At 68.7% G+C, this 53,767-nt stretch carries 59 protein-coding genes and 1 tRNA gene (1 of these 60 cut by a window edge); 24 read left to right on the top strand and 36 right to left on the bottom strand.

Translation table 11 applies throughout. From position 1 onward, the window contains the following. The 3 genes in view from IWC96_RS03625 to IWC96_RS03615 are tightly spaced (at most 56 nt apart) and all read left to right on the top strand, a layout consistent with a single transcriptional unit that may run on beyond the window. On the top strand, window positions 1-164 hold the 3' end of the coding sequence (locus tag IWC96_RS03625; RefSeq protein ID WP_196838354.1) for an ATP-binding protein. 1,450 nt of this gene lie to the left of the window's left edge; only the last 164 of its 1,614 coding nucleotides appear in the window; the start codon falls outside the window, past its left edge; the stop codon is at window positions 162-164. Between the two features lie 45 nt (window positions 165-209). Beyond that, window positions 210-959, top strand: coding sequence for a DUF72 domain-containing protein (locus tag IWC96_RS03620; RefSeq protein ID WP_021696194.1), 750 nt, complete (start codon window positions 210-212; stop codon window positions 957-959). A 56-nt stretch (window positions 960-1,015) separates the two neighbouring features. Further along, window positions 1,016-2,077 carry an NAD(P)-dependent alcohol dehydrogenase gene (locus IWC96_RS03615; protein ID WP_021696193.1) on the top strand — a complete coding sequence of 354 codons (1,062 nt, stop codon included), beginning with the start codon at window positions 1,016-1,018 and terminating at the stop codon, window positions 2,075-2,077. Here IWC96_RS03615 and IWC96_RS03610 read toward each other — a convergent pair. Then, on the bottom strand, window positions 2,074-2,727 hold the full coding sequence (locus tag IWC96_RS03610) for a thiamine phosphate synthase (RefSeq protein WP_021696192.1): 654 nt from the start codon (window positions 2,725-2,727) through the stop codon (window positions 2,074-2,076). The two genes, IWC96_RS03615 and IWC96_RS03610, sit on opposite strands and share 4 nt — an antisense overlap. Between IWC96_RS03610 and IWC96_RS03605 the strand changes: the two genes are divergently transcribed. Together IWC96_RS03605 and IWC96_RS03600 are read left to right on the top strand one after the other, a co-directional pair. Continuing rightward, window positions 2,726-3,400 carry a YggS family pyridoxal phosphate-dependent enzyme gene (locus tag IWC96_RS03605; protein WP_021696191.1) on the top strand — a complete coding sequence of 225 codons (675 nt, stop codon included), beginning with the start codon at window positions 2,726-2,728 and terminating at the stop codon, window positions 3,398-3,400. The genes IWC96_RS03610 and IWC96_RS03605 overlap by 2 nt on opposite strands. An 81-nt stretch (window positions 3,401-3,481) precedes the next feature. Then, the gene (locus tag IWC96_RS03600) at window positions 3,482-4,168 is read left to right on the top strand and encodes a response regulator transcription factor (RefSeq protein WP_021696190.1); all 687 of its coding nucleotides are present in this window, start codon (window positions 3,482-3,484) and stop codon (window positions 4,166-4,168) included. Between the two features lie 81 nt (window positions 4,169-4,249). Here IWC96_RS03600 and IWC96_RS03595 read toward each other — a convergent pair whose 3' ends face one another. Then, the gene (locus IWC96_RS03595; RefSeq protein WP_196838353.1) at window positions 4,250-4,537 is read right to left on the bottom strand and encodes a hypothetical protein; all 288 of its coding nucleotides are present in this window, start codon (window positions 4,535-4,537) and stop codon (window positions 4,250-4,252) included. A 216-nt stretch (window positions 4,538-4,753) separates the two neighbouring features. Between IWC96_RS03595 and IWC96_RS03590 the strand changes: the two genes are divergently transcribed. Further along, the gene (locus tag IWC96_RS03590) at window positions 4,754-6,388 is read left to right on the top strand and encodes an ATP-binding protein (protein WP_021696188.1); all 1,635 of its coding nucleotides are present in this window, start codon (window positions 4,754-4,756) and stop codon (window positions 6,386-6,388) included. A 70-nt stretch (window positions 6,389-6,458) separates the two neighbouring features. On the opposite strand, the gene IWC96_RS03585 is transcribed toward IWC96_RS03590, so the two are convergent. From IWC96_RS03585 to IWC96_RS03555, 7 genes are all read right to left on the bottom strand, one after another. Then, window positions 6,459-7,211 (bottom strand): BLUF domain-containing protein, encoded by a 753-nt coding sequence (locus tag IWC96_RS03585; RefSeq protein ID WP_196838352.1) that lies wholly within the window; start codon window positions 7,209-7,211, stop codon window positions 6,459-6,461. Window positions 7,212-7,609: 398 nt separating this feature from the next. Next, a tRNA-Gly gene (locus IWC96_RS03580) sits at window positions 7,610-7,684 on the bottom strand. An 85-nt stretch (window positions 7,685-7,769) separates the two neighbouring features. Continuing rightward, window positions 7,770-8,708, bottom strand: coding sequence for a TraB/GumN family protein (locus IWC96_RS03575; protein WP_196838351.1), 939 nt, complete (start codon window positions 8,706-8,708; stop codon window positions 7,770-7,772). A 55-nt stretch (window positions 8,709-8,763) separates the two neighbouring features. Continuing rightward, window positions 8,764-9,408, bottom strand: a complete 645-nt coding sequence (locus tag IWC96_RS03570) for a hypothetical protein (RefSeq protein WP_196838350.1) — start codon at window positions 9,406-9,408, stop codon at window positions 8,764-8,766. Between the two features lie 11 nt (window positions 9,409-9,419). Continuing rightward, window positions 9,420-9,608, bottom strand: coding sequence for a helix-turn-helix transcriptional regulator (locus tag IWC96_RS03565; protein ID WP_045318646.1), 189 nt, complete (start codon window positions 9,606-9,608; stop codon window positions 9,420-9,422). Between the two features lie 2 nt (window positions 9,609-9,610). After that, window positions 9,611-10,060 (bottom strand): hypothetical protein, encoded by a 450-nt coding sequence (locus IWC96_RS03560; protein WP_021696182.1) that lies wholly within the window; start codon window positions 10,058-10,060, stop codon window positions 9,611-9,613. Between the two features lie 102 nt (window positions 10,061-10,162). Continuing rightward, window positions 10,163-11,203: a 2'-deoxycytidine 5'-triphosphate deaminase gene (locus IWC96_RS03555; protein WP_021696181.1), complete on the bottom strand. Its 1,041-nt coding sequence runs from the start codon at window positions 11,201-11,203 to the stop codon at window positions 10,163-10,165. A gap of 90 nt (window positions 11,204-11,293) precedes the next feature. Between IWC96_RS03555 and apaG the strand changes: the two genes are divergently transcribed. Next, the gene (apaG, locus tag IWC96_RS03550) at window positions 11,294-11,701 is read left to right on the top strand and encodes a Co2+/Mg2+ efflux protein ApaG (protein WP_021696180.1); all 408 of its coding nucleotides are present in this window, start codon (window positions 11,294-11,296) and stop codon (window positions 11,699-11,701) included. A gap of 127 nt (window positions 11,702-11,828) precedes the next feature. On the opposite strand, the gene IWC96_RS03545 is transcribed toward apaG, so the two are convergent. Further along, on the bottom strand, window positions 11,829-12,344 hold the full coding sequence (locus IWC96_RS03545; RefSeq protein WP_196838349.1) for a GcrA family cell cycle regulator: 516 nt from the start codon (window positions 12,342-12,344) through the stop codon (window positions 11,829-11,831). Window positions 12,345-12,557: 213 nt separating this feature from the next. On the opposite strand from IWC96_RS03545, the gene IWC96_RS03540 reads away from it, so the two are divergent. Together IWC96_RS03540 and IWC96_RS03535 are read left to right on the top strand one after the other, a co-directional pair. Further along, window positions 12,558-13,376 (top strand): ABC transporter permease, encoded by an 819-nt coding sequence (locus IWC96_RS03540; protein ID WP_045318666.1) that lies wholly within the window; start codon window positions 12,558-12,560, stop codon window positions 13,374-13,376. Between the two features lie 34 nt (window positions 13,377-13,410). Further along, window positions 13,411-14,298, top strand: a complete 888-nt coding sequence (locus tag IWC96_RS03535) for a M28 family metallopeptidase (RefSeq protein ID WP_021696177.1) — start codon at window positions 13,411-13,413, stop codon at window positions 14,296-14,298. A gap of 3 nt (window positions 14,299-14,301) precedes the next feature. Here IWC96_RS03535 and IWC96_RS03530 read toward each other — a convergent pair whose 3' ends face one another. Next, window positions 14,302-14,970: a J domain-containing protein gene (locus IWC96_RS03530; protein ID WP_196838372.1), complete on the bottom strand. Its 669-nt coding sequence runs from the start codon at window positions 14,968-14,970 to the stop codon at window positions 14,302-14,304. A 55-nt stretch (window positions 14,971-15,025) separates the two neighbouring features. On the opposite strand from IWC96_RS03530, the gene IWC96_RS03525 reads away from it, so the two are divergent. The 4 genes from IWC96_RS03525 to IWC96_RS03510 all read left to right on the top strand — a co-directional run bounded on the left by IWC96_RS03525 (window position 15,026) and on the right by IWC96_RS03510 (window position 19,258). Beyond that, window positions 15,026-15,328 (top strand): BolA family transcriptional regulator, encoded by a 303-nt coding sequence (locus IWC96_RS03525; protein ID WP_021696175.1) that lies wholly within the window; start codon window positions 15,026-15,028, stop codon window positions 15,326-15,328. Window positions 15,329-15,402: 74 nt separating this feature from the next. Further along, window positions 15,403-17,238, top strand: coding sequence for an ATP-binding protein (locus IWC96_RS03520; protein ID WP_196838348.1), 1,836 nt, complete (start codon window positions 15,403-15,405; stop codon window positions 17,236-17,238). Window positions 17,239-17,296: 58 nt separating this feature from the next. Beyond that, entirely contained in the window at window positions 17,297-18,238 is a 942-nt protein-coding gene (locus tag IWC96_RS03515; protein ID WP_021696173.1) for a mechanosensitive ion channel family protein, read from the top strand. Between the two features lie 3 nt (window positions 18,239-18,241). Beyond that, a complete protein-coding gene (locus tag IWC96_RS03510; protein WP_021696172.1) occupies window positions 18,242-19,258 on the top strand; it encodes a low specificity L-threonine aldolase in 1,017 nt (338 codons plus the stop codon). A 42-nt stretch (window positions 19,259-19,300) separates the two neighbouring features. On the opposite strand, the gene ald is transcribed toward IWC96_RS03510, so the two are convergent. Beyond that, complete coding sequence (gene ald / locus IWC96_RS03505) at window positions 19,301-20,416, bottom strand: alanine dehydrogenase (protein ID WP_196838347.1); 1,116 nt, start codon at window positions 20,414-20,416, stop codon at window positions 19,301-19,303. A 131-nt stretch (window positions 20,417-20,547) separates the two neighbouring features. On the opposite strand from ald, the gene IWC96_RS03500 reads away from it, so the two are divergent. Further along, the gene (locus tag IWC96_RS03500; RefSeq protein ID WP_021696170.1) at window positions 20,548-21,024 is read left to right on the top strand and encodes an Lrp/AsnC family transcriptional regulator; all 477 of its coding nucleotides are present in this window, start codon (window positions 20,548-20,550) and stop codon (window positions 21,022-21,024) included. A 32-nt stretch (window positions 21,025-21,056) separates the two neighbouring features. After that, window positions 21,057-21,464 (top strand): hypothetical protein, encoded by a 408-nt coding sequence (locus IWC96_RS03495; RefSeq protein WP_021696169.1) that lies wholly within the window; start codon window positions 21,057-21,059, stop codon window positions 21,462-21,464. A gap of 1 nt (window position 21,465) precedes the next feature. Here the strand turns inward: IWC96_RS03495 and IWC96_RS03490 are convergent, their stop codons facing one another. From IWC96_RS03490 to IWC96_RS03465, 6 genes are all read right to left on the bottom strand, one after another. Next, the gene (locus IWC96_RS03490) at window positions 21,466-22,917 is read right to left on the bottom strand and encodes an NAD-dependent succinate-semialdehyde dehydrogenase (protein ID WP_021696168.1); all 1,452 of its coding nucleotides are present in this window, start codon (window positions 22,915-22,917) and stop codon (window positions 21,466-21,468) included. A gap of 63 nt (window positions 22,918-22,980) precedes the next feature. Next, the gene (locus IWC96_RS03485; RefSeq protein ID WP_021696167.1) at window positions 22,981-24,648 is read right to left on the bottom strand and encodes an MFS transporter; all 1,668 of its coding nucleotides are present in this window, start codon (window positions 24,646-24,648) and stop codon (window positions 22,981-22,983) included. A 130-nt stretch (window positions 24,649-24,778) separates the two neighbouring features. Next, window positions 24,779-24,916 carry an entericidin A/B family lipoprotein gene (locus IWC96_RS03480; RefSeq protein ID WP_021696166.1) on the bottom strand — a complete coding sequence of 46 codons (138 nt, stop codon included), beginning with the start codon at window positions 24,914-24,916 and terminating at the stop codon, window positions 24,779-24,781. Window positions 24,917-25,001: 85 nt separating this feature from the next. Beyond that, window positions 25,002-26,729 (bottom strand): sensor histidine kinase, encoded by a 1,728-nt coding sequence (locus IWC96_RS03475; RefSeq protein WP_021696165.1) that lies wholly within the window; start codon window positions 26,727-26,729, stop codon window positions 25,002-25,004. 4 nt (window positions 26,730-26,733) lie between these two features. Beyond that, window positions 26,734-27,345 (bottom strand): sigma-70 family RNA polymerase sigma factor, encoded by a 612-nt coding sequence (locus IWC96_RS03470; protein ID WP_196838346.1) that lies wholly within the window; start codon window positions 27,343-27,345, stop codon window positions 26,734-26,736. Further along, window positions 27,342-27,545, bottom strand: a complete 204-nt coding sequence (locus IWC96_RS03465; RefSeq protein WP_021696163.1) for a NepR family anti-sigma factor — start codon at window positions 27,543-27,545, stop codon at window positions 27,342-27,344. The genes IWC96_RS03470 and IWC96_RS03465 overlap by 4 nt, the downstream gene beginning before the upstream one ends. A gap of 218 nt (window positions 27,546-27,763) precedes the next feature. Between IWC96_RS03465 and IWC96_RS03460 the strand changes: the two genes are divergently transcribed. Beyond that, window positions 27,764-28,558: a response regulator gene (locus tag IWC96_RS03460; protein ID WP_196838345.1), complete on the top strand. Its 795-nt coding sequence runs from the start codon at window positions 27,764-27,766 to the stop codon at window positions 28,556-28,558. Window positions 28,559-28,619: 61 nt separating this feature from the next. Here the strand turns inward: IWC96_RS03460 and IWC96_RS03455 are convergent, their stop codons facing one another. Continuing rightward, a complete protein-coding gene (locus tag IWC96_RS03455; RefSeq protein ID WP_021696161.1) occupies window positions 28,620-28,910 on the bottom strand; it encodes a hypothetical protein in 291 nt (96 codons plus the stop codon). A gap of 333 nt (window positions 28,911-29,243) precedes the next feature. Between IWC96_RS03455 and IWC96_RS03450 the strand changes: the two genes are divergently transcribed. Continuing rightward, window positions 29,244-30,263, top strand: a complete 1,020-nt coding sequence (locus IWC96_RS03450) for an NADP-dependent oxidoreductase (RefSeq protein ID WP_021696160.1) — start codon at window positions 29,244-29,246, stop codon at window positions 30,261-30,263. 2 nt (window positions 30,264-30,265) lie between these two features. After that, a complete protein-coding gene (locus IWC96_RS03445) occupies window positions 30,266-30,676 on the top strand; it encodes a hypothetical protein (protein ID WP_021696159.1) in 411 nt (136 codons plus the stop codon). Window positions 30,677-30,828: 152 nt separating this feature from the next. Here the strand turns inward: IWC96_RS03445 and IWC96_RS03440 are convergent, their stop codons facing one another. Beyond that, window positions 30,829-31,620: a SapC family protein gene (locus IWC96_RS03440; RefSeq protein ID WP_021696158.1), complete on the bottom strand. Its 792-nt coding sequence runs from the start codon at window positions 31,618-31,620 to the stop codon at window positions 30,829-30,831. Between the two features lie 219 nt (window positions 31,621-31,839). Between IWC96_RS03440 and IWC96_RS03435 the strand changes: the two genes are divergently transcribed. Next, window positions 31,840-32,214, top strand: a complete 375-nt coding sequence (locus IWC96_RS03435; RefSeq protein ID WP_021696157.1) for a Fur family transcriptional regulator — start codon at window positions 31,840-31,842, stop codon at window positions 32,212-32,214. A 13-nt stretch (window positions 32,215-32,227) separates the two neighbouring features. After that, a complete protein-coding gene (locus tag IWC96_RS03430) occupies window positions 32,228-33,103 on the top strand; it encodes an alpha/beta fold hydrolase (RefSeq protein WP_045318644.1) in 876 nt (291 codons plus the stop codon). Here the strand turns inward: IWC96_RS03430 and IWC96_RS03425 are convergent. Beyond that, a complete protein-coding gene (locus IWC96_RS03425) occupies window positions 33,094-33,621 on the bottom strand; it encodes a CHAP domain-containing protein (RefSeq protein WP_021696155.1) in 528 nt (175 codons plus the stop codon). The two genes, IWC96_RS03430 and IWC96_RS03425, sit on opposite strands and share 10 nt — an antisense overlap. 122 nt (window positions 33,622-33,743) lie before the next feature. Next, window positions 33,744-34,205 (bottom strand): COG3650 family protein, encoded by a 462-nt coding sequence (locus tag IWC96_RS03420; protein WP_021696154.1) that lies wholly within the window; start codon window positions 34,203-34,205, stop codon window positions 33,744-33,746. Window positions 34,206-34,288: 83 nt separating this feature from the next. Here IWC96_RS03420 and IWC96_RS03415 point away from each other — a divergent pair, with 83 nt between their 5' ends. Continuing rightward, complete coding sequence (locus IWC96_RS03415; RefSeq protein WP_196838344.1) at window positions 34,289-35,419, top strand: DNA cytosine methyltransferase; 1,131 nt, start codon at window positions 34,289-34,291, stop codon at window positions 35,417-35,419. Here IWC96_RS03415 and IWC96_RS03410 read toward each other — a convergent pair. The 4 genes from IWC96_RS03410 to IWC96_RS03395 all read right to left on the bottom strand — a co-directional run bounded on the left by IWC96_RS03410 (window position 35,403) and on the right by IWC96_RS03395 (window position 39,599). Beyond that, entirely contained in the window at window positions 35,403-35,648 is a 246-nt protein-coding gene (locus tag IWC96_RS03410) for a hypothetical protein (protein WP_021696152.1), read from the bottom strand. The two genes, IWC96_RS03415 and IWC96_RS03410, sit on opposite strands and share 17 nt — an antisense overlap. 102 nt (window positions 35,649-35,750) lie before the next feature. Beyond that, the gene (locus IWC96_RS03405; RefSeq protein WP_021696151.1) at window positions 35,751-36,113 is read right to left on the bottom strand and encodes a DUF1318 domain-containing protein; all 363 of its coding nucleotides are present in this window, start codon (window positions 36,111-36,113) and stop codon (window positions 35,751-35,753) included. A gap of 12 nt (window positions 36,114-36,125) precedes the next feature. Continuing rightward, the gene (locus IWC96_RS03400) at window positions 36,126-36,311 is read right to left on the bottom strand and encodes a YnbE family lipoprotein (protein WP_021696150.1); all 186 of its coding nucleotides are present in this window, start codon (window positions 36,309-36,311) and stop codon (window positions 36,126-36,128) included. A 78-nt stretch (window positions 36,312-36,389) separates the two neighbouring features. Next, window positions 36,390-39,599, bottom strand: coding sequence for a YdbH domain-containing protein (locus IWC96_RS03395; protein ID WP_370541077.1), 3,210 nt, complete (start codon window positions 39,597-39,599; stop codon window positions 36,390-36,392). Between the two features lie 329 nt (window positions 39,600-39,928). Here IWC96_RS03395 and IWC96_RS03390 point away from each other — a divergent pair, with 329 nt between their 5' ends. Then, complete coding sequence (locus IWC96_RS03390; protein WP_196838343.1) at window positions 39,929-41,284, top strand: peptidoglycan DD-metalloendopeptidase family protein; 1,356 nt, start codon at window positions 39,929-39,931, stop codon at window positions 41,282-41,284. A 19-nt stretch (window positions 41,285-41,303) separates the two neighbouring features. On the opposite strand, the gene mnmD is transcribed toward IWC96_RS03390, so the two are convergent. The 9 genes from mnmD to IWC96_RS03345 form a co-directional block, all read right to left on the bottom strand. Then, on the bottom strand, window positions 41,304-43,085 hold the full coding sequence (gene mnmD / locus IWC96_RS03385; RefSeq protein ID WP_196838342.1) for a tRNA (5-methylaminomethyl-2-thiouridine)(34)-methyltransferase MnmD: 1,782 nt from the start codon (window positions 43,083-43,085) through the stop codon (window positions 41,304-41,306). Window positions 43,086-43,192: 107 nt separating this feature from the next. After that, entirely contained in the window at window positions 43,193-43,450 is a 258-nt protein-coding gene (locus IWC96_RS03380; RefSeq protein WP_021696144.1) for a hypothetical protein, read from the bottom strand. A 124-nt stretch (window positions 43,451-43,574) separates the two neighbouring features. Next, complete coding sequence (motA, locus tag IWC96_RS03375) at window positions 43,575-44,444, bottom strand: flagellar motor stator protein MotA (RefSeq protein WP_021696143.1); 870 nt, start codon at window positions 44,442-44,444, stop codon at window positions 43,575-43,577. Window positions 44,445-44,711: 267 nt separating this feature from the next. After that, on the bottom strand, window positions 44,712-46,109 hold the full coding sequence (gene lpdA / locus IWC96_RS03370) for a dihydrolipoyl dehydrogenase (RefSeq protein ID WP_021696142.1): 1,398 nt from the start codon (window positions 46,107-46,109) through the stop codon (window positions 44,712-44,714). A 1-nt stretch (window position 46,110) separates the two neighbouring features. Next, the gene (locus IWC96_RS03365; protein ID WP_045318643.1) at window positions 46,111-46,638 is read right to left on the bottom strand and encodes a hypothetical protein; all 528 of its coding nucleotides are present in this window, start codon (window positions 46,636-46,638) and stop codon (window positions 46,111-46,113) included. A gap of 64 nt (window positions 46,639-46,702) precedes the next feature. Further along, the gene (locus IWC96_RS03360) at window positions 46,703-47,038 is read right to left on the bottom strand and encodes a GIY-YIG nuclease family protein (RefSeq protein WP_021696141.1); all 336 of its coding nucleotides are present in this window, start codon (window positions 47,036-47,038) and stop codon (window positions 46,703-46,705) included. Window positions 47,039-47,186: 148 nt separating this feature from the next. Continuing rightward, window positions 47,187-48,830, bottom strand: coding sequence for a 2-oxo acid dehydrogenase subunit E2 (locus IWC96_RS03355; RefSeq protein ID WP_021696140.1), 1,644 nt, complete (start codon window positions 48,828-48,830; stop codon window positions 47,187-47,189). Window position 48,831: 1 nt separating this feature from the next. Next, the gene (locus IWC96_RS03350; protein ID WP_370541081.1) at window positions 48,832-49,899 is read right to left on the bottom strand and encodes an alpha-ketoacid dehydrogenase subunit beta; all 1,068 of its coding nucleotides are present in this window, start codon (window positions 49,897-49,899) and stop codon (window positions 48,832-48,834) included. Window positions 49,900-50,113: 214 nt separating this feature from the next. Then, window positions 50,114-51,367 (bottom strand): thiamine pyrophosphate-dependent enzyme, encoded by a 1,254-nt coding sequence (locus IWC96_RS03345; protein WP_196838341.1) that lies wholly within the window; start codon window positions 51,365-51,367, stop codon window positions 50,114-50,116. Window positions 51,368-51,599: 232 nt separating this feature from the next. Here IWC96_RS03345 and IWC96_RS03340 point away from each other — a divergent pair, with 232 nt between their 5' ends. Next, complete coding sequence (locus tag IWC96_RS03340; RefSeq protein ID WP_196838340.1) at window positions 51,600-52,085, top strand: Lrp/AsnC family transcriptional regulator; 486 nt, start codon at window positions 51,600-51,602, stop codon at window positions 52,083-52,085. Window positions 52,086-52,118: 33 nt separating this feature from the next. After that, window positions 52,119-53,039, top strand: coding sequence for a pirin family protein (locus IWC96_RS03335; RefSeq protein WP_196838339.1), 921 nt, complete (start codon window positions 52,119-52,121; stop codon window positions 53,037-53,039). 48 nt (window positions 53,040-53,087) lie between these two features. Here the strand turns inward: IWC96_RS03335 and IWC96_RS03330 are convergent, their stop codons facing one another. Next, complete coding sequence (locus tag IWC96_RS03330; RefSeq protein WP_196838338.1) at window positions 53,088-53,666, bottom strand: biotin transporter BioY; 579 nt, start codon at window positions 53,664-53,666, stop codon at window positions 53,088-53,090. Between the last annotated feature and the right edge of the window lie 101 nt (window positions 53,667-53,767).

Raw genomic sequence — 53,767 nt, 5'->3', positions numbered from 1 at the left:
CCATCGTCATGCTGAGCGCCAACGCCATGCCCGAGCACCGGGATCAGTCCCGCGAGGCCGGGGCGGACATCCATGTTCCCAAGCCCATCACCGCCGCGACCCTGCTGGCGGGCATTCTGGCGGTGACGTCGCAAGGGTGCGCGAGCGAACAGACTACGGCATAATCCGTCGGGCCGCGCCATGCGGCTGAATACGGAGCGGGACCGGTCATGAGCGGAGCCATCCACATCGGCGTCGGCGGCTGGACCTATGAGCCGTGGCGGGGCGTGTTCTATCCCGACGGCCTGGTCCAGAAGCGCGAGCTGGAATATGCCGCCTCGAAGCTGGGCTCCATCGAGATCAACGGCACCTACTATTCCACCTTCAAGCCGGACAGCTGGCGGAAATGGCGCGACGAGACGCCAGACGGGTTCGTCTTTTCGGTCAAGGCCAGCCGCTACTGCACCAATCGCAAGGTCCTGTCCGAGGGCGGCGAGAGCTTCGACCGCTTCCTGTCCCAGGGCCTGACCGAGCTGGGCGACAAGCTGGGGCCGATCAACTGGCAGTTCATGGCCACCAAGAAGTTCGACCCGGAGGATTTCGAGGGCTTTCTCAAGCTGTTGCCGAAGGAGAAGGACGGCCTGCGTCTGCGCCATGCGCTGGAGGTGCGGAACCCCGGTTTCGATGTGCCGCAGTTCCACGATCTGGCGGCGAAATACGGCGCGGCCATCGTCTACGCCGAGGACGACGAGGCGCCGGAGTGGCCGCGCATCGACCAGGACACGGGCGATTTCCGCTATGCCCGGCTCATGTCCAGCCGCGAGGACGAGCCCTCCGGCATGACGGCGGCTGAGCTGGACGCCGTGGCGGACCGGGTGAAGGGCTGGAGCACGACAGGCGAGGTGTTCGCCTATTTCATCGCCGGGGCGAAGGTGAGGAACCCGGCCGCGGCCATGGCCCTGATCGAAAGGGTCTCCTGACGGTTGCGCCTGCCCCCGCGAGACCACACCTAGTCTGAAGCTGTCAGGAGATCTCCATGCCCATCGCCACCCGCGCCTTCGCCGCCGTCGCCGCCGACAAGCCGCTTGAGCCCTACCGCTTCGACCGTCGCGATCCCGGCCCGGACGACGTGGCCATCGAGATCAAATACTGCGGCGTCTGCCACTCGGACCTGCACATCGCCAAGAATGACCTGGGCGGCACGCGCTATCCCATCGTGCCGGGCCACGAGATCGCCGGTCTGGTGACGGCGGTGGGCGGGAACGTCAGCCGCTTCAAGGTCGGCGACCGGGTGGGCGTGGGCTGCATGGTGGACAGCTGCCGCACCTGCGCGGCCTGTCAGGAGGGCGAGGAGCAGTACTGCGTCCCCGGCATGACCCAGACCTACGGCTCGGCCGATCCGCTGGGCGAACCGGTGAGCCAGGCCATCACCCAGGGCGGCTATTCGGACCGCATCACGGTGAACCAGGACTTCGTGCTGCGCATTCCCGACAGCCTGCCGCTGGACGCCGCCGCGCCCCTGCTGTGCGCGGGCATCACCACCTATTCGCCGCTGCGCCACTGGAACGTGGGCGAGGGCTCGAAGGTCGCCGTGGTGGGTCTGGGCGGTCTGGGCCACATGGCGGTCAAGCTGGCCCACGCCATGGGCGCGGAGGTGACGGTGCTGTCCACCTCGGACCGCAAGAAGGCGGACGCCGAGCGCATGGGCGCGAAACACTTCCTGATCAATTCGGACAAGGCGGCCATGCAGGCGGCGGCCGAAAAGTTCGACCTGATCATCAACACCGTCTCGGCCACCCACGAGATCGCCGGGCACCTGAACCTGCTGGCCCGCGACGGGACCATGGTCATGCTGGGCCTGACCACCGAGGGCATGCCGGTGTTCGCCATGCCGCTGCTGTGGCGTCGCCGCGCCGTGGCCGGCAGCCTGATCGGCGGCATCCGCGAGACCCAGGAGATGCTGGACTTCTGCGCCGAGCATGGCATCGCCTGCGATATCGAGACCATCGCCCCGGACCAGATCAACGAAGCCTACGCCCGCATGGAGAAGTCGGACGTGCGCTACCGCTTCGTCATCGACATGGCGAAGATGGCCTAGGCCTTCGCGGCCGGGGCGAAAGCCCTGGCCACGCCCTCCGCTCCGGCGAGGCCGCAGACCCCGCTGTCCGCCAGCACCGCCGCATTGCCCGCGTGCACCCCGCCCAGCGCGATCACCGGCAGCCCGGCGGCGCGGGTCCAGGCTGCGAAGCGTTCGGGGCCCAGCGCCGCGCCGCCGGACGGGCTGGCGGTGGGAAAGACGGGCGAAAGCAGGGCCGCGTCCAGCCGCAGGGCCGCCGCGCGCGCCAGGGCTTCCGGCGAATGGGCCGCCCCGGTGACCAGCGCCAGACCAGCCCCTCGGGCCTCGTCCGCCTGATCGAGGGCGCGCTCGGGCAGATGCACGCCGTCCGCGCCGACGGCGACGGCCAGGGCCACGTCCAGCCCGATCAGCAGGCGCACCCCCGCCGCGCGCGTCACATCCCTCAGCCGCCGGGCGTCCGCCTCGGCCCCGGGCCGGCCGAAGGCGCGGTGGATCACCGCCGCGCCGGCGGGCAGGCGGGCGGCGATCTCCCATGGACGGGGCGTGCGGTCCGGATCGGTGACGAAGATCAGGGGCGGCAGGCCCGCCGCCGACGGGCTGACACGGGCGGCGGCGCGGTTTAAGGCCTTGGCCGTCTCCCACAATCGGGTCGCTTCGTCGGACAGGACCATGGATTCTCTCGTCGCCTCAGCCCTGGACACGGTGCGCCGCCGCATCGCCAAGGCGGCCCGCGCGGCGGGGCGGGATCCTTCGGATATCACGCTGACCGCCGTTTCCAAGCAGCAGCCCGAACCGGCGATCCAGGCCGTGCTCAACGCCGGCCAGCGCGTGTTCGGCGAAAACCGGGTTCAGGAGGCGCAGGGCCGCTGGACCGAACGGCGCGCCGCCCTGCCCGGTCTGCACCTGCGGTTGATCGGCCCCCTGCAGTCCAACAAGGCGGACCAGGCCCTGGCCCTGTTCGATGTGATCGAGACCCTGGACCGGGACAAGCTGGCGCGGGCGCTCGCCGAGGCGGGCATGAAGGCCGGCGTGCGGCCCCGGGTGCTGATTCAGCTCAACACCGGCGAGGAGCCGCAGAAGGCGGGAGTCATTCCGACCGAGGCGGACACCTTCATCGCGCGGGTCCGCGCCGAGTACGACTTCGACCTTCAGGGCCTGATGTGCATTCCGCCGCTTGAGGAGGAGCCGGCCATGCATTTCGCCCTGCTGGCCCGGATCGCGGCGCGCAACGGCCTCGAGGCGCTGTCCATGGGCATGAGCGGGGATTACGAGACGGCCGTGCGGTTTGGCGCGACCCATGTGCGCGTCGGCTCGGCCCTGTTCGGCGCCCGTTCCGGCGGCTGATCGGGCGAGAAGTCTCGCAAGACGTGCGAATTTCGCCGTTCAAGCCTTGGCGAGAGGCGCGGCGCTCGCCATTCTTGTTCCATGGCGCAATCCAAAACCCTCCTGATCATCGACGACGACACCGAGCTGCGCGAGGCGCTGGCCGAACAGCTGGACATGCACGACGAGTTCAGGACCGTTCAGGCCGCCACGGCCACCGACGGGGTGCGCATGGGCAAGGAGATCCGCGCCGACCTGATCCTGCTGGACGTGGATCTGCCGGACATGGACGGGCGCGAGGCCTGCCGCCAGCTGCGCAAGGCCGGGGTCAAGACGCCGATCATCATGCTGACCGGGGCGGTGGCGGATTCCGACGCGATCCTGGGGCTGGATTCGGGCGCCAACGACTATGTCACCAAGCCCTTCCGGTTCGGCGTGCTGCTGGCGCGCATCCGCGCCCACCTGCGCAGCCACGAACAGTCCGAGGACGCGGTCTTCACCGTCGGCCCCTACGAGTTCCGGCCCGCCGGCAAGATGCTGATGGGGCCCAAGGACAAGAAAATCCGCCTGACGGAGAAGGAAACCAACATCCTGAAGTACCTCTACCGCGCCGGGGCCAAGCCCGTATCGCGTGAGGAGCTTCTCGCGGAGGTGTGGGGCTACAACGCCGGGGTCACCACCCACACCCTGGAGACCCATATCTATCGTCTGCGCCAGAAGATCGAGCCCGAACCGGGCCAGGCGCGGCTGCTGGTCACCGACGCCGGCGGCTACCGGCTGCAGCCCTGAGCGAAAGCCGAGGACGCCTCCGGCGCCTTCGTTCCGTGACGAAGGCGCCGGCAAGCCTCCAGACCATGGATGCAGCGCTCGTCAGTAGCCGAGCTTGTAGCGGAGGCCGACGATCATGGCCTGGTTCTCGTAATCGCCATCGATGGGCGAGAGTCCGCCGGAGCTGAGCTTCGCCCGCTCCTGATCGAGTCCGATCTGCTGGAGCGCGGCCTGCAGGGTGACGGCAAGATCACGCCCAAGGACGTCGAGACCGCCGTCACCCCTGGGCGTGACGCCTTCATTTGAGCCTGCACAACCTGAACGGCCTCGGGCCAGGGCAAGCCTGGGACGAGCGTCTCGCCCCTCGGAACGCAGCCGCTTGCGGCGCACGCCCGCGACCTAGGGCCACGGCCACACGATGCGGCGTTTTGCCGCATCGTGGAGAAATGCCACTTCACGACACGACTCTCACACGACCGGGGTAAGAGAGCAGACCCTGAGCGGCGCCGAACGCTTCAAGGCCGTCTCGCGCGCTCACGGGTCTATTCCTCTCCCAAGTCCAGACGCCTTAGCTCACCCCTCATAAGGGTTAGTCGGGGGTGATTCTTGGGCGTCGATGGAGACAACGGGACCTCGGATCTTCATCGTCCGCGTTCAGGAGGACGAAAGCGGACCTTTGGACTGCGGCGCGCCCAGAGCGCCCGCGCGGGCCTGATCGACCGGACCGAAGACATTCTGACCAGCATCCTCAACCTGGCGGCGGAAGGGGTGATCGTCACGGATGGCGAACTCCGGATTCTGGTGTTCAGCGGCGGGGCGGAAACCATCTTCGGCTATGCGGCCAACGAGATCATCGGGCGCTCGATCGAGGTGCTGATCCCGGAGGGCTATCGCGTCCGGCATCGGGAGCATGTCGCCCGTTTCAAGCAGAACGCCGCAACCAGTCTGCGGATGCGTGGCCGCCTGCAGACCATGGGCGTCTCGAAGTCCGGCGCGACCATACCCATCGAGGTGGACCTGTCGCGGCTGACGGCCCCGCGGGGCGAGATCATCACGGCGATCGTCCGGGATGTCACCGAGCGCGCCGAGGCGGAACGTTCGCTTGCCGCCGCTGCGGACCGCGCCCAGGCGGCCAGTCAGGCCAAGAGCGCCTTCCTGGCCGCCATGGGGCATGAAATCCGCACTCCGCTCAACGGGGTCCTGGGCATGGCCCAGGTCATGGCGACGGACGATCTGCCTCCACGCCAGCGAGAGCGGCTCGCCGTCATTCGCGAGTCTGGCGAAAGCCTGCTGCAGATCCTCAATGATCTGCTCGATCTCTCGAAGATCGAGGCCGGCAAGCTGACACTGGAGGAAGCGGAATTTGACCTGGAGGATCTCCTGCGGAGCACCCACGCCGCCTTTTCAGCGCTCGCCAGCCAGAAGGGCCTGACCTACAGGCTGACGATTTCGGAGCGGGCCAAGGGACTGTATCGAAGCGATCCGCTGCGCCTGCGCCAAATCCTCCACAATCTGATTTCCAACGCCATCAAGTTCACGGCGGAAGGAGGCATCGAGGTCTCGGTGGGTCGACGAGAGAACAGGCTGCTCCTGGAGGTGACCGACACCGGCATGGGCATCCCTCCGGACCGCCTGCCGCAGCTCTTTGACAAGTTCGAGCAGGCGGACAGTTCGACGACCCGTCGCTTCGGCGGAACAGGCCTGGGACTGGCGATCTGCCGGGATCTGGCCGGGCTCATGGGCGGGCAGATCAGCGTAACCAGCCGGATGGGGCAGGGCTCGACGTTCAGGGTTGAAATCCCGATGCTCCGGGTTCGGAGGGAACGTGCGCGCACACCGGCGCCGGCCGCCGCAATCCGCCCGGAAAGCGACCTCAGCATCCTTGTGGCCGAGGACAATCCGACAAATCAGATCGTCCTGCGGGCGTTGCTTGAAGCGGCGGGGCTGGACCCTGTGATCGTATCGGATGGGGCGGCGGCCATGGAGGCATGGCAGTCGAGGAGCTGGGATCTTATCCTGATGGATGTTCAGATGCCCGTGATGGACGGCCCCACCGCGGCCGCCGCCATCAGGGCGATCGAAGCGGCGGAAGACCGGCCGCGGACGCCCATTCTGGCGGTGACGGCAAACGCCATGGCCCACCAGATTGACGAGTATGCATCCGCGGGAATGGACGGCGTCGTCGCCAAGCCCATTCAGCTGGAGGCGCTGCTGACCGCCATAGCGGAATTCACAGACTAGACCGACGCCCTTACCCGCGCCCGCAACCTCGGCGCCGTCTCCGGACGCGCCGGGCCGTGCGGGGAGCCGGCTATGCGGATCGACTGGTCATGGCGGGCTCCATCTGGTCGTTGCCGACGGCGCCGCCGGCAGCGCCCACGGCGCAGGGCCTGTCGAGACAGATGCCCGCCAGCGGGCAGGGACGGCGCGAATGCAGATCCTTCCGGGGGGACGTCTCGGTCAGGTCCCGCATCACGGTGAGCAACCCCAGGGCAGAGGCAGGAGACAGGCTCTCCGGATGGAAACCCTCCCTCAGCGCCGGCTCGTCCCCGACCATCTCCGCGTCAGACTGGAACAGGCCGCAACAGACGCTCCAGTCCGGAAAGCGCCGCGCGGGCGCCGTCTGGTCGCATATGATCGACAGGGCGGCGTGGCTCCGATCACACGAGATTTCCCCGTACACCTGCCTGACCTTGTCCCTTGGTCCCTCCAGAACGCTGAGGAACCTGCCGTCATAGGCGAACAGGATGCCGGTGACGTCCAGGGTCGACTTTCGCCGGGCTCCGGACTCCTGAGCCTGATCGAGCAATTCGTGCAGACGCCCGGCCGCCGAATTCGCGGTGCTGTGGTAGATGAGGCGGTGGAAGCCGGTGTCGGTGGACAGTGGGGCCGCTCGCGACGACCGTGAGGTTCGCCCGGCGGTCTGCGCGGGGTCCCCCGACAGGCAGACGCCTACGCCTCCATCCTCGCAACTGTCAAAGGCGATGCCCATGGCCGAGAACGCCTCGAAAAGCGCCCGCAGCGTCCGGCTGTTTGCGCCCACGGGGCCCCGAATACGCTCCAACCGCTTGATCGTCTCCAGACTCAGGCTGCAGCGCCGAGCCAACTCCGACTGATCGATACGCGCAAGCGCCCGGGCCGCCCTGATTTGCTCGCCCGTAAGCGCCGACGAAATGAACTGCATCTACCCGTATCCCAACCAACAAATACACTTTGAGTACAATTTCTTCCACCTCCGGCATACTTGATACGTGAGGGCGCTTACTTAGGTACACAATGCGGATAAACGCCATCAACCGCAGACTTTATTACATAAAATTGCTCGCGCCCGCCTCCCATAGATGACGGCTCAAATGTCGCGGCGCGACCGGGACGCGAACGCAATCGGCACAACCGCCCCCAAAAATCGCCCAAATGCGTCTCGGGGTCATCCGGATAAAGGCGGCGAACCGTTGAAAATATTGGAGCGGGCGGGGGGAATCGAACCCCCGACATTCAGCTTGGGAAGCTGACGTTCTACCTCTGAACTACGCCCGCCTGAGGCTCGTCCGCTTATCCGATGAATGGCCGGACAAGAAAAGGCCCGACGCGCGAGGCGTCGGGCCTTTCCCTTTTCATGGGGTCAGCGGCGGGTGACGGTCACGCCGCGGTCCTCCAGCATCGACTGAACGCTGTCGTCACCGGCCAGGTGGGCGGCGCCCACGGCGATGAAGGCCGTGCCCGAGCCTTCCAGCATGGTCTGGATCTGGCCGGCCCAGTCGGCGTTGCGGTCGACCAGCAGGACATCATAGAGCTGGCCCCACTCGGCCTGCATCTCGTCGACGACCAGGGCTTCGAAGCCCTCCACATCGCCGGCGGCCCACAGCTCGACCATGCTGTCCAGCATCTCTTCAGCCTCTTCCCAGGTGGCCAGCGATTGGCGCAGGAACTGCAGCTGAACCTCCTGCGGCAGATCGTGGAAGAAGCGGAACTGCTGTTCCAGGGTCTCGAACCCGCGCACCGTGGTCCCGGCCTCGTCCGCCGAGGCCTTCAGCCGGGTGTCGACGCCCGAGGCCGGGTCGTAGCCGGCCCGGACGGCGGCGGCGACGGAGACCTGAAGGCCGACCAGCCAGGGCTGCATCACCTCCATGGCCTGGGGCGGCACGCCGATGGCGGCGGCCACGGCCTGAAGCTGGGCGTTCTCCTCATCGGTCAACAGGCTGGACAGGGGCTCCCCGCCGATGTTCAGGCCATACTGCTGGATCAGGGGCATGGCGGCGGCCTGGTCGTCCACATTGGGCACTTCCAGCCACAGCTCGGCCGCCTCGGTCAGGGCGGCCTCCAGGCCCGGGGTGCGCCACTGGGTCTCGGGCTTCAGCAGGTGCACCGTGCCGAACAGGTAGATGGTGGAGTCCTCGTCGCTGACGACCCACATGGCCGGGCCGGGCTGGTGCGCCTCCTGGGCCAGGGCGAAGCTGGGGGTTCCCGCGACGGCGGCGAACAGGCCGACGCCCAGGGCGGTTCCGGCGCCCAGACGGGCGGCCAGGGTTCCGGCGTGCTTGATGCGATTGATGATGGTCATGGCTCGTTTCCTTTATGGACAGTCAGGGTGATGGATACTCAGGGTGAAAAGGGTGTCAGTTGAGGCCCCGGCGCAGCCCCACGGTGGCGGAGCAGACCAGGTACAGGCCCATGACGACGACCAGGATGTCCCAGGCCGTGAGGGTCGGCGCGACGCCCAGCCGCTCGGCGACGGCCCAGCCGAACAGGGCGGCCTGACCGATCCAGAAGGCCAGGGCTCCGGACTCCAGGATGACCCGTCGGATCATCTCGTCGCCGCGCCGCCACAGGCTCAGGTTCATGGCCGTGTGCAGGGCGAAAACCACCGCGATGGCGGCCAGGGTCAGCTCGGGGGCGGGGTTGCCGGACAAGACCGCCACAACCGGCGCAGCCAGCAACAGGCCGGATAGAACCAGCACCGCGCCCTGAAGGCGCATGTCTCGCACCTCCGTGGGACCGGCCGGCGCATCGGCGGATGTGGCGGCGGCCAGGGCGCGGCCGTTGCGGGAGGCCGCCAGGACGGACAGGCCGCCGGCGGCCAGCATCATGGCCACGATCAGGGCCACGGCGTCGCTCCAGCCCAGGCCGTCGAGCGCAGGAAGCTCGACATAATCGACCAGCAGCCAGCCGACGCCGTAGCCGACGATCCCGCCCATGACGGCGAAGCCGGCCAGTTTGAGCAGTTTGAATCGCGTGTCGGCGGATTTTTGAAGAGCGGTCATGATTTCCTCCTTCACTCGGAAAAGATGTCTTCGATGGCCAGGCCGAAGGTTCTGGCGATCTTGAAGGCGAGGGGCAGGGACGGGTCGTAGCGGCCGGTCTCCAGCGCATTGACGGTCTGGCGCGAGACGCCGAGCTGGTCGGCCAGGTCAGCCTGGCTCCAGTCCCGTTCGGCGCGCAGCACCTTGAGGCGGTTGTTCATGATCAGACCCTCTTGGAGACCCACCAGGCGAACCAGGCCACGCCGTAGCCGATCAGCATCGGCAGCAGCACCAGACTGGCGCCCGCGATCAGCAGGGAGCTGTAGGTGGCGTCGGCGGGGACCGGGGCGTCGCCGCCGTAGGCTTCCGCGAGCATCAGGGCGCCGATCCCGACGCACATGCCGATGGAGCCGCCCCAGTACCAGGCCCATTTGTGCGCCTCGCGCACCGCCTCGTCAGCGCGGATCCACCACCAGACTGTTCCGGCGATCAGCAGGCCGAACATGACGAACAGGATCAAGGCGCTCATGACCGGCCCCGGCAAGCCGCCGGTGTGCTCCAGCCAGGCGTAGACGCCGCCGGTGACGGCGCCGATCAGCATGGTCGCTCCCATCAGGAGCCAGAAACGTCCGGCGCTGCTCATCTTGCGGCGGGGGCGGGGCGAGGCGGTCATGGCAATGGTCCTTGTCAATGTGACAAGTGACCTTTACCTATCGAGTCCCGTTCGTGTCAAGCGTCATTGACAGAAAATCAAACGACCTTGTCCAAAAAGGGCTCAGCCCTCGGGCCAGACCCTGAAATGCTTCGATAATTTCAGCCCCTGTCGCTGATAGTGCGACCCACCCTCGCCATAGAGCCGCTCGGGCCGTTCGGTCAGGGGCTCATAAACCAGCCGCGCCACCGTCTGGCCGTGCTCCAGCAGGAACGGGGTGTCGTGGGTGCGCACCTCCAGCACCCCGCGCGATCCGGCCCCGTGGGCCTCGTCGGTGCCGAAGCCGGGGTCGAAGAACCCGGCGTAATGCACCCGGAACTCTCCCACCGACGGATCGATGGGCGTCATCTCGGCGGCCTGATCGACAGGGATCTCCACCGACTCCATGGAGGCCAGGATGTAGAACTCGCCCGGGTCCAGCAGCAGTTCGCCCGGACGGCCGTCGCGGCTGCGCGCCTCCAGCGGCTCCCAGAAATCGCGCGGATCGTGGCCGTCCTCCCGGTCCAGGTCGATGATCCCCGCATGGCGGCGGCCCCGGAAGCCGATGATCCCCTCGCTCAGCTCGACCCCCACGCTGCGGGTCTCCAGGCGGGGCGGCTCGCCCGCCTTCAGGCGCAGCTGGTTCAGCCGCGTGCCGGGGCGCACCAGAACCGAGAAGGTCTGGGGCGCGATCTCCAGATAGAGCGGCCCGTCATAGCCCTCGGCCACATCGTCGAAGGCCAGACCCCGGTCGGTGAGCAGGCGCACGAACACGTCCACTCGCCCGGACGAACTCTTGGGATTGGCCCGCGCCAGCAGGCCGGGTGGCAGCTTCAGCCGCTCCTGAAGCTCGGCGATATAGACGCAGCCCTTCTCCAGCACCGCCCCGCCCTCCAGGTCGATCTGGTGCATGGCCACATCCTTGAGGCGCTCCTCCACCCGCCGGTCGCCGGGCAGGAACGAGGCCCGCACCCGCCAGACGCGCGCGCCCAGCCGCAGGTCCAGGCTGGCGGGCTGCACCTGGTCGGCGTCAAAGGGGGTGGCCGAGGTCACCGCACCGGCGGCGATCAGGGCCTCAATGGCCTGGCAGGGCAGGATTCCGGGGCGGGAGAAATCGAGGGTCATGGCCGAACCTTACACAGATTCCGGAGGGACAAGAGGGAAAGGCGCACCGTCGCGGTTGCACCCTGTGCAGGGGTCCGTAAGGGTGGCGGCATGAAACGCAAGGGTTCCTACGAAGCCGAAACACGGGGCATCCGGGTCCGGGTCACGCCCATGTACCTGGACGGCGAATCCGCGCCCGAGGAAGGGCGCTGGATCTGGGCCTACCATATCGAGATCGAGAACCGGGGCGAGGCGGAGGTTCAGCTTCTGGCCCGTCACTGGATCATCACCGACGCCATGGGTCATGTGGAGGAGGTGCGCGGATCGGGCGTGGTGGGCGAACAGCCCATGATCGGGCCGGGCGACACCTACGCCTACGCCTCGGGCTGCCCCCTGGCGACCTCATCGGGCGCCATGCAGGGCGCCTACCGCATGGTGGACGAGGCGGGAGTCAGCTTTGACGTGACCATCCCCCCCTTCTCGCTGGACGTGCCGGACGCGCGGCGGGTCCTGAACTAGCCAGGCGGGTGAGGGGCCGCGCCAACCCGGAGAATCGCGGCCCCGCCCCAGGCCCGCCAGCGAAACCGGCGGGGCGGACGGCAGCCCCCTTAAGGGGCGTTCGTGACAGACCTGTGGCTGATCCGGGTCAGATGTAGCGGCGCAGGGAGCGGGCCAGCTCGGTGGCGCCGTCGCGCGAACCGCGACGGATCTGCGGCTGGTAGGCCAGCTTGGCGTGCTCCACGCAGTAGGTGGCGCCTTCGTCGGAGCGGCGGCCGCAGAAGCTGAAGTCCGACGAGGTCGGATCGCCGATGGGCCATTTGCACATGTGGGCGCCGAGGGTCAGCACCGTGGCCGTGCCCGGCATGTCCGGTATGCGGGGCGCCGGCGGGGTCGGCGGCACGGGCGCAGTGCGCGGCTGGGCCGCCTCGATGCGGCGCGGCGCCGAGGGCTGCGCCGGGCGCGGACGCGGCGCGCGGAAGGTTGTGCGCGCGGGTTGCGACGGTGCGGCGCGGCCGGACAGGCCAAGGCGGTGCACCTTGCCGATCACGGCGTTCCGGGTGACGCCGCCGCCCAGCTGTTTGGCGATCTGACTCGCCGACTGCCCCTCCAGCCAGAGCTTCTTCAGCGCGCCAACGCGGTCTTCGGTCCAGCCCTGAGACATGCCACCCTCCAAGGTCGCTGATTCAATATCTTGTGCGAAGGGCGTCCTGCACGTCCTTCAACCACAACTGATCGTAAACTACTCCTTAAGGGACGCAACATCTGGCGCCTGTCGTATCCACAGAAACCACATCTTGAATCAATGTTCCGCGAATCTGGCGCCGATCGACGGGGCCGCCTTGCGAACCCCGGCCTGAAAGCGCATCTGGCGGCCATGACCGAGCTGAGCCACCTGCCCGCCACGCCCCCCTCCCCGCGCGCCTATCCGGGGATCAACTGGATCGGGGTGCAGACCCTGTATCTGCGGGAGGTGCGGCGGTTCATGAAGGTGGGGGCCCAGACCGTGGCCGCCCCCGTAGTCACCACCCTGCTCTACATGATGGTGTTCGTGGTGGCGCTGCAGGGCGGTCGTCCGCCGCTGCTGGGCATCGCCTTCGCCGAGTTCGTGGCCCCGGGCCTGATCATGATGGCGATCCTGAACAACGCCTTCGCCAACGCCTCGTCCAGCCTGATCCAGGCCAAGATCATGGGCACGGCCACCGACTTCCTGACCCCGCCGCTGAGCCCGCTGGAGCTGATGATCGGCTTCTCGCTGGGCGCGGCGACCCGCGGCGTGCTGGTGGGACTGGTGACCGCGATCTGCGTGCTGCCGTTCGCGCGGCTGGGCGTGGCCAACCTGGCCGCCATCCTGTTCTTCGGCGTCGTGGCGTCCATGCTGATGGGCATGCTCGGCGTGCTGGCGGGCTTGTGGTCCGAGAAGTTCGACCATCTGGCGGCGGTGCAGAATTTCGTGGTCATGCCCATGACCTTCCTGTCGGGCGCCTTCTATCTGGTGGAGCGCCTGCCCGAGCCCTTCGCCACCCTCAGCCACTTCAACCCGATGTTCTATCTGATCGACGGGTTCCGCTATGGCTTCATCGGCCATTCGGAGGGGAACCTGACGGTGGGGGTCATCGCCAGCCTGCTCATCACCGCGACCCTGGCCGTGATCTGCTATCTGGTGTTCCGCAGCGGCTGGCGGCTCAAGAGCTGATCCGTTAAGCGTGGCGGCAAACAAGGACACCGCCATGCTTCGCACCCTGACCGCCGCTTGCGCCCTTCTGGCCTTCGCCACCCCCGCCCTGGGCCAGGACGAGGCCGCCCTTCGGGAGGCGGTCGCCGCCTATGACCAGCCGTCCAACGCCGAGCGGCTGGCGGTTCTGACCGGCCAGCTGGACGCCGCGGGTCTCGCGTACGAAATCCAGACCTTCGAGGGCGGCGGGCGCGCGGGCGCCATGACCGGCTCCAACGTCATCGTCACCCTGGGCGAGGGCGAACGGGACCTGCTTCTGACCGCGCACTATGACGCCGTCGTCCTGCAATCCGGCGAACTGGCCGACGGGCTGGTGGACAACGCAGCCTCCACCGTCGCCCTGATCGAGGCGGCCCGGGTTCTGAGCGGCCGCGACCTGAACCACCGCGTCCAGGTGATCTTCTTCGACCAGGAGGAGCTGGGCCTGATCGGCGCCCAACGCTGGATCGCGGCCAACGGAACAGACCGCGTGGCGGCGGTGGTCAACTCCGACGTGGCGGCCTTCGGCGACACGCTCATGTACGGCGAGAACAACGGCGAGCGATCGGGCTTCGTCCTGACCGCGCTGCGCGAGGAATGCGCGGAGCGGGCCATGACCTGCGTCGGCTTTCCCGTCTACCCGCCCAGCGATGACCGCGCCTTCATCGCCGCCGAGGTCCCGGTGGTCTCCATCGGTTTCCAGAACCGCGTCGGCGCCCATCAGATGTGGCTGGCCTTCAACGGCGGCCGCTCCAACGGCCTGGCCGAGGGCTTCGTGCCCGAGGTGTTCCAGCTGATCCATTCCGAGGGCGATGTGATCGAGGCGGTCGACCCCGCCACCGTGGCCCTGGCGGCGGAGGTCTATGTGGATCTGATCACGCGCCTGGACGCGGCGGCCCAATAAGCTTCAGGCCATCTTGGCCTTGGTCAGGGTCTTCCAGGCCCGGATCACCCGCTGCAGCTTGTCCTCGGCCGAGCGGTCCCCGCCGTTGTGGTCGGGGTGGCAGCGCTTGAGCAGTTCGTAATACCGCGCCCGGATGGCCTCCCGCGCCACGCCCGGATCCAGATCCAGGTCGGCCAGGGCCTGACGCTCCAGCCGGCCGATGGGGGCGGTTTCCGGACCCTCGGCCGCGCGGCCCTGGTGATCCTGGCCGAACATGGCGAACGGGTCCGACCAGCGGCCGGCCCCGGTCTTGTTTCCCGTGCCGAATTTGGCGGCGAAGGCGGCGGCTTCCCGCGACATGCGCCCGGCCTTCATCTCCCAGGTGGGGCGCCCGCCGGTCATCTGCTCGTTCTCATAGCGGGAGCGGATCTCGCCCTCGCTCATGCCGGCGTAGAAATTCCAGCTCTTGTTGTACTGGGCGGCGTGGGCCTGACAGAATTCGTAGAACTCGTTCAGCTGCTCGCGCGACCGGGGCGCGCGGGCGGTGGCCACCTTCAGGCAATCGGGGTGCTGGCACTGCTTTTCGCCGGGCTTCAGGCGCAGCACATCGGCCGCGGCCTCCTCCTCTTCGGGGCGCGGCGGCTTGATCCGCATATCCTTGAAGCGAGGCTTGTATTGAAACGAGGCTGACATCATCCGAAGTGTAGGTCCGAATTGGACGTCATCAAGGAAGCGCGGCGGAAAACCGATGAAAGAAGGCCCTGTTGCGACGATTATTCGCGAAAAACTGACTTTGGCCCTGTCTCCGGCCCGTCTGGAGATCGAGGATGACAGCGCCCGGCACGCGGGGCACCACCACGAGGGGGGCATCGACGCCCGCCCGGGCGGCGAGAGTCATCTGAATCTGGAGGTGGTCTCGGACGCCTTCGAGGGCAGGGGGCGGGTGGAGCGCCAGCGTATGATCAACGCGCTTCTGGCCGAGGAGCTGGCCGGGCCAGTCCATGCCCTCTCGATCCGTGCACGAACACCTTTGGAGGACGCGGGAAAATAGAAAATTCTCCGTTCACCCCCTCTTAGCGCTTCCAGCTTAGCGTTCGCGCCGGACTGTTCAGATGGGGACTGAATATGGTGGGACCGGCCCAGGGCGCTGACAGCGCGACGACGAGGACGCCGCAGACGCCGGGGCGCTCCCGTGAAGCCGCCAGCGTGCTGCAGAGCATCCTGGAGACCGGCAACCTGCGCTACTGGATCATCGCCAGCTGGGCCCTGGCCCTGGCCACGGCGGTGGGACCCGTTCTGGCCCTGGTCTGGTTCGTCATCACCATGACCGCCGGCTGGATTCGCGGCCGGGTCGAAAAGAAGGTCGCCGCCACCGGCCGCCGCGACTACAGCGCCACCTTCACCACCGTCGCCTTCCTGACCACCTTCGCCTGGGCCCTGGCTCCGGGGCTGGCCTGGTTCATGGGCGGACCCTACGGCCCTGCGATGGGCGTGGCCCTTCTGTGCGCGGGCTATGTGATGGTCTTCACCCAGATGCGCACCGCGCCGCGGCAGGCGCTCGTGATCTCCGCCCCCTACACCCTGCTCACCCTCGGCATTCTGATCTCCCTGTGGGGCAGCCCGGGCTTTCTGACCCTTCTGGCCGTGGCCCCGGTGCTGGGGTCCGCCATCCTCGTGCTGGTCATCATCACCATGATGAAGGAGCGCAAGATCGAGGCGTTTCAGGAGCACCAGGCCCATCTGATCGGCGAGCTGGAGACCGCGCGCGACAAGGCCGACGCCGCCAACGAGGCGAAGTCCAACTTCCTGGGCGTCATCTCCCACGAGCTGCGCACCCCCATGAACGGGGTCCTGGGCGCCGCCCAGCTGATGGGCGCCACCCGGCTGGATCAGACCCAGAAGGAATATCTGTCGATCATCCGCAACTCGGGCGACAATCTCCTGTCCCTGCTCAACGACATCCTCGACATGACCAAGATCGAGGCGGGCAAGATGACCTTCGAGGTGGTCGACGTCTCGCTGCAGGATCTGCACGAACGGGTCACCGGCCCCTTTACGGCCCAGGCCCAGGCCAAGGGCCTGAGCTTCGTTTCCGAATTCACCGGCGAAACCCCCGCCGTGGTCCGAGGCGACCCCTTGCGGGTCTGTCAGGTGATCCAGAATCTGTTGTCCAACGCGGTGAAGTTCACCGACGCGGGCGAGGTTCGCTACACCGTGCACAGCCAGCGGGTGGCCGATGACCGGGTCCGTTTCCGCTTTTCCGTCAAGGACAGCGGCCCGGGCATTTCCGAGGCGGATCTGGGCCGGCTGTTCCAGCCCTTCACCCAGCTGGACGGCTCCTCCACGCGCCGTTTCGGCGGCACCGGGCTGGGCCTGACCATCTGCCGGCGTCTGGCCAATATCATGGGCGGCGACATCGAGGTGGCCTCCGAGGTCGGCGAAGGCTCCACCTTCGCCTTCGTGGTGGAGGCCGAAGTGGCCCAGTGGTCCAGATCCGAAGCGGTCGAATCCATCGGCGCCGAGGTGGAGAACGGCCAGTCCCTGAAGGTGCTGGTGGTCGAGGATCATCCGGTCAACCGCATGATCCTGGAAGCCTGGATGGCCTCGTCCGGACACGTCACCGCCTCGGCCGAGCACGGCCAGATGGCGCTGGACGTCGCCTCGGCGGACCATTTCGACCTGATCGTCATGGACGTGAACATGCCGGTGATGGACGGTCTGACCGCCACCCGCGCCCTGCGCGAAAATACGGGTCCGAACCAGCAGACGCCCGTGGTGGTGCTGTCCGCCTCGGCGCGGACCGAGGATCATGAAGCCGGGATGGCGGCGGGCGCCGACGCCTATCTGAATAAACCTATTGATTTCAAGGCCCTGGCAGGCGTCATGGCAAGAGCTCGGGAAGGCCGCGACGCCGTGCGCGAGATCCAGAACTTCGTCCAGGGCGAGGCTGCCGCCGCCTGATCGCGGGAATCTGGCCCGGGCGGGTTCAAAAACCGCCTCATCGCGTTAAACCGGGCCCATGACCGACCTCCCCACGACCCTGGCCGCCGTCGCGGCCTCCTCCGATCAGGCCCTGGCGCTGGACGCCGCCCTGCTGGCCCGCGCCACCCAGATGGCGAGCGATCTGGCGGTGAACCTCACCATCGCCGCCCTGATCATCGTCGCCACCTGGTTCGGCTCCAAATGGGCCGCCGGCGCCGCGCGCCGCGCCCTGGGCCGGGTCCGGGGCCTGAGGGAAGACAAGACCGTCGAGGGCTTCATCGTCCAGGTGGTGCGCGTGGTCGTCATCTCCGTGGGCCTGATCGCGGTGCTGCAGCGTCTCGGCGTCCAGACCACCTCAATCATCGCCGTGCTGGGCGCCGCCTCCCTGGCCGTCGGTCTGGCCATGCAGGGCACCCTGTCCAATGTGGCGGCGGGCGTGCTGCTGCTGATGCTGCGGCCCTACCGGGTCGGCGATCTGGTGAGGATCGGGGACGCGACCGGCGTGGTGCAGAGGCTGGACCTGTTCACCACCCAGCTGACCGACGCCGACAACGTCAAGATCGTCGCCCCCAACAGCCAGGTGCTGGGCGACGTGATCCTGAACATCTCGGGGCAGGCCACGCGACGGGTGGCGATCGATTTCACCGTGTCCTACAGCGCCGATCTGAACGAGGCGCGCGAGGTGATCCGCTCCACCGCCGCCGCGCACGGCAAGGTGCTGGGCGACACCCCCGTGTGGACGGGCGTCACCGGCCTGCTGGACAGCGCGGTCCAGATCACCCTGCACGCCCATGTGCTGTCGGGCGACTGGTGGCAGACCCGGGCGGACCTGTTCCAGACGATCAAGGAGGCGCTGGACCAGGCCGGGATCGAGATTCCGTTCCCGCAGGCGGTCGAGTATTTCGGCGGCAATGTGGGCAAGGCGGCCGAACTGGACCAGTCGCCTCCCGACGCCCTCCTCCCGTCGAAAGGTCAGTAGGCCGTGCGCTATGATTTCGGGTCAGACAACACGGCGGGCATGGCGCCCGAAGCCCTGGCCGGGATCCAGGCGGCCAACGCGGGGTTCGCGCGCGCCTATGGAGCCGACGACGTCACGGCGCGGGCGGCGGACCTGATCCGTCAGCGCCTGGACGCCGACGCCGAGGTGCGGTTCGTCTTTTCCGGCACGGCGGCCAACGCCATCGCCCTGTCCATGCTGACCTTCCCGTTCGAGGCGGTGCTGGCCCATCACGCGGCCCATGTGTGCACCGACGAGACAGGCGCCCCGGGCTTCTTCGGCCAGGGGGTGGGCCTGATCGGCCTGCCGGGCTTCTCCGGCAAGATCGACCTCAAGGCCATGACCGCCATCCTGGACGAGCCGGAGGTGGGCCATCGTCAGCCGCCCGCCGCCCTGTCCGTGACCCAGGCCACCGAATACGGCGCGGTCTATACGGTCGATGAGCTGCGCGGCCTGATCGATCCCGTGAAGGCCAGGGGTTACGGCGTGCACATGGACGGCGCCCGTCTGGCCAATGCGGCGGCGGGCGGGTTTGACCTGACCCAGATCGCGCGGCTGGGGGTGGACGTTCTGGTGTTCGGCGGCGCCAAGGCGGGCGCGCCGTGCAGCGAGGCCATCGTCCTGTTCGACAAGAGCCTGGCGCGCCGCCTCGACAATCGGCTGAAACAGGCCGGACAGATGGCGTCCAAGGGGCGGTTCCAGGCCGCGCCCTTCCTCGGGCTGCTGGAAAGCGGCGCCTGGGAGGCGGGCGGCGCTCACGCCAATCTGATGGCCCGACGGCTGGCCGAGGGGATCGTCACCAACAGCCGCTTCGTCCTGGCCCACCCGGTGGAGGCCAATGCGGTGTTCGTGCGCATGCCGGCGGCCGCCCACCGTCGTCTCAACGAGGCGGGCTGGGCCTGTTACCGGTTCGACGACGGTTCGGTGCGTTTCGTCTGCTCGTGGGCCACGACCGAAGCGGCGGTGGACGAGCTGATCGCGGCGGTCCGGACGATCGGCTGAAGCCGTCGCCCCCTCCCGCGACGGGAGAGGGCGATCATGGCGTCAGTCCTTCCAGACGCCGTAGGGATCGACGTAGTCCATGCCCAGAGCCTCGGCCACGGCGGGGTAGGTGATCTTGCCGCCCAGCACGTTCAGGCCCCGCGCCAGGTGGGGATCCTTCTTGAGAGCATCCAGCCCGTGATCGGCCAGGGCCAGGCCGAAAGGCAGGGTGGCGTTGTTCAGGGCTTCCGAGGACGTGCGCGGGGCGGCGCCCGGCATATTGGCCACGCAGTAGTGCACCACGCCGTCCACCTCATAGGTGGGATCCTCGTGGGTGGTCGGCCGGCTGGTTTCGAAACAGCCGCCCTGGTCGATGGCCACGTCCACCAGCACCGAGCCCGGCTTCATGCGCGACAGGTGCTCGCGCTTGATCAGCTTGGGCGCCGAGGCGCCGGGCACCAGCACCGCGCCGATGACCACGTCGGCCTTGAGGATCTCTTCCTCGATGGCGTTGATGGAGGAGAAGCGGGTGATGACGCGGCCCGAGGTGGCCTCGTCGATCTCGCGCATGCGGGGGATGGAGCGCTCCATCACCACCACCTCGGCGTTCAGACCCAGCGCCATGCGGGCCGAGTTCATGCCGACGACGCCGCCGCCCAGCACAACCACGCGGGCCGGCGACACGCCCGGCACGCCGCACAGCAGCAGACCCATGCCGCCGTTGTGCTTCAGCAGGGTCTCCGCCGCCGAGAACACGGCGATGCGCCCGGCCACCTCGGACATGGGCGCCAGCAGCGGCAGGCCGCCCTTGGAATCGGTGACCGTCTCATAGGCGATGGCGGCGCAGCCGGACTCCAGCAGCCCCTTGGTCTGATCGGGATCGGGCGCCAGGTGCAGATAGGTGAACAGGATCTGATCCGGCTTCAGGCGCGGCCATTCGGTCTTCTGGGGTTCCTTCACCTTCACGATCATCTGGGCCTGATCGAAGACCGCAGCGGCGTCCGGGACGATCCTGGCGCCGCACGCCTCATAGGCGTCGTCGGCGAAACCGGCGCCCAGGCCGGCGCCCTTCTCGATCAGGACCTCGTGACCCCGGGCGGCGTATTCGCGCACGGCGGTGGGGGTCAGGCCGATGCGGTGTTCGTTGGGCTTGATTTCCTTGGGCACGCCGACGCGCATGATGATCTCTCCCTGAGCATGGTCCCGGTGACGGGTTGGGGCGCAATCTACGCCCGGGCGGCGGGCAGGTTCCTGCTTCTTTTCGCCGCCTGATCCGCGTAAACATGCAGGATATTGCGTCAGGAGCCGCCATGAAGACCGTTTCCGCCGTTGAACTGGACGTCGTCGACCGCAAGATGCTGCGCACCCTGCAGGAGGACGGCCGCATCAGCAATGTGGACCTGGCCCGGGCGGTGAACCTGTCGGAGTCCGCTTGCCTGCGCCGCCTTCGGGCCATGGAGGCGGCGGGCGTCATCAGCCGCTACACCGCCATCATCAACGAGCGCGCCGTGGGTCTGCCCATCAGCGTCTTCGTCACCGTGACCCTGTCGTCCCAGTCCGAAAGCGCCCTGACCGCCTTCGAAACCGCCATCGCCACCGTGCCCGAGGTGGTGGAGTGCCACCTGATGACCGGCGGGTCTGACTATCTGCTGCGTCTGGTGGTTCGGGACGTAGACGACCTCGAGCGGGTCCACTCCAAGGAGCTGACCCGCATCCCCGGCGTGACGCGGGTGTCCTCGTCGGTGTCCATGCGCACGGTGGTCAAGCGCGGGGCCTTGCCCGTTTGACTCAATCAGGGGCCAGGAGGATGATTTCAGCCATGGGCTTTTCGGAATCTCCTGCTGTCTGGACGGATCGCGAGCCGACGCTCGACGAGGAGATCAGCCTGCTCGACGATGAAGACATCTTCGAGATGGCCAATCTCACCGAAGACCAGACCGGCGTGCCGGGCGTAATCATGATCTCGACAGCCATGGGATCCCACGGCCCGAGAGTAAAATATTTCCTGAAGCCTGGACGTCACCAACCGAGCTTCTCCGTCAATGTCGCCTCCGAACCCCGCGTGGTGGCGAACAGCCTTTCCGATCGGGATCTGAGCCGCATGGCGCAGTCCGTCATCGACTGGGTGCGCCTCAACCACGAAGCCCTGTCGCGCTTCTGGTGGGACGGGCCGGACTGGATGGAGCCCGAGGTTCGCGCCTTCATCGACGGCCTGAAGAAGGTCTGACCTATCTCAGGTTCAGGGTCACCGCCTTGATGTCCAGATACTCCTCGATGCCGTGGACCGAGCCCTCACGGCCGTAGCCGGACTGCTTGACCCCGCCGAAGGGAGCCACCGGCGTGGAGACCATGGCCGCGTTCACGCCGACGATGCCGTTCTCCAGCCGACGCGCCACACGCATGGCCCGGTCCAGATCGCGGGTGAAGACGAAGGAGGCCAGGCCGTAGGGGGTGGCGTTGGCCTTGTGCAGGACCTCGGCCTCGTCCTCGAACGGAAACACGGGGACCAGCGGCCCGAAGGTCTCTTCCTCGCGGAACAGGGCGTCGTCGCCACCGAGAGTCACGGTGGGCTCGAAGAAGCGACCGCCCAGCGCATGACGTGAGCCGCCGGTCAGCACCTTGCCGCCGGCCGCCTGGACCTTGGTCAGGTGGTCCTCGACCTTGTCCAGGGCCTTGTCCTCGATCAGCGGGCCGACCTTCACGTCCGGTTCGAAGGCGGCGCCGACCTTGAGCTTCGCCACCTCGGCGGCCAGCTGCTCCGCATAGGCCTCGGCGATGGAGGCGTGCACATAGACCCGGTTGGGGCAGACGCAGGTCTGACCGGAATTACGGAACTTGCCCTTGATGGTCTCGGCCACGGCCAGATCCAGGTCGGCGTCTTCGAACACGATCAGGGGCGCCGCGCCGCCCAGCTCCATGGACACCCGCTTCAACGTCGGGGCGCATTGCTCGGCCAGCTTGCGGCCCACGGGGGTGGAGCCGGTGAAGGACAGCTTGCGGATCAGGGGCGAGGCGGTCAGGACGCCGCCGATGGTGGCCGCATCGCCGGTGATGATCGACAGGGCGCCCTTGGGCAGGCCCGCCTCATAGGCCAGCTCGACCAGGGCGATGGCGGTGAAGGGGGTCTGGCTGGCGGGCTTGACCACCGCCGTGCAGCCCGCAGCGAAGGCCGGCCCCAGCTTCCGGGTCAGCATGGCGGCGGGGAAGTTCCAGGGCGTGATCAGGGCGCAGGGCCCCACCGCCTCCTTGAAGGTCACGATCAGATGTCCCAGCGGCGTGTCCTGGGTTTCGCCCAGGATGCGCTCGGCCTCGCCCGCCGACCATTTGATGAAGCCGTTGGCGTAGGCGATCTCGCCCCTGGCCTCGGTCAGGGTCTTGCCGTTCTCCAGCGCCATCAGGCCCGCGATGCCCTCGGCGTTCTCGTCGATCAGCGCGGCCCAGCGGCGCAGGAAGGCGGCGCGCGCGTGGGGGTCCGATCGCGACCAGTCTGCGAAGGCGTCGTGCGCGGCCTTGACGGCCCGCTCGGTCTCGGCCGCGCCCAGATCCGGCACATGGCCGATGATCTCGCCGGTGGCCGGATCGTCCACGGCGATGCCTTCCCCCTTCACCGGGATCGCCTCGCCCGCGATCAGGGCGTGTTCGCGGATCAGCGCGCGGCCGGCGGCCTTGGGGTCGGACATGGTGAAGCTCCTGACGACGGGGAGGGTGTCACAGACGAACGCAAACGGGCCGGACCGGCTGCATCACGTCTGGATGGAATCCAGATCACGGCCCTTGGTCTCCGGCAGCCAGATCAGGCTGACGATCACCGCCACGGCCGTGAACCCGACCGCATACCAGAGACCGAAATAGATGTCCCCGGACCAGGCCACCAAAGCGAAGCTGGCGGCGGGCAGCAGCCCCCCGACCCAGCCGGTGCCCACATGGTAGGGCAGGCTCATGGCCGTGTAGCGCACCCGGGTCGGGAACAGCTCCACCAGGGCGGCGGCCTGGGGGCCGTACAGCGCAGTGGCGGCGATGATGAACACCATCAGGATGCCGAAGACGGCGGGCAGGTTCATGCGATCCGGGTCGGCCCGTTCAGGATAGCCGGCCTCGATCAGGGCCCCGCGCACCCGCGCCTGCACATCGGCGCGGGCGGCGGCGACGCCCGCGGCGTCCAGGCTGGACGCCTCCAGTGACGGGATCAGCCGGTCGCCGATGCGGACCATGGCGGTGGTCCCTTCCGGCGCCGCCTCGTTGCGATAGCTGACGCCGGCGCCGGACAGCACGCCCTTGGCCAGGTCACAGGACGAGGCGAAGGCGGCCCGGCCCACGGGATCGAACTGCACCGCGCAGGTGGCCGGGTCGGCGATGATGGTCACCGGGGCGGACGCCTGGGCCTCGGCCAGGGCCGGATTGGCGGCCCGCGTCAGGGCCTGGAAACCCGGGAAGAAGGCCACCAGGGCCAGGATCATGCCGAACAGCATGACGGGCTTGCGGCCCACCCGGTCCGACAGCCAGCCGAAGAAGACATAGAGGAAGGCTGACACCACCGTCACGGCCAGCACCAGGGCGTCCACCGTGGCCACCTCCACCTTCAGCACCCGCTCCATGAAGAAGCGCGTATAGAAATAGCCCGCATACCAGACCGCGCCCTGGGCGATCATGATGCCGAACAGGGCCAGCAGGACGAACCGGCCGTTGCGCCAGGTCAGGAACGACTCCTTGAACGGCGCGCGCTTTTCCGTGCTTTCGGCGGCCATGCGCTGGAAGGCCGGGCTTTCATGCAGCTTCATGCGGATCCACAGAGAGATCACCAGCAGGAAGGCCGACAGCAGGAAGGGGATGCGCCAGCCCCATTCATTGAACGCCTCGGCGCCCACGGTCAGGCGGGTGACGATGATCACCACCAGCGCCCCGATCAGGCCCAGCGCCGCGGTGGTCTGGATCCAGCCGGTCAGGAAGCCCCGCTTCTCGTTCGGCGAATGCTCGGCCACGAAGATGGCGGCCCCGCCGTACTCGCCGCCCAGGGCGAACCCCTGCAGGATGCGCATGGTGATCAGCAGGATCGGGGCGATGATGCCCGCCTGGCTGTAGTCGGGCAGAAGGCCGATGGCGACGGTGGCGACCCCCATCAGGGTGATGGTCACCAGAAAGGTGGTCTTGCGCCCCACCTGATCCCCGAACCAGCCGAACACCAGGGCGCCCAGCGGCCGGACCACGAACCCGACCCCGAAGGTCAGCAGCGCCAGGATGTAGGACGTCGCCTCCCCCACCTCGGCATAGAAATGCCGCGCGATGATCGCGGTCAGGGAGCCGAAGATGAAGAAGTCATACCATTCGAAGGCGGTGCCGGCGGCCGAGGCCCCGACGACGGTGCGCAGACCAGGGCCCCTGGCCGCCGGATCCCCCGAAACCTTTGCGTTCATGCGACGTCCCCCCGCCGCCTCTGCGGGCGGCCGGAAGGCAAGCTAGAGCGTGACGTCCCTGCGGTCCAGACACACGAAAGCCCCGCAGCCGGAGGCTGCGGGGCTCACGATGTTGTCAGGCTTCAGCCGTTCAGCAGGTCGCGCCTTCGGCGCAGTTCTCGACGGCCTGGCCGGCGGCCTGGGCGTCCTGACCAACGCCGGAAAGGGTGTTGCAGGCGGCGACGGTCATCAGGGCGGCGGCGGCCGCGAGGGCGAAAATCTTGCGCATGGTCTGGCTCCTATGGCTCCGGGGGCCGGAGCGTGACAGTGACGGCAGGCTAACGTCACGGAGCCGCCCCGGTTCCGCGCCCCGATCAGTTCAGCGGCGCGCCATGCACCGACGGCGGCAAGGGATCGGGCCGCGGGAACGTCAGGCGCGCGATCATGCCGCCTTCGGGGCGCGCTTCAAACGCCGCCTCCCCGCGCAGCTGGCGCGCGAAGGCCGTCATCAGGGTGCGGCCGACCCCGCCCTCCAGGGTGGAGACGTCGGTGCCCGGCCCGTCGTCCTCGACCTCGAGGCGGCAGGTCGCGTCGTCAGCCGTGAACCGCACATGGAGCGTGCCGCCACGCCCGGCGAAAGCGTGCTTCTGGGCGTTGGATATGGCTTCGACCGCCCACAGGGCCAAGGGCGCCAGACGATCCGGATCAATGACCAGGGAGTCCGCCGTGACCTGGCTGGAGACCACCGGGCCGCGCCCGGATTCCGAGGCGACCAGCTGACCGGTCAGCTCCCGCAGGAAGTCCGCCAGATCGGCCTCCCGGATGTCGGGGCTCTGGTAGAGCGTGCGGTAGATCAGGGCCAGGGCGGAAATGCGCTGACGCGTATCGCCGACGGCCGCCCGCGCCGCCGGGTCGGTCAGGGCGCGCTGCTGCATGCTCAGCAGCGAGGAGATGATCTGCAGGTTGTTCTTCACCCGGTGGTGGATCTCGCGCATCAGCGCGTCCTTCTCCGCCAGGGATTCGGTCAGCGAAAGGTCACGCTCGCTGATGGCCTCGGCCATCTCGTCCAGGGTCCTCGCCAGGACGCGGATCTCGGCCGGCGCGTTTTCGGCCTGAACCGGGCGCACGGTGAAGCGTCCCTTGGCGTAGATGGAGGCGACGCGCTCCAGATAGTCCAGCCAGCGGATCACGATGCGGTCGGTGAAGATCATCACCGCCAGGAACGCCATCAGCCAGGCGGCCAGAGGCAGCAACAGCGTGCCCGTGGGATTCAGCTGCGCCCAGGACAGGAGCCCGGGATCAGGCGTGGAGAGCAGCACATAGACGTCCCGCCCCGCCAGGGCCGCGCCCGCATAGAGGCGGGATCGTCCCGACGCATCCCGCGCGTGGAACTCCACCGCACCCTCGCGGGCCCGGTCCACCCAGCCGGCCAGGGCGTTCTCGTCCCGGGTTTCGAAGGCCGCTGCGTCGGTGGCCGTGAGCAGGACGCCGGACGCATCCGTCAGAGCCACCTCCGTGCCCTCCGGCAACGACCGGTCGCTGACGTCCGGCTGCAGGGACGACAGGGGAATGATCGCCGCCAGAACGCCGTCGAAGGCGCCCATGGGCCGCTCCGAGCGCACTGCCGCCAGCAAGGCGGGTTCGGAGGCCAGCCGGTCCGGCGCCCGGGTCAGCACCACGGTCTCGCCGCTCTGTATCCGCGCGAACCAGGGCGTGTCGCGAACCGTCAGATCGCCCTGGACCGAGGTGGAGGCGCAGGCCACCCGGCCGGTGGGGGTGAACCGATAAAGGGCGTCATACCCGTCCAGTTCGGCCACCAGGGCCCGCAGGCGCGGCGCGCAGTAAAGACCGAGGGACTCAGGGCGCAGCACCTCCAGCAGCACCGTGGCGCTGTCCAGCCGCGCCTTGGCCGTGGCCGCGCTGCGCTCGGCGCCCAGCACCAGGTCATGACGCCGGTCCTCCGCTTCGCTCTGGAAGGCGGCCTGGGTCTGGATGGCGCTGAGAAGCAGGATCGGCAACAGGGCCACCGCCATGGCTGCGGCCAGGCGAAAGCGGATGCCCTGCGCCCTGTTGGTGGCGAAGCGCCGCCCCAGCCGGACCACCGGCCTAACCCTGCCGCTGCGTACTCAGCCGGTCCGCGTCGGCGAGAATGGAGCGCATGGCGTCGCCGGCGGCCTTGCCGTCGCGGGCGTAGCCGCCCTGCTCCAGCGTCTGCTGCAGCGCCCGACGCGCGCGGCTGACCCGGCTTTTCACGGTGCCGACCGCGCAGTTGCAGATTTCGGCGGCCTCCTCGTAGGCGAAGCCGCCCGCCCCGACCAGCACCAGAGCCTCGCGCTGCTCTTCCGGCAGGCTGGCCAGCGCCAGGCGCAGTTCATCCAGGGCCACCGGCGCCTCGGGGTCGTCCACCGCCACGAGCGTGCGCTCGGCGGCCTCCTGGTCCAGTTGCGACTGGCGCCAGGACCGGCGCTTTTCTGAATAGAACTGGTTGCGCAGGATCATGAAGGTCCAGGCCTTCATGTTGGTGCCCATCTGATAGCTGGCGCGGGCGTCCCACGCCTTCATCATGGCGTCCTGGGCCAGATCATCGGCCGCCGTGGGGTCGCCGGCCAAGGTGCGGGCGAAGGCCCGCAGATGCGGAATCAGTGAAACAAGCTGGGTCTTGAAGGCTTCGTCGTCCGATGAGGGAGGTTTCGGAGCCGCAGAGCGTGCGCCCGTCATGAGTCGCCCTCGGCCTTCTTGTCGGCCCTGCGCAGGATGTCCAGAAACTCGTCGGGCACCGGTTCGTTGACCACCTGGTCGAACATGTGCCGAAGCTTGACCCCGATGGCCTGTTGGCGCAGGCGCGCCTCTTCCAGCCCGTCGTCCCCGTCTTCCGGCGGGGCCGGGGACCGGCGGGACTGGTTTGATTGATCGATCATGAAGCGCTTGCCGCCCGACTCTTGATGATGCGCACGCCTTCGCGTGTCAGTTCGGGACCGTCAACGTCCTCTCTGCCCAACGAGTTCCGGCATTAAGCCGATTTAATGCTCAAGCTTCTCCGGCTGGCGGGAACCGTTGCCGCGCGGATACGTTGGTCGGGATCACCGCCCGGCTCCGGCCGGGCCGGACGAACACCTTATGTCGGGGAAATCCAAGAATGAGCCTTCTGGCGAGACTCGCGCCTCATCTGCCCTATGTGCGCCGCTATGCGCGCGCCCTGACCGGCGATCAAAGCACCGGCGACAACTATGTCCGCGTGGCCCTTGAGGCGCTCGCAGCGGGTGAACAGCAGCTGCCCGCCGCCATGACGCCCCGGGTGGCGCTCTATCACGTCTTCCACACCATCTGGGTCGCCACCGGCGCCCGGCTGGAGGACAAGAGCGGGATGGAAAGCGAAGACGACGCATCGCAGCGGCTGATGAAGATCGCGCCCAAGTCCCGTCAGGCCTTCCTGCTGACCGCGCTGGAAGGCTTCACGCCGTCCGAAGCGGCGCAGATCCTGGGCGCCGAGCTCAGCGACATTGAAAGCCTGATCGGCGACGCCCAGCGCGAAATCGACGCCGAACTGGCCACCGACGTGCTGATCATCGAGGACGAGCCGATCATTTCGGCCGACATCGAGTCCCTGGTCAAGGAGCTGGGCCATACGGTTTCGGCCACCGCCACCACCCACGACGAGGCGGTGGATGCGGTTTCCCGTCATCGCCCCGGCCTGGTTCTGGCCGACATCCAGCTGGCGGACGGGTCCTCGGGCATCGACGCGGTCAAGGACATCCTGAAGAGCATCAATGTCCCGGTGATCTTCATCACCGCCTTCCCGGAGCGTCTGCTGACAGGGGAGCGGCCCGAACCCACCTTCCTGATCACCAAGCCCTTCCAGCCGGAAACGGTGAAGGCGGCCATCAGCCAGGCCCTGTTCTTCCATCCGGCGCGCCAGACCGAAGCCGCCTGATCCAGACGACACGACCCGCAATTGGAAAGGCCCGGCGATCCGCCGGGCCTTTTTGTTTGTCTTACTCCGGCGTGGCGGGCGTCGGTTCGCCGTCGGCGGGCAGCGGCGGAGACGAGGAGTCCCCCTCGAAGGTCCGGGCCGCGGCCGCCTCTTCGGGCACGGTCTCCAGTTCGCCGAGCTCTTCCTGGGTTCCGCCCCACAGCAGCATGTAGATCAGCACGATCAGCACCAGGGACACGATCATCACCAGCAGGATCCGGATGCCGCCGCGGCCCTGACGCGCCCGCTGGGGCGACACCACCGGGCCGTGGTCGTCGGAGTTTCCGGGATCGTTGGGCGGCTGTTGGGTCATGATGATGCTCCGTATCTGGGCCGGTCTTGAGAGCGGTCCCGGTTGCTGTCCCAAGGCAAACGTGTCGGAGGCTTGGCCGTTCCGAAGCTTGGCTGTTCGCGTCACGCACGAATTAATTTCAGGGCGCGGGAACCGGGGGCGGGGGTCCGTGTTCTCATCATGCGGAGGCGGCGACGCCCCCCCGACTTGAGACTGGCGCAAGCCAGTCTGTCGCCTCCGCGCCTCATTCTCGATGATGCTGACTTGGGCGGGTCCTTCATGGACCCGCCCTTTTCTTTTGGGCCGATGCCCGTCAAGGTGCGTCCTGAAAGAAAACGTCCTGGAGACCCGAACATGGCCCTCACCAATCGCCAATGGATTCTGCGCCAGCGCCCGAAGGGCCTGGTCCAGCCTACGGACCTGGAACTGGTCGAAAGCCCGGTTCCTGACCTCAAGGACAGCGAAGTCCTGGTGCGCACCGTCTATCTGTCGCTGGACCCCACCAATCGCACCTGGATGAACGACGCCGAAGGCTATCTGCCCGCCGTCAAGCTGGGCGAGGTCATGCGGGGCCTGACGCTGGGCGTGGTCGAGGACAGCAAGTCCGAACGCTTCAAGAAGGGCGACATCGTCACCCCCATGTCCGGCGGATGGGCGCTCTACGCCGTGGTTCCCGAGGACGGCCTGCGTCCCGTGCACCGCGCGCCGGGCCTGCCCCTGACCGCCAATCTCAGCGTTCTGGGCATGACCGGTCTGACCGCCTATTTCGGCGTCACCGACGTGTGCCGGCCCGAGCCCGGCCAGACCATGGTGATCTCCGCCGCCGCCGGCGCCGTGGGCTCCATCGCCGGGCAGATCGCCAAGCAGAAGGGGGCCCGGGTCATCGGCATCGCCGGCGGGCCCGAGAAATGCCGCTGGCTGACCGAGGAGCTCGGCTTCGACGGCGCCGTGGACTACAAGAACGAGGACGTGGGCGAGGCGCTGGACCGCCTGGCGCCGGACGGCATCGACATCAATTTCGAGAACGTCGGCGGCGACATCATGAACGCGGTCTGGAACCGCATGAACGTGCACGGCCGCATGGCGGTGTGCGGGCTGATCTCGGCCTATAACGCCACCCGCCCGCCGCCCTCGCCCAATTTCGCGCGCATCATCACCCACCGCCTCAACATCCAGGGCTTCCTGGTGCTGGACTACGCCCCCCGCGCCCGGGAAATGGTCGCGGAGATGGGGCCGTGGCTGGCCGAAGGGAAAATCCAGTGGAAGGTCCATGTGGACGAAGGGCTGGAATCGGCGCTGGAGTCGCTGAACCGCTTGTTCACCGGCGACCATGACGGCAAGCTGCTGGTCAAGGTGTCAGAGGAGCCTGCCTGAGCATGACCGAACCGGCCGACCCCCTGCATTTCGAGGACATCCAGGTCGGTCAGGTGCTCCCCATGGGGGCCTGTGCTGTGGACGGCGAGGCGCTCGCCGGCTTCATCGAACGGTTCGCACCCCACTGGCCCGCCGCCGACGGCGCGCCGGATGCCATGGTCTATGCCCTGTGGCGCAGGCTGGCCGATGAGTCCGAGCGCGGCATGGCGGTCAGCAAGGGTCTTGCTGTGGACGCCCTGCGCTTCATGCGCAACCCGCCCTCCGGCGAGCTGCTGCGCGGACGCATGACCGTCATGGGCAAGGATCCGGTCGGCGACGGCCGGGGCGTCGTCATCGCCCAGCACGATCTGCTGGACGAGGATGGGCGGCTGGTCTTCTCCTGCCTGTCGCGGACCCTGCTGCTCCGCCGCTGACGCGGCTTTCAGGACGAGCGCAAACGCGCGCTCAAGCAGGCCAGGGGCCGTTAGCGCAAAAACGCGCGCTCAAGCAGGCCAAGGGCCGTTAGCGCAAAAAAAAGAGGCGGCGGATCGCTCCGCCGCCTCCTTCATTTTTCAGGTCAGTCAAATCAGGCGTTGGCGGCCGCCGGAACGGGGCCGGCCCGGTCCAGGGTCATGGCCACAAGCCGGTCCCAGCCCAGCAGCGACACCAGGTGGGCGTAGATCTGGCCCAGGGCGCCGTTGTCGCGCAGTTCGGCCAGCTTCTCGGCCGGCAGGGCCTTCAGCTTGTCCTCGGACACGGCGTAGTACTGGGCCAGCTTCTGCACCGGACCGGGCGAGCCGTCCGGGTTGCGCGGGGTGTAGGTGGCTTCCTTGATCTCGAACAGGTCCAGCTCCTCCAGCATCGCTACGAAGCGGGTGGTGCGCTGGCGCTCCATTTCGAAGTCGTTGCAGAACTGCATGGCCTGCTCGGTGAAGGCGCTGGGCTTGTCGCCGTCGAACAGGGGCACCTGGCCGCCTTCGGCGATGAACGGCGCGCCGCGGTCGATGCACAGAACCATGCGCTTGTTCTCCTCGTCATTGGCGAAGACGAAGGGATAGCGGCGCACGAAGGCCGGCAGATAGGCGCTGGACAGGTACTGCCCCGCCTCGTCCACGAACAGGTTCTGGTCCTGACGCAGGGCCATGATCGCCACCGGCGACTTGGGCTCGCCCAGGAAGACGACCGGGAAGGACAGGGCGGCGGGCGAGAATTCGGTCACCGTCAGGGGCACCGTATTGGTGCCGGCCACGAAGGCGTAGGGCTTCTCGGCCTGGTTCACGCCCAGCTTGCCGTGGCGCTCCATATTCAGCGGTTCGGGCTGGCTGTAGAACAGGACGTTGCCGGAGATCGGGCTTTCGGGCGCTTGGGTGTCGGACATGAACTCGAGGCTCGGGTTGAAAGGGAAGCGCGCCTTCTAGCCCACAAGGTCCCCAACGGCAACGCGGCGCGAAGCGTTGCGATTCCGAACGCAAGCCATTAGCTGGGGGACATGGGCGAAGCCTGCGCACATCACCGCCACGACACCGGCCTCGGTCCGGCCGACGTGAGCGCCGCCCTCGGCGACGCAGAGGCGCGCTGCGTCCGGCGCGGAGAGCGCATGACCGGCCCCCGGCGCCGGGTGCTGGAGCTGCTGCTGGCCTCAGGCGAACCGGTCAAGGCCTATGACCTCATCGCCGCCTACGGCGCTGACGGACAGGCCGCCAAGCCGCCCACCGTCTACCGCGCCCTCGAATTCCTGGAGCGCCTGGGCCTGGCCCACCGCATCGCCTCCATCAGCGCCTATGTGGCCTGCAGCCACGGCGAACGGGCCCACGCCGCCGCCTTCCTGATCTGCGACTGCTGCGGCGCGGCGGTGGAGGTCAGCCCGCCGGCCGCCGCCGGCCTGTCCGGCCCGGCCGAGCAGAACGGCTATGTGCTGGAGCGTGTGACCATCGAAGGCCACGGCCTGTGCGCCGACTGCCGCGCGGGCTGACCCGGAACCGGCCATGACCTCACCCTTGAGCGTGGCCGCTTCCGGTCAGGAGAGCGGATCGATGTCGGGGCTGGACCTCGGCGACCCCGGCCGCCCCGTCGACCTGATCTTCGTTCACGCCAACGGCTTCAACGCCGGGACCTACCGCTTTCTGCTCGAGCCCCTGGCCCGGGACGCGCGCATCCTGGCGCCGGACCTGCGCGGGCACGGGCGCAGCGGTCTTCCCGCCGATCCGGTCTGGCGGCGGAACTGGCATGATTTCCGCGACGATCTGGTCGCCCTCATCGACGCCGTGGGCGGGCCGCCCGTGGTGCTGGCCGGTCATTCCATGGGGGCGGTCGTGGCCCTTCTGGCCGCCGAGCGCCGCCAGCACCGGGTGCGGTCGGTGGTCATGTTCGATCCGGTGATCCTGCCGCGCCCGGCCGCCCTGATGATGAGCTGGCCGCTGGCGGGGCGGATGGCGCGCCGCTATCCGCTGGTGGCCGGGGCCCTGCGCCGCCGCGCCCGGTTCGACAGCCGGGAGGCGGCGATCGAGGCCTATCGCGGCCGGGGCGCTTTCCGGGACTGGCCCGAACAGGCGCTGGCCGACTATGTGGCCGAAGGATTCAGGGACGTGGAGGACGGCGTCGAGCTGACCTGCGCGCCGGGGTGGGAGGCGTCGAACTACGCCGCCCAGGGACACGACCCCTGGCCCGTGCTCCGCCGCATGGCGCGGCCGGTCCATATCCTGAAGGGCGAGCGCGGATCGACGTGCAGCCTCGTGCCCGGGCAGATCGCCGACGTCACGGTGGAGACGGTCCCGGGAGGAACCCACTTCTTTCCGATGATCCAGCCCGAGGCGGCGCGCGCCGCGCTCAGGCGAAGTCTGTCAGAGTCCGGTCAGGGCTGACCCTGGTTCTGGCCGCCGCGGGCGGTCTGGATGGCGTCGCGCGTGGCGTTCTCGGCGCTGCGGTAGACGAAGCCGTAGGTGGGGTAGACGGTGGAGCCCAGGCCGTTGATCGGGTTGTACCAGACCTTGACCCGGCTCCAGTCCCCGGCGGGCGAGACGTCCACCACGGTGACGTTCTCCTCGACCCGGCCGCGGCTGCCGCCCCAGTTGGCGTGGGTGACGCGGATGACCCGCTCGGTCAGGATGTCGCTGACCACCGCCACATGGCCCCGGTTCATGCGGCCGTGGGGCTGGAACACCAGCACCGATCCGGCCTCGGGCGCCTCGCCGGTGCGGAAATTGCTGACGGCCTGACGCCACCAGGTCCAGGCGTCGCCGAAGATCTGGATGCCCGACAGCAGGCGCGCGAAGGTCACGCACTGCCAGTAGGGATCATCGGCGCGGGCGGTCTGGGGCGTGGCCAGGGTGAAAAAACCCAGCGAGGCCGCAACCAGGGCGGCGGTGAGCCGTTTCATCATATTGGCGTGCTCCGGACGTTTCGCGTCACAAGCCATAAATCATGTTCGCGAAGGGTTGAAGAACCCTTTCCAGGCTCAATTTGGGCGATTTCGGGGCAAACAGCGGTGGGCGAACCCGCCGCTCACGCCCGCGGCTCGCCCCGTTCGTCCGTATTCATCAGGAAGTCCACCGAGGCGGCGCAGCCGTTCAGCACCTCCTCGCCGATCTCGACCCGGGCTGTCAGGGGATAGGTCCGGTCGCTCATGCCGTCCGAACATGGGGTCTCGATCAGGGTGACGCTGAGGACCCGGCCCTGGTCGGTCTGGCCGCTCCACATGGCCGTGGTTCCCGCCATCTGCGGCCCGGCGTTGGGGGCCCGCTCCTCCGGCCGGTCCACCCCGGAATAGACCAGGCCGTCGCCGTCGATATTGACCGCCCAGAACGGCTCGGTGCCCAGCGCCCGCAGGGGCTCGGTCAGGATCACCTCGCCCAGGACCGCCTCCGGCTCGGCCGGCGCGGGCGCGGACTGATCCGGCGCTTCCCCCTGGGAGCAGGCGGTCAGGGTCAGGGCGGCGAGGGGGGCGATGACGGCGAGCGCGCGCATGATCTGGTCTCCGGTTGCAGTCACAGACTGCCCGCGCGGACGACAGTCGTGCAAGGGGGCGCCGGGTGGGCTAGCGTCGCCGGATGGCGAATCGCGAGCCCTTCAGCCTTTACGAGTTCTTCGCCGGGGGCGGCCTGGCCGGGCTGGGCCTGCACGGATTCCGCACGACCTTCGCCAACGACCTCGATGGGGCCAAGGCGGCCAGCTGGCGCGCCAACCACGCAGAACCCGACATCCTGAAACTGGCCGACGTCTGGGACCTGACGCCGGACGATCTGCCGGGCCATGCCGATCTGGCCTGGGCGTCGTCGCCCTGTCAGGACGTCAGCCTGGCGGGCGCGCGCGGCGGGCTGGACGCGCGGCGCTCGGGCGCCTTCTGGGGCTTCTGGCGTCTGATGACCGGCCTGGCCGGGCAGGGTCGGACGCCGGGCCTGATCGTGATCGAGAACGTCATGGGCCTGCTCACCTCCAATCAGGGGCGGGACTTCGCCGCCGTGTGCCGGGCGCTGCACGACGGGGGTTACGTCTTCGGGGCGGTGGAGGCGGATGCGGCCCTGTGGCTGCCCCAGTCGCGCCCGCGCCTGTTCCTCATCGCCTCGCGCCCGCCGGTCGCGGGCGCCGGGGAAGGGGCCGACCCCTTTCATTCCCCCCGCATCCGCGCCGCCCACGGCGCCCTGCCCGACGATCTGAAGGCGGGCTGGGTCTGGTGGCGCCTGTCGGCCCCGCCGCGCCGCAACACCGACCTGGCCGCCCTGCTGCAGCCGGATGACGCCGTCGCCTGGCTGGATGAGGACAAGGCGGCCGCCCTGCTGAACCTGCTGTCTCCCCTGCATCGCGCGCGGCTGGACGCAGCCGCGGCCTCTGGCGAGCGGCGCGTCGGCGCCGCCTACCGCCGTGTCCGGCTCGAGAACGATGTGAAGGTTCAGCGGCTGGAGATCCGCTTCGACGGCTTGGCCGGGTGCCTGCGCACGCCCGCGGGCGGCTCGTCGCGTCAGTTCGTGGTGGTCTGTCAGAACGGCCAGACCCGGGTGCGTCGTCTGACGGGGCGGGAGGCCGCGCGGCTGATGGGGCTGCCGGACAGCTATGCGCTGCCGACGAGCGAAGTGGCGGCGCTGAAGCTGATGGGGGATGCGGTGGCCGTGCCGGTGGTCCGCGCCCTGGCGGATCAGATCCTGCGGCCCCTGCTGGAGGGCGCGGTCAGAACCGCCGCCTGATCCGTTCGTTGATCGACTCGGTGGACTCGACGCGGTCGTCGTGGCCGCTGCGGTGCGAGTGGAAGGCCAGGATCATCAGGCCGGCGGTCAGCAGGGCGGTTCCCACCGCGCCGATGCTGAGGGCGATCCAGCCGTGAACAGTCATGGGCGCGGCGCCCATGGCCTCCCAGGCCAGGCCCATCGCCCCCACCGACAGGCCCGCCAGAACGACGGCGCCCAGCAGGATCAACGCCGCGCGCCCGCGCGGCCCCGGCCCCTTTCGGGGCGGGGCCGGGGATCCCCAGGGGCCAGGAACGGGCGCGGAAGCCGACATGGGTTCAGACCCGATCGATCAGTTCTGGACCCACTGGCCCTGGGCGTTGCGGTACCACTCGCCTTCGGCGAGGCGGGCCCGCAGCAGGGCTTCGAACATGCGCGCGGCGGCCACCTCGGTGGACACCCCCGTTTCGGCGGCGCGGGAGGCGTAGGCGCGGCGGCGGGCCTCATTGGTCACGCGCACGGCCTCCTGCAGGTCGGAGTCCGACGTCCCCGAGCGGAAGCCCAGATAGCCGTCGGCCTGCTCGCCCACCACGCCCTCGACCTTGGCCTCGTCGATCATGGACTTCTGGGCGTTGGTCTGGGCCATGGAGGCGCCGGCCACGCCGATGGCGGCGACTGCGGCGCCGATCACGAACAGCTTGCGGAAATTCATCATCCGATCCTCCGATCAGAACAGGTTGGGATTCTCTTCCAGGAGATCACGAAGCTCCTGGTCGAGACGGACACGCACGTCGGCGTCCAGCTTGGCGTAGATCTGTATGGGATCCACCTGCAGCCGGATCGTCGGGGCGCAGGCCACACCGCCCACAAGGGCCATGGCGCAGACAGCGGCGATTTCGCGTTTCGAGATCATGGGCGGCAGGCTCCACGGTTTGAACGTTTCATATCCATAAGCACCCTCTAGCGTGAACCCGCGCTGAACGACGAAGTTTCATTCTTCTTCATCGGAATTCTCTTCGGCCTCGCCCCGCCGGGCCCGGTTCAGGGACATGATGTCCGAAACCAGCTGATTCAGGTTCAGGGTGGTGTCCAGGGTCAGGTCGATCTCGGTGCCCGACGGCAGGGGCAGCTCCCGGTTCAGGAAATCGCGGCTGATCAGTTCGGACAGGGTCAGGCGCAGCTCCTGCCGCTCGGGCGGGTCATGCCGCCCCCGGATGCGGAACAGCACCCCCAGCCGGCCCTCATCAAGGCTGTTGACCTCGGCCGTCAGGATGTCGAAGGCCAGCTCCTCCATGGCCTGATAGGCCAGGTCCTGCACCACATTGGGCGGCACATCCTCGCCGCCGCCGCCCGCCTCCAGCCCGCTGAGGGCCTCGCGCTCGATCTCCAGCCGCCCCGGCTGAACCGCATAGAGCGACCCGCCGATGATCCGGAACCCGTGCTCGGCGTCCCAGGTGAAGGGCACGCGCCCGGACACCACCGCGTCCAGCCCCACCTGCTCGCCGAACCCCGCCCCGCCGAGCAGCTCGCCCAGCTGCACGTTTTCGAACACCAGCGTCCCGGCGAAGGGCTGGGTCCGGTCCAGCGGCACGTCGAACGGCTCGATCACCACGCGCCCGCCCGCCACGTCCAGATCCGCCCCCGACACCTGGAACGACCCCGCGCCCAGTTCGAACAGCAGGTTCAGGTCCGTGACCGCGGCCAGGGCCTGGATGCCCTCGGCGGTCAGGCGCTGGTCCGGCGCCGTGATCAGCGGGGTCAGGCTGGTGAAGGCCACCGCGCCGTTCAGCCCGGTCACCGGACCGGCCGGACTGACGAAGTCCAGGTCCCGCACCGTCAGCACGCCGCTGCTGGTCGCGCCTTCCGGGGTCCAGTCGAACCGGCCCGTAAAGCCCGCGCCGCCCGTCACCGGCGGGTCGATCAGGCCCTCGGTCAGGGGCGTCACGTCGTCGGGCTGCAGCCCGTCTTCGGCGAACACCAGATCCGAGGCGTCGAAGGCCACGCCCCCCGCCTCGGCGCGGCCGTCGTGCTTCAGGTCCACACGGCCCAGACGGTGCGGCCCCGCCGAAACCTCGAAGCGACCCTGCCAGACATCGGCGGCCAGAGAGGCGGAGCCCGTGGCGTCCAGAGGCTGGAAGCGCTGGGGCTGGGCGGTGTCGGCCACCCGCGCGGCCTCGACGACGGTGTCCATCTCCAGACCCGCCGCGGTCCCGCGCACGGTCAGGGGCCCGGCCATGTCGCTGAAGCGCGTGGCCAGGAAGGGAACCTCGGCGGCGGCGTCCTGCATCCGCCCCCGCGCCGTCCAGCCGCCGTCCGCCACCGTGATCAGCGGGCCGTCCCCCGCGCACAGATCGCCGGACAGGTCGCGCGCGTCGTTCTCGCCGAAGGCCAGCTGCGCCGCCGTGATCACCACACAGCCGTCCGGCCGGAACGTCAGCCGGCCGCCGCCGGAGGTCAGCGTCCCCGCCGCCGCCACGTCGATGTCGCGGGCGAAGCCGAAATTGAAACCGGCCGCGCCGTCCAGCGCTGCGGTGAACCCGCCGGGCGTCAGACGCCAGTCGGGAACCTGCACCCGCACATCCGTCTCGGGCGCCGTTCCGGTCAGGATCAGGGCCCCGCCGCCGGTCTGGCCCGGACGCGCGGCGTAGAGCGGGGCGTCGGGGTGCGCCCCAAGGGTGATCAGGCCGCCGTTCAAGGGCGTGATCCGGGCCGCCTGGCCCAGCACCAGCTCTGTGCCCGTGCTGCCGGTCCTCAGCCGGAACGACGACGCCTCCAGCCGGAAGCCGCCCAGCGCCCGCTTCAGGGCCGCCAGCTCCGGCGGATCGTCGGCCCCCGGCGCGCCCAGCAGCGGCCAGCGGCCACGCTCGGCCCGCAGCCGCCCGGCCGCCTCCGCCAGCACCACGCCCTCCCCGGTCACATCGGCGTCCAGCCGCCCGTCGATGCCGCTCAGGCTCAACTCGCCGAACGCCAGGCTGCGCGCCTGAACCGAGGCGGCGGCGGTGATCTCGAAGGCGCTCGCCTGGCCCGACCCGCTGCGCCCGCCCGCCGACACCGCGCCGGAACGCACATCAAGACCCGCGATCGTCAGGTCGCCCGACCGCATCCGGCCGGCTGCCAGGGTCATGGGGCCGTCCAGCCGCCATCGCAGCGCGCCGTCGCGTCCGCTCACATCCAGCGCGGTCTCGCTGAACGACACCCGTGCGGCCGAGGCGCTGGTCTGGCCCAGGGTCAGGGCGTCGGCGCCGATCATGCCTTCGCTTTCGCCCGTCAGCTGGAACGTCTCCAGCCAGCCGTTCACCCGGCCGTCCAGGGCGATGCGCGCGCCCACGGCCCGGCCGGAGAAATCCCCGGCCTCCAGTCGCCCGGCCGCCAGGGTCGCGGTCAGATCCAGATCGCCCTCGCTGCGCCGCGCGTCCAGGTCGGGATAGGGCGCCTCGCCGCTCAAGCCCACCCGCACGGCTTCGCCCGACAGGCCGGGCGCCGCGACGTCCTCAAAGATCGCAGCAAGGTCCAGCCGCGTCCGCTCGCCCATGGTGGTCAGGTCCAGCCGGGCGCCGGACAGATTGATCCGCGTGTCGCCGCTGACCAGGGCCGCGTTGCCCGCCCGCGCGCTCAGGCGCATCAGCCGGCCGTCATCGATCCGGGCGTCGGCGCGCACATCCAGCGGGCCATAGTTCGTGCCGAGATTCAGGCGGCCCTGTTCGATCAGCACCAGCGGGCCGCGCGCCTCCGGGCCCGGAGGGCGGCCGCGGAACTCCTCGATCAGCGGATCCAGCGATCCCATGCTGAAGACGCCGTCCCGCCAGTTGGCCCGCAGGATCGGCCGGATCAGGCGGATGCGGCTCGGCGTCACGCCCAGCCCCGTCTCCGACCAGGGCAGGCCGAGGGCGTAGTCCACCTCGACCCGTTCGACGGAGAAATCGGGATCGTCCCCGTCGCCGACGCGGATGCGGGCGGTCAGGGTGTCCAGCTCAAGCCGCTCGATCTCGACCTCGGCCTCGATCCCCCGCCGCTCCAGCCAGCCGACCAGAACCTGCCGCGCCGCCTCGCGCCGGGCGGCGTACAGCGTCAGGGCCGCCGCCAGAAGCAGCCCCAGGATCACCAGCAGCACGATCACCAGCCGTCCCGGGCCGCGCCCGGACCTGCGGCGGCCATCGGGAATGACGGGCGAGGACGGCTGGCTGTCCCGGGTTTCGCTCACGCGCGCTCCATCACTCTGTTTGGCGCTCCTGAGATAGCCGGAACACGCGGCCGCGCAAACCGGCCCGCCCTGAAGCCTGCGTCAGCCGCTCTTGCCCGGCCCCTGTGACGGCAATCGGGCGAAGCCGTTCAACGGGGGAATGCAACGCGGTTAAAACACCCCTTGAATGGAGAAACTGCTGGCGGTTAACGATTTGTAACGGGATGCTTCCCATTAAGGGACAGGCGAGCTATAGCCATTCGCTCGCGCATTCCGGGGTTGACCAGCCCCGGTGAGACAGTTTTCAGTGACCAGGCGCCACGGATGGCGCTGCCGATTGACGGGGACCGATGGCTCAGTTCGATCCACGCCGCCAGCCCAAGCGCTTCACGCCGCACATGTTCACGGCGGCCGCCGCCGTCGCGGTGGCTCTTCTGGCTGGCAAGCTCTATCAACCGGTCACGGCGGCTGAAGTTCCGCCGCTGACGGCCGAACAGATCGCCGCTCTCGAAATTCAGGCCTTCGCCTCCGCCGGCGCTCCGGCGGGCATGAGCCAGCCCGAAACCGTCCAGGTCCAGATTCAACGGGGTGAGACCCTCGAACAGGCCATGCTGCGCACCGGCATCGGCGCCGACGAGGCCCGCGCCATCGTCCGCACCCTCGGCAACGCCTATGACGTGGTGAACATCCGCGCCGGCCAGCGCTTCGAGACCGCCATCTCGCGCCCCCGCGTCGGCCGCGGCGACGCCCGCCTGATCGGCCTGACCGTGCGCACCGGTCCCGCGACCCAGCTGACCGTGTCGCGCAGCTTCGACGGCGCCCTGCGCCTTCGCGAACTTGAAGAGCAGGTCTCCAACGAGACCACCGTCGCCACCGGCGAGATTCACGGCTCCCTGTCCGCCTCGGCGGGCCGCCTGGGCGCCAACTCGCGCATCGTGGCCCAGGCCGTGCGCCTGTTCTCCCACAAGATCGACTTCTCGCGCGACATCAAGGCGGGCGACAGCTTCACCCTGGTGTTCGACCGCACCGTGACCGAAAGCGGCCGCACCGTGGACACCGGCGAGCTGATCTACGCCGAGATCAAGGGCCAGGTGTTCTACCGCTTCCAGCCCGAGGGCTCGAACGAGGCCAAATATTTCGACGCCGACGGCAAGAACATCCGCGGCTTCCTGCTGCGCACCCCCGTGGACGGCGCGCGCATCTCCTCCAACTACGGCGTCCGTCGCCACCCCATCTCCGGCTATCGCCGCATGCACCAGGGCATGGACTTCGCCGCGCCCACGGGCACGCCCGTCTTCGCCGCTTCCGACGGCGTGGTGGTCGAGGCCCGTCGCTGGGGCGGTTACGGCAACTGGGTCCGCATCCGCCACGGCAACGGCTGGGAGACCGGCTACGCCCACCTGTCGCGCTTCGCACGCGGCCTGCGTCCCGGCCAGCGGGTCAGCCAGGGCGACGTGGTCGCCTATGTGGGCTCCACCGGCGCCTCCACCGGCCCGCACCTGCACTATGAAGTCTGGCGCAACGGCGCCCGGGTCAACCCGACCGGCGCGCAGATCCCTTCGGGATCCGAACTGGCCGGCGCCGAACTGGCCGCCTTCCAGGCCGAACGCCGTCGCATCGACGCCCTGATCGCCGCCCGCCGCGCCGGCGGCGCCGTCCCGACCCAGCAGGCCGCCGCCGAAGGCCTCCGCCCCGCCCAGGGCTGATCCGCTTCGCTGATCGGCCTCAGCGCTTCCCCAGACTCTCCCTGTCCGGAGCCACCCGCCGCGCCGCTGCGCGCGGAAGGGGCGAGGGCGCGCCCGTGATCAGGCTCGCCACATGGTCCGCCAGCAACGGCGCCGCCGTGAATCCGCGTGAGCCCAGCCCGCCGAGAATGAACAGCCCCTCCTCCAGCCGGCCGGCGACCGGCAGCCGGTCCCGTGTGGCCGCCCGGATGGCCGCATGGCGATGCACCTGGACGGACGCAACGCGCACCGCCAGGTCGGGCAGCACCGCCTTCAGGGCCTCCAGATTGCGGAGATCGTCCGCGTCCCGCAGGGCCTCGTCCGTGTCGTCGCGGTCATGGGTGGCGCCGAACAGCACGCCCTCGCCGGTGGGCGCCGCATAACCACCCCAGGCCGCGCCCACGGCCGGACCCGCGTCCAGATCCGCCCAGCCCGCCTGCCCCCGGACAGCCTGCAGCCCCGCCATGCCCAGAGCCGCCGCGCCCCATCCGGCGGCCAGCACCACCGTCTCGGCCTCGGCCAATTCGTCGCCCGCGTCATCCAGCACCCGCCACGCCGCGCCACGACGCTCCAGCCGCGCCGCCCGGCCCGCCACCCGCCGCACGCCTGCCAGCCAGGCGTCCAGGACCGCCGCCGGCCGCACCGTCAGGGCGCCCTGCATCATCAAGCCGCCGCCGGTCACGGTTTCGCCCAGCGCCCCGGACGCCTCGGCGGCGCTGACCCGCGTCATGGCCCCCGGCGCCCAGACGGCCTGGCCGGCCACCTTGTCGAACCGTCCCGAGTCACGTGGGCCGTGCTCCAGTCTCAGCACGCCGCGCGCAACGATCGCATCCGGCGCCTCGCCGTACAGCTGTCCGGCCCGCTCCAGCGCCTGGGCGAACAGACGGGCCAGATCCTCGTCGCCCACATCCAGCCGGGGCGTCGCCAGGGCCGCCGGAAAGCCCGACGCCATGGCCGTGTCGTCCGCGATCACCACGGGGTCCGCGCCCTGGGCGCGCAGGGCCCGCGCCAGACTGGCCCCCGCGATTCCCGCGCCGATGACCGCCACCCGTCCGCCGTCATGACGAGGCGGCTCGCCGGGCAGGACCGCCTCCAGCCGCTCGCGCTTGCGGCCATGGCCGGGGCGCTTGTCCACCTGAAAGCCGCGCTCGGCCAGGCCCCGGCGCACCGTCCCGGCCACGGTGAAGGTGGCCACACGCGCGCCGGGCGCGGATCGCGCGGCCATGCCGTCCAGCACGGCGTCCGACCACATGCCGGGGTTCAGGGCGGGCGAGAATCCGTCCAGGAACCAGGCGTCGGCCGCCCCGCTCCACTGGTCCAGCGCCCAGGCCGCGTCACCCACGGCCAGATCGAGGGTGGCGTTCCAGTCCGGCAGATCGATCCGGTGAAACCCGGGCGTCGCGGGCGGCCAGCGGTCCAGCAGCGCCTGGGCCGCTTCGGCGATCTCCGGCCATGCGGACAGGGCGCGCGCCGCATCCAGGCGCGACACCGGAAAGCCCTCAATGGAGAAGATGTGGAGCCGACCACCGGCCCGGCTTTGGCGCCACAGGTGCAGCAGGGCGGCGATGTTCAGGCCGGTGCCGAACCCCAGCTCGGCCACGGTGAAGCGCTTGCGGTCCGACCAGGCGTCCGGCAGGCCGCAGCCCGCCAGGAACACCGTCCGGCTCTCGGCGAGGCCGTCTTCAAGGGAATAGTAGACGTCGCCGAAGCGGGGCGACCTGGGCCCGCCCGTCTCAGACCAGTCCAGGGGCCAGTTCAGGGAATTGTCGGGTTCATCGGCCATGTCCGGCTAGAGCACCGGCCGGGCGGCGCGATCAAGACCGGGCATGTAAAAAGGGGCCGCCCGACGGGCGACCCCTTTCCAATCGCTTTGCTCTTGCGAGCGAAGGATTACTCGGCGGCCGGAGCTTCTTCGGCGGCTTCTTCGGTCGCTTCACCAGCGGCGTCGGCGGCTTCACCGGCGGCCATGGCGGCGTCTTCAGCAGCGGCGTCGGCGGTGGCGGCGGCGTCGGCGGCCGTGTCGGCGGCGGCGTCGGCTTCCACAGCGGCTTCGTCAGCGGTGGTTTCTTCGGCGGCCGGCTGGCAAGCGGCGACGGACAGGGCGGCGGCGGCGCCGGCGGCGGCGACGAGCAGTTGACGGATGGTCATATGGGATATCCTTCAGAAGGGTGGTGCGGGGTCATGATTCCCGCGTCACCAGATAACGCGATCGTGAGGTGGCCCGTCAAGGGAAATTCTCACGGCTTCGTGATTACAGCCAAGCTTTTCCGGATCAGACGGCCGTCCCGGCCTCGGACAGGGCTTCCTCCAGCTCGGTGAAGGACGGCTGGGCCGTGGACGGGACGTCGCCCCGGCCGATCTCGACCGAGATCTGGGCGGCGTTGCCGTGCAGGTGCGCCACCAGCACCGACTGGATGATCTTGTAGTAGGCCGCGTCGCCCTCGATGATCTCCTTCAGGCGCGTGGCCAGAGGGCCCACCAGGCCATAGGCCAGGAACACGCCCAGGAAGGTGCCCACCAGGGCCCCGCCGATCATGCCGCCCAGAACCTCGGGCGGTTCGGTGATGGAGGCCATGGTCTTGATGACGCCCAGCACCGCCGCGACGATGCCCAGCGCCGGCAGGGCGTCTGCGGTGTTCTGCAGCGCATGGGCCGGGGCCAGGGCTTCGTGGTGGTGCTTCTCCAGCTGCTTCTCCATGGCGTCCTCGACCTGGTGCGGGTCCTCGAGGTTCATGGTCATCATGCGCAGGGTGTCGCAGATGAAGTCGGTGGCGAAATGGTCCTTCAGGATCTTGGGATATTTCTGGAAGATCGTGGACTCGGCCGGCTTCTCGATGTGGCTTTCCAGAGCGATCACGCCCTTGGACTTCATGGTCTTGGTCAGCAGGAACAGCAGGCTGAGAAGGTCGCGGTAGTCGCCCTTCTTCCACTTGGGCCCGGCGAACACCTTGCCCAGACCGCCCAGCACCCCTTTCAGGGTGGTGACGGAGTTGGAGATCAGCAGCGCCGCGACGGCCGCGCCGCCGATCATCATCATCTCATAGGGCAGGGAGTGCAGGATGACCCCCATCTTCCCGCCCGCGATGGTGTATCCGCCGAACACCATGGCGAACAGCACGATGATGCCGATGATCTGAAACATGGAAAGCCAGCCCTTTTCACGCCGTTCTGGCGCGGATTCAGCGGCACCATGCCCGTTAATGCTTAAGGCCGGGTTTTCACGACGCTTGCCCTATGCTCGCGTCGCGGACGCTCGCGGCTTGAGGGCGCGAGTGCACCATCCTGAAACGACGAGCATGGCGCACGGCGCTCTCGCGCCCGCCCTCAAGCAGCGAGGCCCCGCGGGCCGAGCGATAGGGCCCCTATCGCCCTCAAGCAGCGAGCGCCCGTGGCGCGAGCGGTAGGGCCCCTAAATATGTATGGCGTGGCCCAGGGCGCGCAGGCTGGCTTCGTGCAAGGCCTCGCCCATGGTCGGGTGCACGTGGATGACGCCGGCCACGTCCTCCAGCACCGCCCCCATCTCCATCATCTGGGCGAAGCTGTTGGACAGCTCCGACACATGCTGGCCCACCGCCTGGATGCCGAGGATGCGGTGGTCGGCTTTCGCGGCGATCACCCGCACGAAGCCGCCGTCGTCGCCGGCCTCAAGCGCCAGGGCCCGGCCGATGGCGGAGAAGGGAAACACCGACTGGATCACGTCATCGCGGCCCTTCACGTCGTCAGGACCCAGCCCCGCCGAGACGATCTCGGGCTCGGTGAAGCACACCGCCGCGATGGTCACGGGATCAAAAACACGATCGTGCCCGGCGATGATCTCGGCGACCACCTCGCCCTGGGCCGAGCCCTTGTGGGCCAGCATGGGTTCGCCGGTCAGGTCGCCCACGGCCCAGACGTTCTTCATGGCGGTGGCGCAGCGCTGATCCACCTTCACGAACGGTCCGTCCATGGCCAGGCCCATGGTCTCCAGGCCCCAGCCCTGGGTGCGCGGGCGGCGGCCCACGGTCACCAGCACCTTGTCCGCCGGAATCTGGATCGGCTTGCCGTCCTTCGTGGTGACCGACAGCTTGCCCTTTTCGAAGCCGCCGGCGCGGGCGCCCAGATGCAGGGTCACGCCGTGGCGCTCCATCCACTTCATCACGGGATCGGTCAGGGCCTTGTCGTAGAGCGGCAGGATGCGCTCGGCCATCTCCACCACCGTCACCTCGGCGCCCAGCTTGCGGTAGGCGATGCCCAGCTCCAGCCCGATGTAGCCGCCGCCGACCACCACCAGCTTCTTCGGCACTTCCGACAGGGACAGGGCCCCGGTGGACGAGATCACGTCCCCGCCGAACGGCAGGAACGGCAGCTCCACCGGCTCGGACCCCGTGGCCAGGATCACATGTTCGGCGGTGATGCGGATGTCGCCGTCATCGGTGGAGACGGTGCAGGTCTTGGCGTCAGTAAAGGTGGCCCAGCCGGTGATGACCTTGACCCTGGCCTTCTTCAGCAGGGCCGCGACCCCGCCGTTCAGCTTTTTGACGATCCCGTCCTTCCACGCCACCGTGGCCTTCAGGTCGATGGCCGGCTTGGCCGCCGTGATCCCCAGCGTTCCGCCGTCGGCCGCCTTGGCAACCGTCTCGAACTTGCCCGCCGCATGGATGATCGCCTTGGACGGAATGCAGCCGACGTTCAGGCAGGTCCCGCCGAGGCCGTCCCCGCCGTCCACCAGCACGGTGTCCAGCCCCAGCTGCCCGCAGCGGATGCCGGCCACATAGCCGCCGGTCCCGGCGCCGATGATGAGGACTTTGGTTTTGAGAGATTGGGTCATTTCAGCTTCCGTTAGATCGCAGGCGCGCAGCTTCTGCTCGCAGGGCCGGGCCGATGCGGGGATCGGCGTTTTCGCTCACCGGGATAAAGTCGAGAATCTGCCACTGGCCGATGCGACGCCAGTCTTGAGAGAAGCCTATACGGTTCGCGTAGGCTATAACGAGTGTGCCCGGCCGCCATTCGGCGCGCGCATAGTCCTGTGGGTCGCAGGCGATCATCGGCAGCGTCTGGCGCGTCGGCGCCGGTCCCTTCACGCTGGCGATGCTGTCCAACACCACTTCGACGCCCATGTCGCGCGGAGCCGGCCCTGTCTCGCTGGCCCATTCTGCGGAAACGATCCGGCCGAGGTAAACGGAGGCGGACAAGTTCCACAGATGATCCTGCCGCTCGGTCCTGGCGGTCGCTGACTCAGCGGATGACAGCGCGGGACGGTTCGGATCGGCGGGGAAGCAGGCGAGCGCGGGGCCGGCTGTGAGCGTGACCGCCAGCGCGGCGCCAATGATGAGCCTTTTGGTTTTGAGGATCTGCATCTTTTTTTTCCGCTCATCCCCGCGAAAGCGGGGACCCAGTTCTGTCCAGCTTGACGCCGGCGTTTCAGTCTTCCTCGACGGGCGGAGCCCAGTCCTTTGCATCCACCAGATCGCCCAGGCGCAGCCGATCATGAAGGTCGTCCCAAGCGGGATTGGCCTTCTCGATCAAGTCCAGCTTCCAGACCCGATTCCATTTCTTGATCCGGCGCTCGCGCTTGAACGCGGCCTCACGGCTGTCAAACACCTCGTACCAGACCAGCCGATCCACGCCGTATTTCGCGGTGAAGCCTCCGAAGGTCTTGTTCTTGTGCTGGTTCACGCGCGTGACCAGGTCGTCGGTCGAGCCGACATAGATCGTCCCGTTTCGCCCACTCGCCACGATGTAGGTGAAGAAGGCCATTCTAGCGCCGCTCATCCCCGCGAACGCGGGGACCCAGTCCTGTCCAGCCTGGCGCTGGAGCAGATCGGTTCAGCAAAACTCTCACGGTTTCATCACCCAAAGCACTGGGTCCCCGCATTCGCGGGGATGAGCGGAAAGAAAAGGAACGCTACCCCATCCACAGCGTCGCCGGGTGCTCCAGCAGGCCCTTGATGCGCTGGACGAACACGGCCGCGTCGTGGCCGTCGACGATGCGGTGATCGAAGCTGGACGACAGGTTCATCATCTTGCGCACCACCATCTGGCCGTCGATCACCACCACGCGATCGGCGATCTTGTTGGGGCCGACGATGGCCACCTCCGGGTGGTTGATGATGGGGGTGTGCACCACCCCGCCCAGGGTCCCCAGCGAGGTGATGGTGATGGTGGAGCCGCTCAGTTCGTCCCGTTTGGCCGAGCCGTCCTTCGCCGCACTCGCCACCCGGGCGATCTCCTTGGCCGTGTCCCAGGGATCGCGCGCCTCGGCGTTGCGGACCACCGGCACCATCAGGCCGTTGGGCGTCTGGGCCGCGATGCCCAGATGCACGGCGGCGTGGGTGGTCAGGATGCCGCCCTCGTCGTCATAGTGGCTGTTGATGGTCGGCTGGTCGCGCAGGGCCACCACGATGGCGCGGGCGATGAAGGGCAGGACGTTCAGCTTGGGCTGGTCCTTCGCCTTCGTGGCGTTCATGTGCGCCCGCAGCGCCTCCAGCGCCGTGACGTCGATCTCCTCGACGTAGGTGATGTGCGGAATGCGCCGGACGCTGTCGGCCATCTTCTCCGCGATCTTGCGGCGCAGGCCGATGATGCGGGTCTCGGTGGTCCCCTCCGCCGCCGCATAGAGCGAGCCGCCCGAGGACGCCGCCGCCGGGGCCGATCCGCCCGACAGGAAGGCGTCCAGATCGGAGTGCTCGATGCGGCCGCCGGGGCCGGAGCCGGGCACGAACTGGAGTTCCACGCCCATGTCGCGGGCCCGCTGACGCACCGCCGGCGAGGCCAGCGGGCGCACGCCGGGGGTCTGGGCCTGACGGGCGACGGCGTCACGCGCCTTGGCGGGCTGTGACGAAGACGGCCTTGAGGCGGCTTTCTCCGGCGCAGGCGCCGATTTCGCCGCGCTCGGGGCGGGAGCAGCGACCGGGGCGGCGGGCTCGGACGACCCGGCCTCCCCCGCGAAACTCACCAGCGGCCCGCCGACGGCCAGGGCCTGACCCGGCTCGCCGTGCAGGACCGCGATGGTCCCGGCGACGGGGCTGGTGATCTCGACGGTGGCCTTGTCGGTCATGACCTCGGCCAGGATCTGGTCTTCCTCGACCGCGTCCCCGACCTTCACGTGCCAGCTGACCAGCTCGGCCTCGGCGGTGCCTTCGCCCACGTCGGGCAGCTTGAACACGCGGCCGACACCGGCGGTGGGCGCGGCCGGCGCCTCATCCTTCGCAGGGGGCGGAGCGGCGGGTTCCGACGTCGGTTGCGGGGCCGGAGCGTCCGCCGGCTTCGCAACAGGAGCGGGGGCGGCCGCCTCGGCGTTGCCCGCGCCCGCCACCTCGAACTCCACCAGCGGCGATCCCACGGCCAGCTGCTGGCCCGGTTCGCCATGGGCGGCGGTGACCTTGCCCGCCACCGGGCTGGTCAGCTCCACCGTGGCCTTGTCGGTCATGACGTCGGCGATGACCTGGTCTTCCTCGACCACGTCGCCCACCTTCACATGCCAGGCCACCAGTTCGGCCTCGGCGGTGCCTTCGCCCACGTCGGGCAGCTTGAACACATAGCGTCCCATATCAGCGTCCCCCGCTCATGACGGCTTTCAGGGCGTCGGCCACGCGCTGCGGGCCGGGGAAATATTCCCACTCGAAGGCGTGGGGATAGGGCGTGTCCCATCCGGTCACCCGCGCGATGGGCGCCTCCAGATGATAGAAGCACCGCTCCTGCACCAGCGCCGACAGTTCGCCCCCATAACCGCTGGTACGCGGCGCCTCGTGCACGATGACGCAGCGGCCGGTCTTCTTCACGCTCGCCTCGATGGCCGCGATGTCCAGCGGCACCAGCGTCCGCAGGTCGATCACCTCGGCGTCGACCCCCGCGTGCTCGGCGCCCGCCAGCGCCACCCAGACCATGGTCCCGTAGGCCAGGATGGTGACGTCGGCGCCTTCGCGCATCACCCGCGCCTTGCCGATGGGCTCCACATATTTGCCGGTGGGGACCTGGGCCAGATCCTGCGCCTTCCACGGCGACACCGGCTTCTCGTGCCAGCCGTCGAAGGGGCCGTTGTACAGCCGCTTGGGCTCCAGGAAGATCACCGGATCGTCGTCCTCGATGGCGGCGATCAGCAGGCCCTTGGCGTCATACGGGCTGGAGGGGATCACCACCTTCAGCCCGGCGATGTGGGTGAACAGGCTTTCCGGACTCTGGCTATGGGTCTGGCCGCCGAAGATGCCGCCGCCATAGGGCGAGCGCACCACGATGGGGGCGGTGAACATGCCCGCCGAGCGGTAGCGCAGCTTGGCCGCCTCGGACACGATCTGGTCGTAGGCCGGATAGATGTAGTCGGCGAACTGGATCTCCACCACCGGGCGCAGGCCGTAGGCGCCCATGCCGATGGCGGCGGCCACGATGCCGCATTCGCTGATGGGGGCGTCGAAGCTGCGGGTCATGCCGTGCTTGGCCTGCAGCTTGTCGGTGACCCGGAACACGCCGCCGAAATAGCCCGTGTCCTCGCCGAAGCTCAGCACATTGCCGTCCTCGGCCATCTTCACGTCCAGGGCCGAGTTCAGCGCCTGGATCATGTTCATGGGGACCACGTCGCCTTTCGGGGCGACCGACTTCGGCGCCGCGTCCTGATCGACCATGTCCGGCTCCACGCCGTCGGTGCGGTCGGAGTCAGTGAAGGTGGTGTTGCTCATTAGAATTCACCGCTCATCCCGGCGAAAGCCGGGACCCAGTTCTGTCCAGCTTGACGCTGGTGTTCCAGGACTGCCGAAAGATGATGGATCTGGCCCGCTGCAACACCCAAAGCACTGGGTCCCCGCTTTCGCGGGGATGAGCGGAATGACGGGGACATGCTCATACGCCAACCTCGCGCCGCTGTTCGACCAGTCGCCAGTCCTCGGTCGCATAGACCTCCTCGAACATGGTCTTCACGCTGGGCCGCGACTGGCCGAGGGTGCCGATGGCCTCGGACTCGCGTCCAGCCGCGCGCACCTTCTCGACCGCATCCTTCTCGGCCTCGGCCTGCTGCTCGTCGGACCATTCGCCCAGTTTGATCAGGTGCTGCTTCAGCCGCATCACAGGGTCGCCCAGCGGCCATTTCTCGTGCTCGTCGCCGGGCCGGTAGCGGCTGGGGTCGTCGGAGGTGGAGTGCGGGGCGCCGCGATAGGTGAACAGCTCGATCACCGTGGCCCCCAGATTGGCCCGCGCCCGCTCCTCGGCCCACTGGGTCGCGGCCCACACCGCCAGGAAGTCATTGCCGTCCACTCGCAGGGCCGGCAGGCCGTAGCCCACGGCCTTGGAGGCGAAGGTGGTCTCCAGCCCCCCGGCGATGCCCTGGAAGGACGAAATGGCCCACTGGTTGTTGACGATGTTCAGGATCACCGGCGCCCGATAGACGGCGGCGAAGGTCAGGGCGTTGTGGAAGTCGCCTTCCGCCGTGGCCCCGTCGCCGATCCAGGCGATGGCCAGCCGGTCGTCGCCCTTGTAGGCGCTGGCCATGGCCCAGCCCACCGCCTGCGGATACTGGGTGCCCAGATTGCCCGAGATGGTGAAGAAGCCGTAGTCGCGGCTGGAGTACATGATCGGCAGCTGGCGGCCCTTGATGGGGTCCGAGGCGTTCGAATAAATCTGGTTCATCATGTCGACCAGCGGATAGCCCCGCGCGATCAACAGGCCCTGCTGGCGATAGGTGGGAAAGCCCATGTCCTCGCGCGGCAGCACCATGCCCTGGGCCACCGCGATGGCCTCCTCGCCGGTGCACTTCATGTAGAAGCTGGTCTTGCCCTGACGGTGGGCGCGGTGCATCCGGTCGTCGAAGGCCCGGGTCAGGATCATGGCCTTGAGGCCGTTGCGCAGGGTCTCGGCGTCCAGCTTCGGATCCCACGGCCCGACCGCCTCGCCCGCATCGTTCAGCACACGCACCAGCCGGAAGGCGTGGTCGCGCATGTCCAGCGGCGGCGTATTGGTCTCGGGGCGGTCCACCGCCCCGGGTTCGTCCAGCCTCAGATGGCTGAAATCGGGCTTGTCGCCGGGCCGGCCCGAAGGCTCGGGAATCCGAAGCGACAGCGGTCGTGCGTTCGGCCGCTTGGCCGGGGGCGTCTTGCTCATGGTCCGTCTCAGCGTCTGCGGCCGTTGGCGGGCGGTTTCCTCCAGACCGAAATCGGTCAGGCCGGACGACGTCCGGCCGGGCTCAGATTTCGGTCCAGTATTATTCATGGAGCCGCTACGGCTCCATTGAACGCATAGCACGGGCTCGCGCTCCACGCCCGCCCAATTTTGCCCTTGCATAAGGACGAATTGGGGTAGATTATTGCGTCAAATCGCAATTTGGAGAAACGGCTTGGCCGAAGAACTGGATCCCATCGACGCCCGCATCCTCGACATCCTGCAACAGGATGCCGGACTGCCGGTGGCCGAGGTGGCCGAACGGGTGGGCCTTTCGGCCTCGCCCTGCTGGCGCCGCATCAAGAGACTGGAGGATAGCGGCCTGATCCGCAAGCGTGTCACGCTGCTGGACGCCGATCTGCTGGGCCTGGACTTCGAGGTCTACGCCATCGTCAAGCTGAGCCTGCCCTCGAAAGAGAACCTCCAGCTGTTCGAGGAGGCCGTCGGCCACTGGCCCGAGGTGATCCAGTGCGCCACCATCACCGGGCGCGAGGACTATGTGCTGCGCATCATCACCTGCGACATGCACGCCTTCGACCTGTTCCTGCGCGAGAAACTGCTCAGCCTGGGCATCGTCTCGGACTGCGAGAGCCACATCGTCACCCGCGGGGTCAAGAACGTCACCGCCCTGCCGCTGGCGCTGGTCACCCCGCACGTCTAGTCTGGACCGCTGAATTCTGAAGGGAGCCCGGCCATGATCGAGATGGTCATCGACGCGCGCAAGAAGGACCTGGGCGGGTTCGAGGTGGGGCGGATCCTGCCCTTCCACGCCCGCCGCATGGTGGGGCCCTTCGTCTTTCTGGACCAGATGGGCCCGGCCGAGTTCGCGCCCGGCGCCGACTCCGTCAATGTGCGGCCGCACCCCCACATCGGCCTGTCGACCCTGACCTATCTGTTCGAGGGCGAGATCATGCACCGGGACAATCTGGGCTTCACCCAGGCCATCCGTCCCGGCGAGGTCAACTGGATGACCGCGGGCAAGGGCATCGTCCACTCCGAACGCACCGACCCCCTGAAGAAGACCCAGGGCGGCGCCATGCACGGCATGCAGGCCTGGATCGCCCTGCCCGACGAGGCGGAGGAGACCGACCCCGCCTTCTTCCACCACGGCGAGCCCGACCTGCCCGCCTATGAGAACGGCGGCCTGTTCGCCCGGCTGGTGGCGGGCGAGGCCTACGGCGCGGCCGCCTCGGTCAAGACATCCTCGCCCCTGTTCTATGTGCACTGGGAGATGGAGCCGGGCGTGCGCTCCGCCCCGCCGCCGGGCCGGGGCGCGGGCGGCATGAGCGAGCGGGCGGTGTTCGTGGCCAAAGGCTCCATCGAGATCGGCGACCGGGTGCTGCAGGCCGGGCAGATGGCGGTTCTGGAGCCCCACGCCGAGCCCACCATCAAGGCGCTGGAGAAGGCCTCGGTCATGCTGCTGGGCGGCGAGCCCGTCGGCCCGCGCATCATCTGGTGGAATTTCGTCTCCTCCAGCCAGGCCCGCATCGACCAGGCCAAGGCCGACTGGAAGGCCGGACGCATGACCCTGCCGTCGGAGGACTCGCTGGAGTTCATCCCCCTGCCCGAAGAGCCCGCCGCCGCCCCGAAGCCGGAACCGACCCACCCGGTGTGAACGGGCTCGGCACGGCTGGAAGCGGGCGGTTTTCACCGCCAATTCCGATTATCGGGACCGTCTTCGCTGCAGACGCGCCAAAGCCACAAGCATGACGGCGCCCACGGCCGACTTCACGACGGCCCCGGGCAGGAACGGGATCACGCCGGCCTCCAGCGCCGTCGACACGCCGATCTGGGCCGCCAGCCACGCGGCGCCCAGCGTCAGGCACAGGCCGTTGCCCAGCAGCAGGGCGGCGAAGGCGAGCACAGGCCGCGCGCCGCTCCAGCCTCGCGCCGTCAGGACGCCCATCAGGGCGGCGGCCAGCGGGAAGGCGAACAGATAGCCGGCGGTGGCCCCCGCGAAGGGCTCCAGTCCGCCTGCCCCGTCCGACAACAGCGGCAAGCCCAGCGCCGCCGCGATCAGCCAGACCACGACCGTCAAGCCGCCCAGCCGCCAGCCGTACAGCGCCCCGATCAGGGTCACGGCCAGGGTCTGAAGGGTGATGGGCACGGGAGCCATGGGAATGGCGATGCGGGACGACAGCGCCAGCACGATCACCCCGCCGACGATCCACGCCATCTGGTGAAGCCGCCCCGCGCCCTGTACGCCCAGCGGATCATGGGCCGGAGGCTGGCTTCGAAACATGGATGCGGCTCCCCTGAAGATGGGCGGATTACGCTTTCGGCCGCGCCTTCACAACAAATCCTCCCCCATCGGGGGAGGGGGACCGCGTAGCGGTGGAGGGG

The sequence above is a fragment of the Brevundimonas sp. BAL450 genome (assembly GCF_015767455.1).
In the GTDB taxonomy this organism is placed as follows: Bacteria; Pseudomonadota; Alphaproteobacteria; order Caulobacterales; family Caulobacteraceae; genus Brevundimonas; species Brevundimonas abyssalis.
The sequence above is the reverse complement of the archived record's forward strand: the minus strand, read 5'-3'. Positions and strand labels throughout refer to the sequence as shown.

Bases quoted from the DNA above. Each gene is read 5' to 3' on its own strand.
- mnmD (WP_196838342.1), bottom strand. From the start codon at position 43,085: ATGGCCGATGAACCCGACAATTCCCTGAACTGGCCCCTGGACTGGTCT.
- IWC96_RS03450 (WP_021696160.1), top strand. From the start codon at position 29,244: ATGGCCCTCACCAATCGCCAATGGATTCTGCGCCAGCGCCCGAAGGGC.
- IWC96_RS03465 (WP_021696163.1), bottom strand. From the start codon at position 27,545: ATGATCGATCAATCAAACCAGTCCCGCCGGTCCCCGGCCCCGCCGGAA.
- IWC96_RS03525 (WP_021696175.1), top strand. From the start codon at position 15,026: ATGAAAGAAGGCCCTGTTGCGACGATTATTCGCGAAAAACTGACTTTG.
- IWC96_RS03560 (WP_021696182.1), bottom strand. From the start codon at position 10,060: ATGACCGCCTCGCCCCGCCCCCGCCGCAAGATGAGCAGCGCCGGACGT.
- IWC96_RS03405 (WP_021696151.1), bottom strand. From the start codon at position 36,113: ATGATGAATTTCCGCAAGCTGTTCGTGATCGGCGCCGCAGTCGCCGCC.
- IWC96_RS03330 (WP_196838338.1), bottom strand. From the start codon at position 53,666: ATGTTTCGAAGCCAGCCTCCGGCCCATGATCCGCTGGGCGTACAGGGC.
- IWC96_RS03355 (WP_021696140.1), bottom strand. From the start codon at position 48,830: ATGGGACGCTATGTGTTCAAGCTGCCCGACGTGGGCGAAGGCACCGCC.
- IWC96_RS03545 (WP_196838349.1), bottom strand. From the start codon at position 12,344: ATGTCTCAGGGCTGGACCGAAGACCGCGTTGGCGCGCTGAAGAAGCTC.
- IWC96_RS03360 (WP_021696141.1), bottom strand. From the start codon at position 47,038: ATGGCCTTCTTCACCTACATCGTGGCGAGTGGGCGAAACGGGACGATC.
- IWC96_RS03390 (WP_196838343.1), top strand. From the start codon at position 39,929: ATGGCTCAGTTCGATCCACGCCGCCAGCCCAAGCGCTTCACGCCGCAC.
- IWC96_RS03420 (WP_021696154.1), bottom strand. From the start codon at position 34,205: ATGCGCGCGCTCGCCGTCATCGCCCCCCTCGCCGCCCTGACCCTGACC.
- apaG (WP_021696180.1), top strand. From the start codon at position 11,294: ATGAAACGCAAGGGTTCCTACGAAGCCGAAACACGGGGCATCCGGGTC.
- IWC96_RS03605 (WP_021696191.1), top strand. From the start codon at position 2,726: ATGGATTCTCTCGTCGCCTCAGCCCTGGACACGGTGCGCCGCCGCATC.
- IWC96_RS03345 (WP_196838341.1), bottom strand. From the start codon at position 51,367: ATGAGCAAGACGCCCCCGGCCAAGCGGCCGAACGCACGACCGCTGTCG.
- IWC96_RS03615 (WP_021696193.1), top strand. From the start codon at position 1,016: ATGCCCATCGCCACCCGCGCCTTCGCCGCCGTCGCCGCCGACAAGCCG.
- IWC96_RS03400 (WP_021696150.1), bottom strand. From the start codon at position 36,311: ATGATCTCGAAACGCGAAATCGCCGCTGTCTGCGCCATGGCCCTTGTG.
- IWC96_RS03425 (WP_021696155.1), bottom strand. From the start codon at position 33,621: ATGATGAAACGGCTCACCGCCGCCCTGGTTGCGGCCTCGCTGGGTTTT.
- IWC96_RS03535 (WP_021696177.1), top strand. From the start codon at position 13,411: ATGCTTCGCACCCTGACCGCCGCTTGCGCCCTTCTGGCCTTCGCCACC.
- IWC96_RS03620 (WP_021696194.1), top strand. From the start codon at position 210: ATGAGCGGAGCCATCCACATCGGCGTCGGCGGCTGGACCTATGAGCCG.
- ald (WP_196838347.1), bottom strand. From the start codon at position 20,416: ATGCGCGTCGGCGTGCCCAAGGAAATCAAGCCCAACGAACACCGCATC.
- IWC96_RS03570 (WP_196838350.1), bottom strand. From the start codon at position 9,408: ATGACCGCTCTTCAAAAATCCGCCGACACGCGATTCAAACTGCTCAAA.
- IWC96_RS03500 (WP_021696170.1), top strand. From the start codon at position 20,548: ATGAAGACCGTTTCCGCCGTTGAACTGGACGTCGTCGACCGCAAGATG.
- IWC96_RS03485 (WP_021696167.1), bottom strand. From the start codon at position 24,648: ATGAACGCAAAGGTTTCGGGGGATCCGGCGGCCAGGGGCCCTGGTCTG.
- IWC96_RS03335 (WP_196838339.1), top strand. From the start codon at position 52,119: ATGATCGAGATGGTCATCGACGCGCGCAAGAAGGACCTGGGCGGGTTC.
- lpdA (WP_021696142.1), bottom strand. From the start codon at position 46,109: ATGACCCAATCTCTCAAAACCAAAGTCCTCATCATCGGCGCCGGGACC.
- IWC96_RS03540 (WP_045318666.1), top strand. From the start codon at position 12,558: ATGACCGAGCTGAGCCACCTGCCCGCCACGCCCCCCTCCCCGCGCGCC.
- IWC96_RS03470 (WP_196838346.1), bottom strand. From the start codon at position 27,345: ATGACGGGCGCACGCTCTGCGGCTCCGAAACCTCCCTCATCGGACGAC.
- motA (WP_021696143.1), bottom strand. From the start codon at position 44,444: ATGTTTCAGATCATCGGCATCATCGTGCTGTTCGCCATGGTGTTCGGC.
- IWC96_RS03460 (WP_196838345.1), top strand. From the start codon at position 27,764: ATGAGCCTTCTGGCGAGACTCGCGCCTCATCTGCCCTATGTGCGCCGC.
- IWC96_RS03440 (WP_021696158.1), bottom strand. From the start codon at position 31,620: ATGTCCGACACCCAAGCGCCCGAAAGCCCGATCTCCGGCAACGTCCTG.
- IWC96_RS03350 (WP_370541081.1), bottom strand. From the start codon at position 49,899: ATGGTCGATCAGGACGCGGCGCCGAAGTCGGTCGCCCCGAAAGGCGAC.
- IWC96_RS03480 (WP_021696166.1), bottom strand. From the start codon at position 24,916: ATGCGCAAGATTTTCGCCCTCGCGGCCGCCGCCGCCCTGATGACCGTC.
- IWC96_RS03610 (WP_021696192.1), bottom strand. From the start codon at position 2,727: ATGGTCCTGTCCGACGAAGCGACCCGATTGTGGGAGACGGCCAAGGCC.
- IWC96_RS03600 (WP_021696190.1), top strand. From the start codon at position 3,482: ATGGCGCAATCCAAAACCCTCCTGATCATCGACGACGACACCGAGCTG.
- IWC96_RS03495 (WP_021696169.1), top strand. From the start codon at position 21,057: ATGGGCTTTTCGGAATCTCCTGCTGTCTGGACGGATCGCGAGCCGACG.
- IWC96_RS03515 (WP_021696173.1), top strand. From the start codon at position 17,297: ATGACCGACCTCCCCACGACCCTGGCCGCCGTCGCGGCCTCCTCCGAT.
- IWC96_RS03445 (WP_021696159.1), top strand. From the start codon at position 30,266: ATGACCGAACCGGCCGACCCCCTGCATTTCGAGGACATCCAGGTCGGT.
- IWC96_RS03435 (WP_021696157.1), top strand. From the start codon at position 31,840: ATGACCGGCCCCCGGCGCCGGGTGCTGGAGCTGCTGCTGGCCTCAGGC.
- IWC96_RS03365 (WP_045318643.1), bottom strand. From the start codon at position 46,638: ATGCAGATCCTCAAAACCAAAAGGCTCATCATTGGCGCCGCGCTGGCG.
- IWC96_RS03520 (WP_196838348.1), top strand. From the start codon at position 15,403: ATGGTGGGACCGGCCCAGGGCGCTGACAGCGCGACGACGAGGACGCCG.
- IWC96_RS03380 (WP_021696144.1), bottom strand. From the start codon at position 43,450: ATGACCATCCGTCAACTGCTCGTCGCCGCCGCCGGCGCCGCCGCCGCC.
- IWC96_RS03455 (WP_021696161.1), bottom strand. From the start codon at position 28,910: ATGACCCAACAGCCGCCCAACGATCCCGGAAACTCCGACGACCACGGC.
- IWC96_RS03490 (WP_021696168.1), bottom strand. From the start codon at position 22,917: ATGTCCGACCCCAAGGCCGCCGGCCGCGCGCTGATCCGCGAACACGCC.
- IWC96_RS03415 (WP_196838344.1), top strand. From the start codon at position 34,289: ATGGCGAATCGCGAGCCCTTCAGCCTTTACGAGTTCTTCGCCGGGGGC.
- IWC96_RS03530 (WP_196838372.1), bottom strand. From the start codon at position 14,970: ATGTCAGCCTCGTTTCAATACAAGCCTCGCTTCAAGGATATGCGGATC.
- IWC96_RS03575 (WP_196838351.1), bottom strand. From the start codon at position 8,708: ATGACCATCATCAATCGCATCAAGCACGCCGGAACCCTGGCCGCCCGT.
- IWC96_RS03565 (WP_045318646.1), bottom strand. From the start codon at position 9,608: ATGAACAACCGCCTCAAGGTGCTGCGCGCCGAACGGGACTGGAGCCAG.
- IWC96_RS03430 (WP_045318644.1), top strand. From the start codon at position 32,228: ATGACCTCACCCTTGAGCGTGGCCGCTTCCGGTCAGGAGAGCGGATCG.
- IWC96_RS03555 (WP_021696181.1), bottom strand. From the start codon at position 11,203: ATGACCCTCGATTTCTCCCGCCCCGGAATCCTGCCCTGCCAGGCCATT.